The 57,428-nt window shown below is 65.2% G+C and carries 52 protein-coding genes and 1 riboswitch (2 of these 53 running past the window's edge); of the genes, 20 read left to right on the forward strand and 32 right to left on the reverse strand.

Annotated features, from left to right (window positions below):
- Positions 1-158, reverse strand: the 5' end (the start) of a protein-coding gene (locus tag ACOOE2_RS16825) for a hypothetical protein (RefSeq protein ID WP_420384134.1). Its footprint begins 331 nt before the window's first position; the window shows 158 of its 489 coding nt (coding positions 1-158); it begins with the start codon at positions 156-158; its stop codon lies beyond the left edge, outside the window.
- The gene (locus ACOOE2_RS16830; protein WP_420384135.1) at positions 155-763 is read right to left on the reverse strand and encodes a HupE/UreJ family protein; all 609 of its coding nucleotides are present in this window, start codon (positions 761-763) and stop codon (positions 155-157) included. The genes ACOOE2_RS16825 and ACOOE2_RS16830 overlap by 4 nt, the downstream gene beginning before the upstream one ends.
- Positions 764-837: 74 nt before the next feature.
- On the opposite strand from ACOOE2_RS16830, the gene ACOOE2_RS16835 reads away from it, so the two are divergent.
- Positions 838-1,650, forward strand: a complete 813-nt coding sequence (locus tag ACOOE2_RS16835) for a DUF4198 domain-containing protein (RefSeq protein ID WP_420384136.1) — start codon at positions 838-840, stop codon at positions 1,648-1,650.
- Between the two features lie 40 nt (positions 1,651-1,690).
- Here ACOOE2_RS16835 and gspD read toward each other — a convergent pair whose 3' ends face one another.
- The 5 genes from gspD to gspG form a co-directional block, all read right to left on the reverse strand.
- A complete protein-coding gene (gene gspD / locus ACOOE2_RS16840; protein WP_420384137.1) occupies positions 1,691-3,850 on the reverse strand; it encodes a type II secretion system secretin GspD in 2,160 nt (719 codons plus the stop codon).
- A gap of 10 nt (positions 3,851-3,860) precedes the next feature.
- Entirely contained in the window at positions 3,861-4,652 is a 792-nt protein-coding gene (locus tag ACOOE2_RS16845) for a type II secretion system protein N (RefSeq protein WP_420384138.1), read from the reverse strand.
- Complete coding sequence (gspI, locus tag ACOOE2_RS16850; RefSeq protein ID WP_420384139.1) at positions 4,649-4,984, reverse strand: type II secretion system minor pseudopilin GspI; 336 nt, start codon at positions 4,982-4,984, stop codon at positions 4,649-4,651. The genes ACOOE2_RS16845 and gspI overlap by 4 nt, the downstream gene beginning before the upstream one ends.
- A 182-nt stretch (positions 4,985-5,166) precedes the next feature.
- On the reverse strand, positions 5,167-5,634 hold the full coding sequence (locus ACOOE2_RS16855) for a prepilin-type N-terminal cleavage/methylation domain-containing protein (RefSeq protein WP_420384140.1): 468 nt from the start codon (positions 5,632-5,634) through the stop codon (positions 5,167-5,169).
- Positions 5,631-6,083 carry a type II secretion system major pseudopilin GspG gene (gspG, locus tag ACOOE2_RS16860; protein ID WP_420384632.1) on the reverse strand — a complete coding sequence of 151 codons (453 nt, stop codon included), beginning with the start codon at positions 6,081-6,083 and terminating at the stop codon, positions 5,631-5,633. Before gspG ends, ACOOE2_RS16855 begins: the two co-directional genes overlap by 4 nt.
- A 71-nt stretch (positions 6,084-6,154) precedes the next feature.
- On the opposite strand from gspG, the gene gspL reads away from it, so the two are divergent.
- From gspL to ACOOE2_RS16880, 4 genes are read left to right on the forward strand one after another with little or no spacing between them, the layout of a single operon-like run.
- A complete protein-coding gene (gene gspL, locus ACOOE2_RS16865; RefSeq protein ID WP_420384141.1) occupies positions 6,155-7,306 on the forward strand; it encodes a type II secretion system protein GspL in 1,152 nt (383 codons plus the stop codon).
- Positions 7,303-7,836, forward strand: a complete 534-nt coding sequence (gene gspM, locus ACOOE2_RS16870) for a type II secretion system protein GspM (RefSeq protein WP_420384142.1) — start codon at positions 7,303-7,305, stop codon at positions 7,834-7,836. Before gspL ends, gspM begins: the two co-directional genes overlap by 4 nt.
- An 11-nt stretch (positions 7,837-7,847) precedes the next feature.
- Positions 7,848-9,329 carry a GspE/PulE family protein gene (locus ACOOE2_RS16875; RefSeq protein WP_420384143.1) on the forward strand — a complete coding sequence of 494 codons (1,482 nt, stop codon included), beginning with the start codon at positions 7,848-7,850 and terminating at the stop codon, positions 9,327-9,329.
- Positions 9,326-10,564, forward strand: a complete 1,239-nt coding sequence (locus tag ACOOE2_RS16880; RefSeq protein WP_420384144.1) for a type II secretion system F family protein — start codon at positions 9,326-9,328, stop codon at positions 10,562-10,564. The genes ACOOE2_RS16875 and ACOOE2_RS16880 overlap by 4 nt, the downstream gene beginning before the upstream one ends.
- 35 nt (positions 10,565-10,599) lie before the next feature.
- Here ACOOE2_RS16880 and ACOOE2_RS16885 read toward each other — a convergent pair whose 3' ends face one another.
- Positions 10,600-11,193: a hypothetical protein gene (locus ACOOE2_RS16885; protein ID WP_420384145.1), complete on the reverse strand. Its 594-nt coding sequence runs from the start codon at positions 11,191-11,193 to the stop codon at positions 10,600-10,602.
- 116 nt (positions 11,194-11,309) lie between these two features.
- Between ACOOE2_RS16885 and ACOOE2_RS16890 the strand changes: the two genes are divergently transcribed.
- From ACOOE2_RS16890 to ACOOE2_RS16900, 3 genes are read left to right on the forward strand one after another with little or no spacing between them, the layout of a single operon-like run.
- The gene (locus ACOOE2_RS16890) at positions 11,310-12,362 is read left to right on the forward strand and encodes a hypothetical protein (protein WP_420384146.1); all 1,053 of its coding nucleotides are present in this window, start codon (positions 11,310-11,312) and stop codon (positions 12,360-12,362) included.
- The gene (locus ACOOE2_RS16895; RefSeq protein ID WP_420384147.1) at positions 12,337-12,891 is read left to right on the forward strand and encodes a type II secretion system protein GspJ; all 555 of its coding nucleotides are present in this window, start codon (positions 12,337-12,339) and stop codon (positions 12,889-12,891) included. Before ACOOE2_RS16890 ends, ACOOE2_RS16895 begins: the two co-directional genes overlap by 26 nt.
- Positions 12,891-13,787, forward strand: a complete 897-nt coding sequence (locus ACOOE2_RS16900; protein ID WP_420384148.1) for a general secretion pathway protein GspK — start codon at positions 12,891-12,893, stop codon at positions 13,785-13,787. Before ACOOE2_RS16895 ends, ACOOE2_RS16900 begins: the two co-directional genes overlap by 1 nt.
- Positions 13,788-13,820: 33 nt before the next feature.
- Here the strand turns inward: ACOOE2_RS16900 and ACOOE2_RS16905 are convergent, their stop codons facing one another.
- The 11 genes from ACOOE2_RS16905 to ACOOE2_RS16955 form a co-directional block, all read right to left on the reverse strand.
- Entirely contained in the window at positions 13,821-14,084 is a 264-nt protein-coding gene (locus tag ACOOE2_RS16905) for a hypothetical protein (RefSeq protein ID WP_420384149.1), read from the reverse strand.
- Between the two features lie 29 nt (positions 14,085-14,113).
- Positions 14,114-15,733, reverse strand: coding sequence for a DUF4331 domain-containing protein (locus tag ACOOE2_RS16910; protein WP_420384150.1), 1,620 nt, complete (start codon positions 15,731-15,733; stop codon positions 14,114-14,116).
- Positions 15,733-16,434: a hypothetical protein gene (locus tag ACOOE2_RS16915; protein ID WP_420384151.1), complete on the reverse strand. Its 702-nt coding sequence runs from the start codon at positions 16,432-16,434 to the stop codon at positions 15,733-15,735. Before ACOOE2_RS16915 ends, ACOOE2_RS16910 begins: the two co-directional genes overlap by 1 nt.
- 461 nt (positions 16,435-16,895) lie before the next feature.
- The gene (locus tag ACOOE2_RS16920; protein ID WP_420384152.1) at positions 16,896-17,579 is read right to left on the reverse strand and encodes a MarC family NAAT transporter; all 684 of its coding nucleotides are present in this window, start codon (positions 17,577-17,579) and stop codon (positions 16,896-16,898) included.
- 40 nt (positions 17,580-17,619) lie between these two features.
- Positions 17,620-18,126: a bifunctional adenosylcobinamide kinase/adenosylcobinamide-phosphate guanylyltransferase gene (gene cobU, locus ACOOE2_RS16925; protein WP_420384153.1), complete on the reverse strand. Its 507-nt coding sequence runs from the start codon at positions 18,124-18,126 to the stop codon at positions 17,620-17,622.
- 21 nt (positions 18,127-18,147) lie between these two features.
- A complete protein-coding gene (locus ACOOE2_RS16930) occupies positions 18,148-18,882 on the reverse strand; it encodes an adenosylcobinamide-GDP ribazoletransferase (RefSeq protein WP_420384154.1) in 735 nt (244 codons plus the stop codon).
- A complete protein-coding gene (locus ACOOE2_RS16935; RefSeq protein WP_420384155.1) occupies positions 18,879-19,460 on the reverse strand; it encodes a histidine phosphatase family protein in 582 nt (193 codons plus the stop codon). The genes ACOOE2_RS16930 and ACOOE2_RS16935 overlap by 4 nt, the downstream gene beginning before the upstream one ends.
- Positions 19,457-20,470: a nicotinate-nucleotide--dimethylbenzimidazole phosphoribosyltransferase gene (cobT, locus tag ACOOE2_RS16940; protein ID WP_420384156.1), complete on the reverse strand. Its 1,014-nt coding sequence runs from the start codon at positions 20,468-20,470 to the stop codon at positions 19,457-19,459. The genes ACOOE2_RS16935 and cobT overlap by 4 nt, the downstream gene beginning before the upstream one ends.
- Positions 20,467-20,874: a DUF1636 domain-containing protein gene (locus tag ACOOE2_RS16945; protein WP_420384157.1), complete on the reverse strand. Its 408-nt coding sequence runs from the start codon at positions 20,872-20,874 to the stop codon at positions 20,467-20,469. The genes cobT and ACOOE2_RS16945 overlap by 4 nt, the downstream gene beginning before the upstream one ends.
- Before the next feature lie 16 nt (positions 20,875-20,890).
- Entirely contained in the window at positions 20,891-21,664 is a 774-nt protein-coding gene (locus ACOOE2_RS16950; protein WP_420384158.1) for an ABC transporter ATP-binding protein, read from the reverse strand.
- Positions 21,658-22,674 (reverse strand): FecCD family ABC transporter permease, encoded by a 1,017-nt coding sequence (locus tag ACOOE2_RS16955; RefSeq protein WP_420384159.1) that lies wholly within the window; start codon positions 22,672-22,674, stop codon positions 21,658-21,660. The genes ACOOE2_RS16950 and ACOOE2_RS16955 overlap by 7 nt, the downstream gene beginning before the upstream one ends.
- Positions 22,675-22,711: 37 nt before the next feature.
- Here ACOOE2_RS16955 and ACOOE2_RS16960 point away from each other — a divergent pair, with 37 nt between their 5' ends.
- Complete coding sequence (locus tag ACOOE2_RS16960; protein WP_420384160.1) at positions 22,712-23,548, forward strand: ABC transporter substrate-binding protein; 837 nt, start codon at positions 22,712-22,714, stop codon at positions 23,546-23,548.
- Here ACOOE2_RS16960 and bluB read toward each other — a convergent pair.
- On the reverse strand, positions 23,535-24,182 hold the full coding sequence (gene bluB / locus ACOOE2_RS16965; protein ID WP_420384633.1) for a 5,6-dimethylbenzimidazole synthase: 648 nt from the start codon (positions 24,180-24,182) through the stop codon (positions 23,535-23,537). The genes ACOOE2_RS16960 and bluB overlap by 14 nt on opposite strands.
- Before the next feature lie 95 nt (positions 24,183-24,277).
- The gene (locus ACOOE2_RS16970; RefSeq protein WP_420384161.1) at positions 24,278-26,272 is read right to left on the reverse strand and encodes a TonB-dependent receptor plug domain-containing protein; all 1,995 of its coding nucleotides are present in this window, start codon (positions 26,270-26,272) and stop codon (positions 24,278-24,280) included.
- 213 nt (positions 26,273-26,485) lie between these two features.
- Positions 26,486-26,734: riboswitch (cobalamin riboswitch) on the reverse strand.
- Positions 26,735-27,116: 382 nt separating this feature from the next.
- Here ACOOE2_RS16970 and ACOOE2_RS16975 point away from each other — a divergent pair.
- Positions 27,117-27,692, forward strand: a complete 576-nt coding sequence (locus ACOOE2_RS16975; RefSeq protein WP_420384162.1) for a hypothetical protein — start codon at positions 27,117-27,119, stop codon at positions 27,690-27,692.
- A 314-nt stretch (positions 27,693-28,006) separates the two neighbouring features.
- Here the strand turns inward: ACOOE2_RS16975 and ACOOE2_RS16980 are convergent, their stop codons facing one another.
- Positions 28,007-29,053, reverse strand: a complete 1,047-nt coding sequence (locus tag ACOOE2_RS16980) for a TIGR03032 family protein (protein WP_420384163.1) — start codon at positions 29,051-29,053, stop codon at positions 28,007-28,009.
- 113 nt (positions 29,054-29,166) lie between these two features.
- Positions 29,167-32,952, reverse strand: coding sequence for a beta strand repeat-containing protein (locus ACOOE2_RS16985; RefSeq protein WP_420384164.1), 3,786 nt, complete (start codon positions 32,950-32,952; stop codon positions 29,167-29,169).
- Positions 32,953-33,156: 204 nt separating this feature from the next.
- Between ACOOE2_RS16985 and ACOOE2_RS16990 the strand changes: the two genes are divergently transcribed.
- From ACOOE2_RS16990 to ACOOE2_RS17000, 3 genes are all read left to right on the forward strand, one after another.
- Positions 33,157-34,428 carry a Gfo/Idh/MocA family protein gene (locus tag ACOOE2_RS16990; RefSeq protein WP_420384165.1) on the forward strand — a complete coding sequence of 424 codons (1,272 nt, stop codon included), beginning with the start codon at positions 33,157-33,159 and terminating at the stop codon, positions 34,426-34,428.
- 163 nt (positions 34,429-34,591) lie between these two features.
- The gene (gene sthA, locus ACOOE2_RS16995; RefSeq protein ID WP_420384166.1) at positions 34,592-36,034 is read left to right on the forward strand and encodes a Si-specific NAD(P)(+) transhydrogenase; all 1,443 of its coding nucleotides are present in this window, start codon (positions 34,592-34,594) and stop codon (positions 36,032-36,034) included.
- An 83-nt stretch (positions 36,035-36,117) separates the two neighbouring features.
- On the forward strand, positions 36,118-37,428 hold the full coding sequence (locus ACOOE2_RS17000) for an NAD(P)/FAD-dependent oxidoreductase (RefSeq protein WP_420384167.1): 1,311 nt from the start codon (positions 36,118-36,120) through the stop codon (positions 37,426-37,428).
- Here ACOOE2_RS17000 and ACOOE2_RS17005 read toward each other — a convergent pair.
- Genes ACOOE2_RS17005 through ACOOE2_RS17020 form a run of 4 tightly spaced genes read right to left on the reverse strand, consistent with a single transcriptional unit; the run spans position 37,403 to position 42,952 of the window.
- Entirely contained in the window at positions 37,403-38,329 is a 927-nt protein-coding gene (locus ACOOE2_RS17005) for a DUF4886 domain-containing protein (RefSeq protein ID WP_420384168.1), read from the reverse strand. The genes ACOOE2_RS17000 and ACOOE2_RS17005 overlap by 26 nt on opposite strands.
- A 14-nt stretch (positions 38,330-38,343) precedes the next feature.
- Positions 38,344-38,964: a cysteine hydrolase family protein gene (locus ACOOE2_RS17010; RefSeq protein ID WP_420384169.1), complete on the reverse strand. Its 621-nt coding sequence runs from the start codon at positions 38,962-38,964 to the stop codon at positions 38,344-38,346.
- Positions 38,964-40,982, reverse strand: coding sequence for a S9 family peptidase (locus tag ACOOE2_RS17015; RefSeq protein WP_420384170.1), 2,019 nt, complete (start codon positions 40,980-40,982; stop codon positions 38,964-38,966). The genes ACOOE2_RS17010 and ACOOE2_RS17015 overlap by 1 nt, the downstream gene beginning before the upstream one ends.
- A complete protein-coding gene (locus ACOOE2_RS17020; RefSeq protein WP_420384171.1) occupies positions 40,979-42,952 on the reverse strand; it encodes a glycoside hydrolase family 97 protein in 1,974 nt (657 codons plus the stop codon). The genes ACOOE2_RS17015 and ACOOE2_RS17020 overlap by 4 nt, the downstream gene beginning before the upstream one ends.
- 175 nt (positions 42,953-43,127) lie before the next feature.
- Between ACOOE2_RS17020 and ACOOE2_RS17025 the strand changes: the two genes are divergently transcribed.
- The 7 genes from ACOOE2_RS17025 (at position 43,128) to ACOOE2_RS17055 (ending at position 53,067) form a co-directional block, all read left to right on the forward strand.
- Positions 43,128-45,287 (forward strand): beta-glucosidase, encoded by a 2,160-nt coding sequence (locus ACOOE2_RS17025; protein WP_420384634.1) that lies wholly within the window; start codon positions 43,128-43,130, stop codon positions 45,285-45,287.
- Between the two features lie 117 nt (positions 45,288-45,404).
- A complete protein-coding gene (locus ACOOE2_RS17030) occupies positions 45,405-46,775 on the forward strand; it encodes a hypothetical protein (protein WP_420384172.1) in 1,371 nt (456 codons plus the stop codon).
- On the forward strand, positions 46,772-47,488 hold the full coding sequence (locus ACOOE2_RS17035; protein WP_420384173.1) for a 5-deoxy-glucuronate isomerase: 717 nt from the start codon (positions 46,772-46,774) through the stop codon (positions 47,486-47,488). Before ACOOE2_RS17030 ends, ACOOE2_RS17035 begins: the two co-directional genes overlap by 4 nt.
- 39 nt (positions 47,489-47,527) lie before the next feature.
- Positions 47,528-50,461: a TonB-dependent receptor plug domain-containing protein gene (locus ACOOE2_RS17040; protein WP_420384174.1), complete on the forward strand. Its 2,934-nt coding sequence runs from the start codon at positions 47,528-47,530 to the stop codon at positions 50,459-50,461.
- Positions 50,458-51,189, forward strand: a complete 732-nt coding sequence (locus ACOOE2_RS17045) for an SDR family oxidoreductase (RefSeq protein ID WP_420384175.1) — start codon at positions 50,458-50,460, stop codon at positions 51,187-51,189. Before ACOOE2_RS17040 ends, ACOOE2_RS17045 begins: the two co-directional genes overlap by 4 nt.
- A gap of 58 nt (positions 51,190-51,247) precedes the next feature.
- Entirely contained in the window at positions 51,248-52,273 is a 1,026-nt protein-coding gene (locus tag ACOOE2_RS17050; protein WP_420384176.1) for a polysaccharide deacetylase family protein, read from the forward strand.
- A gap of 38 nt (positions 52,274-52,311) precedes the next feature.
- Positions 52,312-53,067, forward strand: a complete 756-nt coding sequence (locus ACOOE2_RS17055) for a DeoR/GlpR family DNA-binding transcription regulator (protein WP_420384177.1) — start codon at positions 52,312-52,314, stop codon at positions 53,065-53,067.
- Positions 53,068-53,070: 3 nt separating this feature from the next.
- Here ACOOE2_RS17055 and ACOOE2_RS17060 read toward each other — a convergent pair whose 3' ends face one another.
- The 5 genes in view from ACOOE2_RS17060 to ACOOE2_RS17080 are tightly spaced (at most 29 nt apart) and all read right to left on the reverse strand, a layout consistent with a single transcriptional unit that may run on beyond the window.
- Positions 53,071-54,021 (reverse strand): carbohydrate kinase family protein, encoded by a 951-nt coding sequence (locus ACOOE2_RS17060; RefSeq protein WP_420384178.1) that lies wholly within the window; start codon positions 54,019-54,021, stop codon positions 53,071-53,073.
- Positions 54,002-55,045, reverse strand: a complete 1,044-nt coding sequence (locus ACOOE2_RS17065) for an SIS domain-containing protein (RefSeq protein WP_420384179.1) — start codon at positions 55,043-55,045, stop codon at positions 54,002-54,004. The genes ACOOE2_RS17060 and ACOOE2_RS17065 overlap by 20 nt, the downstream gene beginning before the upstream one ends.
- Positions 55,042-56,040, reverse strand: a complete 999-nt coding sequence (locus ACOOE2_RS17070; RefSeq protein ID WP_420384180.1) for a 2-hydroxyacid dehydrogenase — start codon at positions 56,038-56,040, stop codon at positions 55,042-55,044. The genes ACOOE2_RS17065 and ACOOE2_RS17070 overlap by 4 nt, the downstream gene beginning before the upstream one ends.
- Before the next feature lie 29 nt (positions 56,041-56,069).
- Entirely contained in the window at positions 56,070-57,134 is a 1,065-nt protein-coding gene (locus ACOOE2_RS17075) for an ABC transporter ATP-binding protein (protein ID WP_420384181.1), read from the reverse strand.
- 4 nt (positions 57,135-57,138) lie between these two features.
- Positions 57,139-57,428, reverse strand: partial view of a class II D-tagatose-bisphosphate aldolase non-catalytic subunit gene (locus tag ACOOE2_RS17080; protein WP_420384182.1) — the 3' portion only. Its footprint extends 1,036 nt past the window's final position; only the last 290 of its 1,326 coding nucleotides appear in the window; its start codon lies beyond the right edge, outside the window; the stop codon is at positions 57,139-57,141.

Consider the following 57,428-nt stretch of genomic DNA (forward strand, 5'->3'; position numbering starts at 1 on the left):
GCCACTTTCACAGGCAGCATCTGCCAGGACACGACCACGGCGATCGTCATCGCCACGCCGGCCACAATGCCGGTTGCCATGATGCGACGCGGCACGAACGCCAGCATGAACGCGCATACGGCCAGCAACAGCCCAGCCGCGACATCGCCGCCCATCATGCGACAGGCACCAGCGCGGCATACAGATACCACACCCCGGCAAGTGCGATCACCCCGCCCATCGCGCGCAATGCGCGCTCACCACCCGGGCGTTCGCGCAACAGCCCGATGACGATGCCCAGCACGTGCAGCAACCCGGTGGCAAGGACGAAGCCCAGGCTGAAACTGACCGGATTGGCCATCGACGGCAATTCCAGCCCGTGGGCATAGCCGTGAAACAGCCCGAATATCCCGACGATGATCGCCGCCAGCCACACCGGCGCCGACCAGCGCAGCATGATCGCCCCGCCCAGCACGATCACCGACACCGCAATGCCGATCTCGACCGGCGGAAACGGCACTTGCGCCATGCCGAGCACGCCGCCGAATGCCATGACCGTGGGAAAGATCACCGGCAGCAGATAGATCAGCGGACGGCCCAGGAACGCGCCCCACAATCCGACCGAAATCATCGCCAGCAGATGATCGGGCCCCGACAGCGGATGGACGAACCCGCCGACAAAGCCCAGCGACAGCGACTTGGCGCTATGCGCCAGCGCCGGCGTCGCCTGCAGCGCCAGCACGGGCGTGGCGGCCATAATTCCGAATTCGCGCAAGCGTTTCAAACGAGCATTCCTTGCAACGGCGGTCGCACTGCTGCAACGAGGGCGGGGTAATTATGTTTAAAAGGTTTACCGTCATGCGCAAGTTTTGGTTGGCCGGCTTGCTGGCGATTGTGGCTGCCGTCCCGGTGGCCGCGCACGATTTCTGGATCCAGGCGCATCCGTTTGTCATGCCGGCCCCCGGCCGCGCCATCCTTACCATTCAGGTCGGTCATGCGCAGTTCCGCGATCGCTGGGGCGTCGATGCCAGCCATGTGGTATCGTTTCATACCGTGGGGCCCGATGGCGATATCGATCGGCGCTCCAATCTGGCGCTGGGCTCGCCCGGCTATGACGCGATCATCCCGCTCGACAAGCCCGGTACATATATCATGGCGATGCAGACGACCCAGTCGCCCAGCCAGCTGCCGTTCCTGCGGTTCAACGATTACGTGACGTTCGAGGGCATTTCGCCGATCATCGACCAGCGCAAGCGGCTGCACCAGGAGCATGCCGACGGGCGCGAATTGTACAGCCGCCGCGCCAAGACGCTGTTGCAGGTCGGCCCGGTCGACGCCGCCTCGATCGCGCGGGTTACGCACCCGCTGAACATGAGCCTGGAAATCGTCCCCGAAAAACACCCGCTGGCGCTTGGCGCGGATCGTGTGCTGCCGCTGCACGTGCTGTTCAATGGCCGTCCGCTGGGCGGCGCGCTGGTCAAGCTGACCAATCTGGACGCCGATGCCGATCCGGTCGAAAAAGAGCTGACCGGCCGCGACGGCCGCACCGCGATGCATATTCCCAAGCCGGGCAAATGGCAATTGAACGTGATCTGGTCGCAGCCGATCCACGACCCCCGCGCCGATTTCGCGACGACGTTCGCCAGCCTGGCGTTCGAAATCCCGAAGTGACGGGCGCCTGATCCTCCCCGTAGCGGGGAGGATCAGGCTTTCAATAAATCCCGTTGATCTCGATCGGGAGGTGCGCGGCCGGCGGCTCCAGCAACAGGCTCGGCTGGTTCTGCATCTCTTTTTGAGCATTGCGCACGCGCTCGTATTTTTCGGCCGCCGCTGCCGAAACCGAGGCGGCATCGCGCAGCACCGTCGGTTTCAGGAAGACGAACAGCGTCTGGCGCTGTTTCTGTTCGACCCGGCTCTTGAACAGATTGCCGATGATCGGAATGCTGCCCAGGACCGGCACCTGGCTGACGCTGCGTGTGTTGTTGTTCGAAATCAGGCCGCCCAGCACGATCGTCTGGCCATCGTCGGCCAGCACTGTTGTCGTGATCGACCGGCGATTGGTGATCAGATCGGCCGCGCCGGAGACCGAAGGCGCAAGCGACGAGGCCTCCTGGCTGACATCGAGCTGCACCGTGTCGCCATCATGGATACGCGGCACCACGCGCAGCGTGATGCCGACATCAGCGCGCTCGACCGTGGTGAAAGGCGTCGTCGTGCCGGCGGTGGTATAGCTGCCGGTGATGAACGGCACATTCTGACCCACGACGATTTCGGCAGGCTGGTTGTCGAGCGTCGTGATGGTGGGCGTCGACAGCAGGTTGGCGCGTGTCGATTTCGCCAGCGCCTGGACGATAACCTGAAAACTGCCCGTCTTGCCGAAGGTGCCGGTCAACCCGTCGGTGGCAAAGGCGGTCGCGGCCGGTGCGCCCACAAACGACAGGATCTGGCCCAGCGAAACACCGGTGTTGCTGAACGAAGTGCCTGCGCCGTTCGTGGCGCCGGCCGCCGCAGCGCCAAAGCCCATCTGCACACCCAGCTGTTCGGACCAATCGCCGTTGATTTCGACAATCGCCGCCTCGATCAGCACTTGCGGGCGGCGCACGTCGAGCTGCGTGATCAGCGATTCGATCGATGCGATCGCCGATGCCCTGCCGCGCACGACAATGGCGTTCAATTCCTTGTCGGGCTCGACCGCCAGGTCATCGGTGGCAAAGCCGCCTTCACCCGATTTGGTCGTGCTCGATGATCCGGTGACGGGCAGCGGGTTCATGCCCGATGCCGAACCCATGCCCGATACGCCGCTGGCCTGGCCCAACCCGCTGCTAGTGCCCAGACCGCTGCCGGTGCCCAGCAGCCCGCTGCCCGACAGCCCGGACAGACCACCCGTGCTGCCGCCAAGGCCGCTGCCGCCAAAAGCCCCGCCGATGCCGGCGCCGGTCGCAAGCGTTCTGGCCACCGGGTTTTGCGCCGAGGCCTGCCCACCCATCAGCCCGCGCATGACTGCGGTCAGCGATTCGGCGTCGTTGTAATGCAGGCGGAACACACGGGTGGTGATCGCTGCGCTGCCGCCCGGCCGGTCGAGCTGGCGCGCGATGTCGCGCGCCTTGGCCAGGGTGCCCGCATCGCCGCGCACCAGCACGGTGTTGCTGCGGCCATCGGCGACCGCGTGCGGCACCGCATTGTCACCTTCGCCAACGATCCCCTGGATTGCCGCCGCCACGTCCTTTGCCGTTGCATAATGCAGCGTGATCGTATCGAAACCGGTGCCCTGGCTATGATCGAGCGCATGCGCCAGCCCCTCGATCCGCGCGACGTTGTCGGCATAATCGGTGACGATGATCGCGTTGGGATTAGTCGTCATTTCCAGACTGCCAAAGCTGGCGACCAACGGTTTGAGCACGCGCGCCGCCGCCTCCGGCGACACCTTGTCCAGCCGGATCATGCGCGTGATCATCTGGCCGCCGGCCGAGCCGTTGGCCGGCTGACGCGCGGCATCGGCCTGCGCGATCACGCGCCAGGCACGGCCATTGCGCACCACGGCAAAACCCTGCCCGCGCAGCACCGATTGAAACAGTTGCCACACGCCATCGGGGCCGAGCGGGCGCGACGACACGACATTGACCGTGCCCTTGACCGCGGGATCGAGGATGATCGTGCGCCCGGTGATGCGCGACACCTGTTGCGCCACATCCGCGATATCGATGTCGCGCAGATTGACGACGACGGCGTTGGGCGTCGGCGCGGTTTGCGCTGGCGCTGGCGCGGGCGCAGGGATCGGCGCTGGCGGCGGCCCGGCGGCCTGCACCGCGACCGGCACTGCTGCGACAAACGCCAGGAGCGCGCGGTGGGATATCCGGGAAATCGTCTTCATCGCCATTTCCCTAATGTATCGCAAGGCTCAGCGATACCCGCTGCCCGTTGCGCACGACCACGACTTGCGCGCTGCCGGTCTGGGCAACGCGCGCGATCAGGTCGCGCTCGTTCATACTGCCGTTTACCGCGCTGCCGTTCAGCTGTTCGACCACATCGCCCGGGCGCAACCCTGCGGCAAACAGCGCCGCCGGCGAGGACGGACCGATGCGGAAACCCCCGCTGTCGAGCGCAGCGACCGGGCCAGCCGGCCCCATCGTTGGGGCAGGTTTTCCGCCGGCCGGCGCAAGCGGCGAGCCCGCGGGAATGCTGCTGCCAACCGTCGCCGCCTGGCCTGGTGCGCCAAGCGCAAACCCCAGAGTCTGCAACCCGCCGGGCATGCGTATGATCACCTGATCGGCCTCGATCGCATCGATCACGCCGCCGTTGATCGCAGCACCGATGCCATAACTGTCCACTTTGCCGTCGGACCCGGCAATCAGCGCGGTCGAGGCGGACGCCGGATACGCGAGCAGAATGCCCTTGAGCTTGATCGTGCCGCTGCCGCTCGACTGGCTGGCCGCCATCGCGGTGCCGAACGGCGCCAGCGCAACAATGCCGCCGACATCGGCCGGCTCGCCGCCGGTGTGCGCCATCACCGGCACGGCCACCGGCATTTCGCCGGTATATCCGGCCAGCCGCCAGGTCAGCCCGGCCAGCGCCAAGGCAACCGACACAACGACGGCCGCCATAAACAGATCGACGCCCCAGCGAACCTGGCGCGCACCCGCGACAGCATAGGGCCTGATGCGCAGCAGCCTCATGACGGGGCCGCGCCCGCATCGACAAATCCGCGCAGCGTGATCGTCGGCGCTGTGTCTTCGGGCGCGCGCACTTCGACGATCAACTGGCGCAGATCGGGATCGGCGCTGGCCTGTTCGTGCGTGCGCACTTGCCAGCGCCACGCGAGCATCGGGGTATCGCGCCAGCCGGCGTTTGCGCCACTGGCCATACCGGCGCCTGCCTCGGCCAGCGCGTTTTCGGCGACCCATTGCGCCGACGCACGGCGTTCGAGCCCGCGCAACAGATCGACGTGCGCCTCTGCCGCGCGCAGGATCCCGGCGGTGGCGATGGCGAGAATCGCCATGGCAACCATCGCCTCGATGAGGGTGAAGCCGTTGGAGTGCGACGCAAGCCCCTCCCCTTCAGGGGAGGGGTCGGGGTGGGGCCGCGCCCCACTCGCCAAGGCCGATGGGATCATCGAAGCCTGGGATTGTAGTCGAGAGGCCCCACCCCCGGCCCCTCCCCTGAAGGGGAGGGGGGAAGAAAAGAGGCGCATCATTGCGCCACCGCAATCTGCACCAGCCGCGCCTTCACACCGTCGAATGCCACCACCCAGCGCTGATCGCCCTTGGTCAAGGTTACCGAAAACGGCTTGCCCGCGCCATCGGCATCCAGCGGCACCGGCGACATGCGGACATCGCTCGACAGCGCCATCCCCGCCGGCAAAGTGTGCACATCATGCAATTGCGCCAAGGCGGCCGGCCGCCATGGCTGCCCGGCGTCAAACCGCTCGACCACGCCGTACCCTGTGGGCGACAGCGCCAGTGCCAGCGCCTGGTCGCTTGCCATGGTTTCGTCGGCGGCAAGCTGCAGCCGCGACATCAGCCGCAGCGCCTCGGCCTGGCCGTCACCGCCATGGCCCACGCCGAACGACAGCACCGCCGCACCCGTCGAGATGCCGATGATCGCCAGGACCACCAGCATTTCCACCAGCGTCATACCGGCCTGATTCGCCAGACTCACAAACCCGAAACCGTCAGATCCTGATCGACACCGTCGCCGCCGGGCTTACCATCCTTGCCCAGCGACGTGATCTGAAACCCCGAGCCATTGGCGGTGGGCGACGTGTAGGCATAAGCCCGCCCCCACGGATCGACCGGAACCTGTTCGAGATAACCCTGCGGCGACCAGTTGGCCGGCACCGGCGCGCTGGTCGGGCGATGTACCAGCGCGGCCAGGCCCTGTTCGGTGGTGGGATAATCCCCATTGTCGAGCCGGTAGATCTTCAGCGCAGAGGCGATCGTGCGCAAATCGGTGTGCGCGACGGTCACGCGCGCCTGGTCGGGCCGGCCGATCACATTGGGCACGATCAACGCAGCGATCAGCGCAATGATCGCCAGCACGACGATCATTTCGATCAGCGTCAGGCCGGCTTCATCCTTGCCGCGCGCTGGCGTGAGGGCGTTGCAAATTGGCCGTCTTTGGGGCGAAAATGGCGTTTGGTTTATCGGCACGGTTGCCGGTATATACGTTCCGGATGACAATGCCACCGCCACATACGTCGATTGAGGGCTTTTCGGGCAATGACTTCGGCGACGCAGAAGCGGTCATCACGCCGGTAACCGGGGGTTTGTGGGCGTTGTCGGGCGACCGGCTGGACTGCATCGATGCGCTCGCCGCAGGACCGTCTGTCGTGCTGGTCCCGAGCGAAGCCGTGCTCACGCTGGCGGTTCCCCTGCCCCCGCTGGGCAATGCCATGCGCCGGCGCGAAGCGCTGCCATTTGCGATCGAGGATGCCATCGCCGAACCGCTCGACCAGGTGCATGTCGCGCTTGGCACCGAACAGGCGCCGGGCGTATGGCTGGCCGGGATCGTCAGCCATGTGGTCATGCGCGACTGGACGGCACGCTTGCACGAGGCCGGGCTGGCACGCGCAGTGATGCTGCCCGACGCACTGCGCCTGCCGGTGCCAGCCGAAGCAAGCTGGGCGGTCGATATGACCGCCGATCGCGCGCTGGTCCGTGTCAGCGACGGCAGCGGGTTTGCACTGCCCGCAGCGCAATTCGAATTCGCCTGGCATGCCGCGGGCAAGCCGGCGTGCATCGCCTATGGTATGCCGCTGCCGCAGTTTGGTGCCACGCAGGCCGATCCGGTGGCAGTCGCCCCCGCGCTCGATTTGCGCCAGGGTGTCTATGCCGCCCCGCGCCGGCCGTTCAATCCGCTCTGGCGGCGGATCGCGATGGTCGCGGGCATCGGTGCGCTCGCGCATGGGGTGATCGCGATAGCCGATACCGCCGCGCTGACGCATCTCGCCCATGCGCGCGAAGCGCAAGTGCGCACGCTCGCTGCCGGGTTGCAGCCACCGGTCACGATCGGCAGCGATCTGGGCGATACACTCAACGCGCTGTCGCCAGACGATGCGGCCGTGGGCCCCAGCCGGTTCATGGCGCTGCTGACACGCAGCGCAGCGGCGATCGGCGCGGGCCAAAATCCAGGGCAGAACCCGGCACTTTGGCGTTCGGTGGCGTTCGACCGGGCGGCGGGCACGCTGACGATCGAAGTCGAAGCCAATGACATCGCCGATCTGCAACGCATCGCGCAGAGCCTGACCAAGGCCGGGTTGAGCGCGCAACCGGGCTCCGCGTCGAGCGAGGGCGGCCATGCGGTCGGCAGCTTTGTGATCCGGGCGCCATGATCCGCCCGCGCATCACGCACTATGTGGGCCGGATGACCGATCGCATCGATGTGTCGGCGCTGCATCCGGTCTGGCACCGGTCGCGCAGCTGGTGGGCGATCCGGTCCTTGCGCGAACAGGTCCTGATCGGCGGCCTGGCGGCGGTCGCGATTTTCGCGCTGTTCCTGCTGGTGGTGATCGTGCCGCTGCGCGCTGTGCGTCAGGCCGATTACGACAGCCTGCACACGATCGCGCTGCTCGACGCGCGGCTGCGCGCAGGCGGCACCGCTTCCGGACAACCTGCGACCATGCGCCACGGCACCCCGTCGGCAATCCTGACCGACAGCGCGGCCGCTGCGCGGCTGTCGATCGAGCGCATCGAGCCCGAAGGCGGCAACACCCGCGTCGTGCTGGGCGACGCTTCGTTCGACCAGGTGATCCGCTGGATCGCCAGTGTCGAGGCGACCAGCCGGCTGCGCGTCGAACAGGCGCAGATCGACCGCAAGGGCGGGCCCGGCATCGTGCGCGCGACATTCGTGGTGACCGGCTGATGGACGATCCGGTGACAGACATCGAACAGGAAGCCTTGCCCGAACTGCGCTACAGCTTTGCCCGCGAAACGGGTGCGCTGGTGATCGAGGAAAACGGCACCACCATCTGCCTGCATCGTACCGACGCGCCGTTGCCCGCCTTGCTCGAAATCCAGCGCCGTTATGGCCAGATGCCCTGGCGCGCGGTCGATCCGGCTGCGTTCGACACTGTCCTGCAAAGCCAGTTTCGCACCGCCACCAGCGTTGCCGCGGGCGTTGCCGCGACCGACGAGGTCGATCTGGCCTCGCTCGCCGACAGCGCCGCGCAAGTCGATGATCTGCTCGACAACCGCGACGATTCGCCCGTCATCCGCCTGATCAACGCGCTGCTGCTCGAAGCGATCCGCGAAGGCGCATCCGACATCCACGTCGAAACGCAGGAACGCCGCCTGCTGGTCCGCTTTCGCGTCGATGGCGTGCTGCGCGAAAAGATCGAGCCCAAGCGCGCGCTGGCGCCGCTGCTGGTCAGCCGCATCAAGGTCATGGCGCGGCTCGATATCGCGGAAAAACGCATACCGCAGGACGGCCGCGTCGGCTTGCGCATCGGTGGCCACGAAATCGACGTGCGCGTCTCGACGATGCCGACCCAGCATGGTGAGCGCGTCGTGATGCGCCTGCTGGATCGCGGCGCGGTCAAGCTCGATACCGCAAGGCTCGGGATGAACGAGCGGGATGTTGCGCTGCTCGACCGGCTGCTCGACCGGCCCAACGGGTTGCTGCTGGTCAGCGGGCCGACCGGATCGGGCAAGACGACGACGCTGTACGCGGCACTCAGCCGGCTGAACGATCGCCGCCGCAATATCATGACGGTCGAAGACCCGATCGAATACGAGCTGGAAGGCATTTCGCAGACGCAAGTCAACACCCGCGCCGACATGACCTTTGCCCGGGGGTTGCGCGCGATTTTGCGGCAGGATCCCGATGTGATCATGGTCGGCGAAATCCGCGATGGCGAAACCGCGCAGGCCGCGGTGCGCGCCAGCATGACCGGCCATTTCGTGCTGTCGACACTGCACACCAATTCCGCGATCGGCAGCGTGACCCGGCTGATCGACATCGGCGTCGAACGCTATCTGCTGGCGCCGATGCTGGTCGGCCTGGTCGCACAGCGGCTGGTGCGCCAGTTGTGCCCCGATTGCCGCGAGGAGACATCCGCCACTCCCGCCGATACTGCGATGGTGGACGAAGTGTTGCAGGTGGGCGAAACGATCTGGCGCGCGGTGGGGTGCACCGCGTGCCATTTCGAAGGCTATCGCGGGCGCGCGGGCCTGTATGAAATCGTGCCGGTCGATCGCGCGATGGAGGCGCTGATCCACGATGGCGCATCCGAATCACGCCTGATCGAGGCGGCGCGCGCGGTCAGCCCGTCGCTGCTCGATGATGGCGTGGCCAAATTGCGCCTCGGCCTGACCACCGTGTCCGAAGTCGCGCGCGTCGTGCGCGAAGAGGTATGACCGCGTTCAGCTATCAGGCGATCGACAGCGCGGGCAAACGCACGCGCGGCGTGATCGAGGCGGGCAATGCGGCGGCCGCGCGGCGCGTGTTGCGCGACCGGGCCTTGCTGCCGGTGTCGGTGACGGCCAGCCTGTCCGAACCGCAAGCTGCGACCGGCGGCATGATTGCGGGGCTGCGCAACACAGTATTGCGCCGGGGCGTTTCGCGCCGCGCGCTGTCCACGGTCACGCGCCAGCTGTCCACGCTGATCGGCGGCGACGTGCGGATCGAGGAGGCGCTGCGGTTGGTCTCCGGCCAGAGCGAGGCGCACGCGCTGACCGAAATCCTGCTCGACGTGCGTGGCACCGTGCTCGAAGGGGCGAGCTTTGCCAGTGGTCTCGGGCGCCATCCCAATGTGTTTCCCGGCTATTTCCGCGCGTCGGTGACGGCGGGCGAACAGTCGGGGCGGATGCCCGAAGTGCTCGCATATCTCGCCGATTTCGTCGAGACGCAGCATCGCGCCGCGCAGAAGCTGCAACTGGCGCTGCTGTATCCCGCGCTGCTCGCCGGGGTATCGGCGCTGATGATGACGATGATGATGATCTATGTGGTGCCCGATATCGTCCGGGTGTTTGTGACGCACGGCACCAATCTGCCCTGGCTGACCCGCGCGCTGATCGGCTTGAGCGGATTTGTTTCGCGTTATGGCCTGATCGTGCTGGCGCTGGTGGCGGGCGCGATCGTGCTGGCGCGGCGCGAGCTGGCCAAGCCGGCCACCCGGCTGGCGGCCGACCGGATGCTGGCGACGCGGCGGCCGTTTTCGCGCTTCAGCCTGCAGGCCAATGCCGCGCGCTTTGCCTGGACGCTGGCGACGCTGGTGCAAAGCAATGTCGCGCTGCTCGACGCGCTGAACGCCGCGGCGGCGGTGCTGCCCAACACCTATCTGCGCAGGCAGGCCGAGGGCGTCGCGCGGCGCGTGCGCGAGGGCGAAAGCGTGCACCGCGCGCTGGCCGCGGCCGATGTGTTCCCCACGATGCTGGTGGCGATTGTTGCCAGTGGCGAGACCGGCGGCAAACTGGGCCCGGCGCTGGCGCGCGCGGCCGCCGAACTCGATCGCGATATGGAATCGCAAGTGTCGGTGCTGGTATCGCTGGTCGAGCCCGCCGTGCTGCTGCTGATGGGCGGGCTGGTGCTGATGATGGTCATGGCCATCCTGATGCCGATCATCGGCCTGAACGACCTGGCGACGCAGTAATTTGTGAGCCCCTCCCCTTAAGGAGAGGGGAGAAACTACCAGGCAACCACTGTATCATACCGCGCGCCGGCCAGCACCGGCGTGCGCATTGCCAGCTCGGGCGTTGCCCATACGCTCAGCCCGCCATCGGACGTCAGCCGTGCCTCGATCAGGTGCTGGCGCGAAAGTGCCGTTACCAGCGCGCCGGTCGTGATCCCGCCCACCGGCATCAGCGTGCCGCGCAATGCCGGCAGATCCAGCGCGCCCGCCACCGCCGCGCGCGCGGTGCAATGCACCGGCGACGACCGCAGCGTACCATCCGCCAGCTGGTTCCGCCCGCCCAGCGTCAGCCGCGACATCTGCACTTGCGCCAGAAACCGGCACGACAGCGGCAGCCCCGGCGCCGCTGCATCGAGCAATGTGCCATCGATCTGCCCCGTGACATCGCGCAGCACGATGTGGCCCGCCCCGGGCGTCGCCGACCCCGACAGATCGGTATCGCCGCCGGTCATCTGCCAATTCGCAGTGTAGCCAAACCGCAGCAGCGACGCCAACGGCGACCAGCGCCACGCGATCCGCATCGATGATCCCAGCACAGCCTCGCCATTCCAGGCCGTTCCGCCCACCCGTATCCGGTCGCTGTCGGGCATCACAAATCGCGCCGGAATCATCGCTATCAGGCCCGCGCAATATGTTAGTAGACCCAGGCTGAGCAATATCGCGAATCGTCGCCGGTTGCGGCGCATCAGCACGGGAGTGTGGGAATTTGCCTCTGGATCGGCGTCAGGTGCTGCGTTCCGCGCCATATTTCGCTGCCACGCCATTGCTGCTCGCCTCCTCGTGGGCGCCGCTGTTTGCGGCAAAGATCGAATTTCCGGCGGCGCTGCTGGTGCCCAAGACCGGGGTCCATGCCGCGCTGGGGCGTAGCATGGAACGCGCGGCCATGCTTGCGCAAGGGACAACCGGCGCAAAACAATTGCTGGTGTTCGACACCATGGGCACGCCGGCGGGCGCGATCGCGGCGACCAGGGCTGCGCTCCGCGCCAAAGCCCGTATTGTGCTGGGCCCGCTGCTGGCCGGCGAAGTGCCCGGCGTCGTCGGTGCCGCGGGCAAGGCCGTGCCGGTGCTGGCGTTCAGCAACGATGCCGCCTTGCGCGAAAGCGGCGCGTTCGTGCTGGGCATCACCGCTGCACAAAGCGTCACCGCCGTGATGCGCTATGCCGCAGGGCGCGGTATCCGGCGGCTGGCCGTGGGCGGTACCGGCGCGTGGGGCGCGCAAGTGGCAGCCGCAGCCCACGATGCGGCGCGCGCACTCAATGTCGAAATCGTGGCGATGCCCGGCGAGAACCCGGCCCAATTGCCACACATGTCGAGCGCCGACGACGGACAGCCCGACGCCGTGCTGATGGCCGATATCGCTGCGCTGGCCGAGTTCGCGCCGATGCTGAAAGATCAGGGGATCCAGATGCTCGGCGCATTTTCGGGCCTCGATTTTCCCTCCGACACGTTGCGCAGCATCGAAGGCACATGGCTGGCCGCGCCCGATCCGGCGGGTTTCGCCGGATTTGCCCACGCGTTCGAGGACCGCAACGGGTCACCGCCCGGGATCATCACTGCACTGGCCTATGATGCGGTGCAGATCGTGCAGCAGATGCGCGCGATCGGCGGCGTCGATCGGTCGGGGCTGCTGGCGGCACCCTTTCCCGGCGGTGCCTGCGGCACAGTTCGTTTTCGCGAAGACGGCAGCGCGGCACGTTCGCTGGCGATCCTGGCCGTCACGAACGCGGCGCTGCATGTCATCGCCCCGCCCGCGCCCTGATCCGGTGGGCGATACCCGGCGTACCGCGCCTGCGGCAGGCTTTACCCTGATCGAAATGATGGTCGCGCTGCTGCTGTTTGCGCTGATTTCGCTCGCCGGGGTCAGCCTGGTCGAAACCGTCGCCCGGATGCAGCGCGCCACTGCCGGCCGCGCCGATCGCCTGGCCGATATCCAGCGCGCGCTGTTCCTGGTCGATGCCGATTTCAGCCAGCTTGGCACCGGCCCCGATCGCGCGGCCGGCGCCGTCGGGTTTACGCGTTTTAGCGGCAATGGCGATCTGGCGATCCGCTACTGGGCGGATCTTGCCGGATTGCACCGCACCGTCGATGGATCGGACCATGTGATCCTGACCGGCGTGCAGGCGGTGGGCTGGCGCTTTGCCAAGCATGGCGCCTGGGTCGATGCGCCGACGACGCCGCAGGACGCATCGCGGCCACGCGCGGTCGAACTGACGCTTCGGTTGAAAGCGGGCTCCGGCGGCGTCGGCGGCCCGGTTCGCCGGATCACCGAATTGCCGGCCAACCAATGATGCCCCGGCCCCCATCCGGCGAACGCGGCATGATCCTCGTCAATGTGCTGGTGATCGTGATGCTGGCCACGGCCGTGCTGGCGGTGATGCTGGCGGCCGAAGACAACCAGATCGAACGCAGCGCGCATCTGCGCTTTGCCGGCCAGGCGATGGCGACCGCGCGCGGCGGCGAAATGTCGGCGATCGCCGCGCTGCGCCGCGATCTGGCGCAGGATATGGCGGCGGGCAACCGTAGCGATACCCTGGCCGAACCCTGGGCCAATATCGCCGATACCGATGCGCGCATCGTCGGCGGGCATTTCAGCTTTGTGGTGTCCGATGCGCAAAACCGGTTCAACATCAACAATCTGGCGCATGGCGATGTGATTTCGATCGGCGCGCTGGAGGCGGTAGCGGTAAACGTGGGGATTGCGCCCGACACCGTCGCGGCCATCGTCGTGCTGCTGCACAAACACGGCCCGGTGCAGGATCTGTCGGAATTGCGCGCGGCGGGCGTGGGCGAAGGCGAACTGCAGCGCCTGTCGCTGTTGTGCGTCGCATTGCCGACCCCAACCACGGTCAACGTCAACACTGCGCCCGAGGCCTTGCTGACCATCATGACCGGAAACCCGGCCACCGCGCACGCGATCATCCTGGCGCGCGGCAAGGGCGGCATTGGCGAGGGCGGCACAATTGGTTTGAAATCGGGACCGGGTGCGGATCATATCCTGTTGCCGCCGGGGACCGGTGTCGCATCGGATTATTTCTGGGCGCGCGGCCGTGTTACCAGCGGCGGGACCAGCCAGCAATTGACCAGCCTGCTGCACCGGCGGCTCGACCAGGGGCAACCGGTTGTGGTGGCGATCCAGCGGTGGCGCGGCGCGGCGCCGCTGGCAGCGCCGGCATTCGGCAAATAAACTGGGCGGCGCCGGGTGGCGCCGCCCAGAATATTACATCGACGCCGTAGTCGTCGGCGGAGACTGCGGTTGTGCCGCCGGCTGCAGCGGCGGAACGCTGGCGCTGGTCGGCGTTGCCGGCTGGCTGGTCGGTGACGCATCGAACAGCGCCGCGAACGCCGAGCCGAATTGCGATTCGAACGATGTCGGCGGGGCCGGCCGGCTCGCGCCGGTGGGCGTGCCGCTGCTGCCGCAGGCGGACAGCAGCGCGATCAGTCCGATCGCGCTGCCCAGTTTCAGACAAGTGTGTACACGCATGGGCCTGTTCCTCGATGTGAGCCCGCGGCTCATTGCTGGGCCGGCATGGCGGCGATGGCGTCACGGGCCGAACGCGGCGAACCGGGGATCGGCGCGTTCAGATACGGGAAGGTCGCCATCAGATCGCGGGCCGAAATCGGCGCGCCGTCGGTATAGGCCACCTGGCCGGTCGATGCATCGGCCGGCTTGCACAGGCCAAGATCGGTCTGCACACCCTTGATCGGCACCGGATAGCACAGCCGGCCCATGGCAACGCGCAACACGATATCGGTCACGTCATCACCCGGACGACGCCCGTTGGGGAAACCGGCCAGATCGTCTGCCACGACGCCATACGTCTGCTGCGAAGCCTGCGGCGTGGGCGGAACCGCCGTATTCAGGCGGATCATTTCAGACGCGGTGACCGTCGACATCTGGTTCAACCCCTTGATCCCGGTCAGGAACGCAGCGACGAGATCGTTGCGCGGGAAGTTGGTCGGCGCCAGGTTCGTAAAGCTGGTGCCCAGGGTCGAATTGACCGCCTGGCGGAACAGCGCGTCGAGCAAGGCGGGGAATGTCGGGTTGGTGACATATCCGGCCAGGGCACTGTCCTGCGTGGGGGCGGCGGCGTTGAACAGGTTCTTGTCCTTCAGCCCGATCACCAGTTCGTTGACCAGCGGCATGCCCAGGCGCGACACCTGCACATAGGCGCCACCCGAATACGACGGCACGTCATAGGTCGGCGCGGGCGTCAGCGCGCGGGCCTGCGGCAGATTGACCGTGGACCACACTCCGATTACGCCATTGCCCGACCCTGTCAGACAGGCGGTGGGGATTTCGAGCGCGATCGAGGTCACGTTCTTCTTGCCCACCAGATCGTCGTTGTTGCGGCTTTGCGTGATACCGCCGGGAAAGCCCTTGCCGTCGCCGGCAAACGGCGCGCTGTCACCTTCGATCGGCACATAGTTCACCAGATCGAACGTCGGCCCGAGGTTGATCGCAAACGCTTCTTCACGCTGACCGACAAACGCACGGCCCGGCGTCGAACAGCCCGGGATCGTGATCGTGTAGATGAACTGGTTGGCATAGGCGTTATACTGCGGCACAGTCTTGTTGCCGACGTTGTCCAGCGGCTTGGTAAAGCTGCTGCCGCCGCCCGAGGCATTGGTGACCGTCGCGCGGGTGCCGCTGCGCTGGTCGCCGGTGATCTGCGTCAGCGTATAGGCTTCGTTTTCGGCCAGATTAGGGTCCTGCGGCTTCGCCACCGCCCCTGCATAGCGCAACGCGATTGCATTGGTCGTGCCGCCGACGTTCAACGTGATGCCGGTGCCGTTCTGCAGCGTGTTGGTGAACTGGAACGAATAGGTCAGATCTTCCTTGGCATCGCCGTTGTTGTCGATGTGGATCTGGTACAGCGCATCAGGGTCCATCGTGTAATAGTTGGGCCCGCCGCCTGGCGACTGGTCCGGAATGAAATTGGCGATGATCGTCGTCATCCCGGTCTTGCCGGCTTCATAGCTCTGGAACGCATAGACGTCGGTGTTGTCGACTTTGGGCATCTTGGCGATGTTCGGCGCTTCGCGATGGCTCGATGCCATGGCCGCGCCGGACGATAACGCAAAAAGCATGCACGCTGTGCCGGCAAGTGCCAGGCCTTTGAATCCGGACATCAATCTTCTCCTGTTTTTAACGACGCGTGGGGGACAAACGCAATATTCGCGGCGGTAAACTGTGGGGCGCCAGGCGCGTGAAAAGCGAATGCGGGCAGAGCGCCGGATACAGACGCCGTGTCGGCAACCTGTTGCCAGGTCCACTGGCCCGACCCGAGCGCCAGGACCGTGGTCCGATTATGGCTGTCGGTCAGGAAAACCAGGCGCGGGCCGCTCTGGACCTGTGCCCGGCACGCATCGGGCGCAGCCAGGACAGCGCCGGCGACCGCAGTGCGGATCGCGGCATAAGCGGATTTTGCAGCGGCATCATCGGCATGCAGCCAGCCGGCGTTCCACACCACGATCGCGTTGGCGGCCGTGCGTTGGTCGGCCGGGATCGTCGGCAATTGCGCGCGAACGTCGGGATCGGCCTGGAGCACGGTTTGAACCGGGTTGGTCAGATCGCAGGCACCACCGATCGGCCCGGTCGGTGCTGACACCGGCGCGATGTCCGCAGGCATGCCGGCCAGTTTCAGGATATCGGCCAGCACCATCGGCCCTGCGACGGGTGCCGCCGCGACGGGCGACGGGGCGCGAGCAAACAGCGCGCGTGGCGCCGACGCCGCCGCGGCATGTGCAGCCGGTTTCGAACGGGCGGCCGCAAATCCGGGATGTGGCACGGCCGGCGTCGCGGGCCCGGGCAGGCTGAATGCGGTTATCACATCCGCGCGGGATGGCGGAACAATCGGTGCGGATATAAGTAATAATACCAGGGCGGTGGCATGAACAGCCACGGCCAATCCGGCACAGATCACTCTGTGTCTGGTACCCGTGCAGTCATCGGCATAACGATGTTCGATCATGCCCCGTCTCCGAACCCAAAATGCACCAATGGCGACAATTGTGGTGCCGCAACATTACTTCATTCGCGCAAGCATGCCGCGACAAGCGCCAAACAGACGCGATCGAACATCGACCTTCCGTGGGTCGATACACCTAGATACGCACGAGCAGGAATTAGGATGCAACCGGCGAAAAATATTAATTTCCGATGAACGCATCCGCGCCGCACCAGCGATCGCCGCGCCGTCAAAAGTGTCTTGCGATCAGTTGTTTGCGGCGGATTTACCAAATAGCGCCATGTCGTCATGCCGGACTTGGCGCGCTGACGCATGCAGTGTGGTTACCGCCGCGTGATGCCCACCAGATCGGCAACACCGATCACGCCCGTCACGATGATCTGCACCCCGACGCACAGCAGCAGGAACGCGACAAGGCGCGACATCACGCGCGCCCCGCTCTGGCCGAGCAGCGATGTCACCGCGTCTGACCAGCGATAGCAGAGCCAGATCAGCACGGCGATCGCGACTGCGGCCACGCTCATGCCGCCAAAAAACCCCAGCGTCCCAAACCCTGTCGCCGGGCGCTGCGATGACAGCGCGATCGCAACTGCAATCGTGCCGGGGCCGGTGGTCAGCGGCATCGTCAGCGGAAAGAAGGCGATGTCATCGGCATCCTGCGCGGGTTCGGCCTGGCTGGCCTTGCGCGTTTCATGCGCTTCGGGCTCCATCAGCAGGCTCCACGCGCGCACCGCAACGACCAGGCCCCCCGCGATGCGCAGCGCCGACAGACTGACGCCAAAGAAATTGAGCACATACCCGCCCAGCCACAGCGATGTCAGCAGCACGACCATCGCATAGACCGCGATGCGCACCGCCAGCCGCTGCTTGTCTTCGCGCGACCGCCCGCCGGTTACCGAGTCAAAGATCAGCGCGCCCCCGATCGGGTTCACGATCGAAAACAACGCGGGAAAGGCGAGCAAAAACGCGCCAACCGCAGTTCCAACGGGGATCGGGCTGATATCCATCGGCCGCTTATGCAAGCGCCGGCGGCGCCTTGCCAGCCCCCTATTTCAGTTTCAGCGCCAACCCCGCGCAGACCAGCATGACTTCATCCACGCACGCGGCCACGCGCTGGTTGACGCGGCCCGCCTCGTCGCGGAACCGCCGCGCGAGCGCATTGTCGGGCACGATGCCCCACCCCACTTCGTTGGTCACCAGAATGACCGGGCCTGGCGCCCGCGTGATCGCAGCGGCCAACCCGTCAAGCGCGGCCGCGATATCGTGATCCGCCAGCATCAGGTTGCTGACCCACAGGGTCAGGCAATCGACCAGAAGCACGCGATCGGCCGCGGCCTGGGCTGAAATCGCCTCGGCAAGCGCATATGGCGACTCGATCGTCAGCCATTCGTCGCCGCGATCGTCGCGGTGCCGGGCGATGCGATCGCGCATTTCGTCGTCGAACGCCTGGCCCGTGGCGATGAACACCGGCGTCAGCCCGGTCGCCTCGGCGCGGGTTTGTGCAAGGCGGCTCTTGCCCGAACGGGCGCCGCCGATGATCATGAGGCTAGGCATTGCGGTGCTCCATGGCGAGAGTCAGCCACCGGCAGCGCCGGATGCGTGGGCAAGCATAGCCAGCAGCATGGCGGTTTCGCCCAGTTCGATCCCCGCGCCATGACCATCGCCCGAAATGCCCCCGATCCGGCGCACGACCCACCAGCCCCACGCCGCACCGACCGGCACGATCGCCAGCAACGCCGGCACAAACCACACAGCGATCAGCAACAAGACCGCCCACAAGGCCAGATCGACCGGCCGCACTGCGCCGCGAAACCGCGCGCCAAGCCCCTGATGCAACGGCGGCAACCAGCGCGTCCATGCCAGTGGCGCAATCCGCGCGGCAAAGGGCACCGCCACGAGCGCGGGATAAAGGCCCTGCCCGACACCGTCATGCAGCAGCACGAGCTTGCCGATCAATTGCAGCGCGATCGCGATCACGCCAAAGCTGCCCAGGTGCGGGTCGGCCAGCGCTGCCAGCACCCGCTCGCGATCGGGCGCCTTGTGCGCCGCGCCGCTGGCGTCGGCGATATCGCCCAGACCATCGAGATGCAGCGCACCCGTCACCAGCACCCATGCCACCAGCGCCGCAAGCGCGCCGGTCCACGGATCGATCCGCGCGCCCAGCCATCCCGCGCCGGAAACGATCGCCCCGATGATCAGCCCTACCGCGGGAAACCAGCGGATCGACCGTGCAAACTCCTCCGCCGACACGGCGATGCGCGGCGTCGGCAGCCGGGTGAGGAACTGGATCGCAATGACCAGCCCTTTCATGTCGAAAGGCCGACGATCTGCGCCGATGCGGCTAACCCGGGAGGCGAGCCAGGCCAGACCCGCAGTGTCGCCACCGCCGCATAAGGCAAGTCGAACGCCCAGATCTGCCGCTGCCCGAACCCGAACAGATGCGCCATCGCCGCACGGATCGCGCCGCCATGCGTGACGATCAGCGTATCGCGCGCCGGCAGCGCTTCAAGCGCAGCGCCCACACGCGCCACCAGCGCGGACCAGCGCTCGCCGCCCGGCGGCGGATTGGCGTCGGGATCATCCCAGAACGCCCCGATCGCCGCGCGATCGACCGCGTCGGGCGCCAGACCATCCCACACCCCGAAATCAAGCTCGCGCCAGCGCGCGTCGCGGGTCCCCGCAATCCCGCGCCGCGCCCCGATCGCATCCGCCGCCACCGCCGCGCGCTGCAGGTCGGACGAAACGATCGCCTGAAACGACAATGCCCCTGCCTGCGCCACGCAGGCCGCAATCCCCGCCGGCGTAACCGGCGCATCGCTGTGGCCCAGCATCAGCCCTGGCGTGACCGGCGCGCCATGGCGCATCAGATGGACGACAAAGGCGCTCATGCGCCTCCCGCGACCCCGGCTTGCGCAAATGTCGCCATCTGCGCGTGCGTGGCCACGGCGCAGCGCACGATCTGCACCGCGACCACCGCGCCGCTGGCTTCACCCAGCCGCATGCCCAGGTTGAGCAGCGGCACCAGCCCAAACCGGTCGAGCAACCGCACATGCCCCGGTTCGGCCGAGCAGTGCCCGGCCAGGCAATGATCGAGAATGCCAGGATGCACCGCCGCGATCGGCGCGATCGCAGCGCAGCAGATAAAGCCATCGAGAACGACCGGCACCCGCAACTGCCGCGCGCGCACGACCGCGCCCGCCATCGCCGCAATCTCGCGCCCGCCCAGCCGCCGCAGCGTTTCGAACGGGGTGGCGGGCGCGCCGGCATGAAACGCGAGCGCCGCCTCGATCACCGCGATCTTGCGCTCGATGCCCGCGCGATCAAGCCCGGTGCCGGGGCCGACCCAGTCAGCCACATCCCCGCCCAACGCACGCGCGCACAGCGCCGCAGCCGCGGTCGTATTGCCGATCCCCATTTCGCCCGGAACGAACAGATCGAGCCCGGGCTCGACCATTGCCGCCCCGGCATTGAGTGCGGCCAGGCACTCCGCCCCGGTCATCGCCGCATCCGCCGTGAAATCGGCCGTCGGCCGGTCGAGATCGAGCGGCACGACATGCAGGTCGAGCCCGGCCGCCGCCGACAGCGCGTTGATCGCCGCGCCGCCGGCCGCAAAATTCGCGACCATCTGCGCGGTCACTTCGGCAGGAAACGCGCTGACGCCTTGCGTCGTCACCCCGTGATTTCCGGCAAACACAACCGCGCGGCACCGCGCCAGCACGGGAATTTCGCGCCCCTGCCACCCCGCCAGAAACACCGCGATGTCCTCCAGCCGCCCGAGCGAACCTGCCGGTTTCGTCAGGTGCCCCTGCCGCGCGCGCGCCGCGGCGAGCGCGGGCGCGTCGGGCACGGACAAGTCGCGCAAGGCGGCTTCGAAATCGGCGATGGTGGCAAAGCTCATTCCGCAACAAATCCCACAGGCGGCGAACGGGTGATGAAATGGCCTTTTACGCCGTCGGGCCACTGCGCATAAGGCACCTGACCCTCATCGCTAGCCGCATAATGCGCCGCGTAATCGAGGATCGCGCGCGCCGCATCGTCATCGGGCGAAAATCGCCCCATGACATAGCTGACTTTTCCCGGCGCGCGCAGATGGACAGCGCAGAATTCGGCGCAGGCGAACAGGCAGGCCATGTCCTGTACCGCAATGCCGGCATAGCGCGCGTCCGACGCCTTGACCGCACGCAGCGCTTGGGCAAGGAGCATGCCGCCGCGCACACCGTCGTCATCGCTGCTGGCCTCTTGTGAATACCGGCAGGTGTTGCACACCACGACGGCAGGGCCATCGGAAACGGATTTCAGCACGGCGACATCTCCTGGTTCATGGGCGCCCCATGGGCACGATCATCGGCACAGCCCCATCCGCATCGACAAACACCCGAATGCCATAGACTTGCGCCAGCCGCGCGGGCGTCAGCACCGCTTTGGGCGTGCCATCGGCCACCAGCGCGCCCTGGTCGATCAGCAGGATCCTGGCGCAATAGCGCGCCGCCATCGTCAGGTCGTGCAGCACCGCGACCACCGTCGCACCCTTGCGCGCCTCGCCCGCCAGCAATTCCATCACGTCGATCTGGTGCCCCGGGTCGAGCGAGGCGAGCGGTTCGTCGACCACCAGCCCGGCCGCGCCCACCGCCAGCGCGCGCGCGAGCATCACCCGCGCGCGTTCCCCGCCCGACAGTTCGGTCGCATCGCGTGCGCGCAGACCGATGACATCGGCGCGAACCATCGCCAGCTCGATCGCCGCCAGATCCTCTGCCGACGGACGCGAAAATGGCGCAAGGTGCGGCAACCGGCCCAGCGCAACCAGCCGCTCCACCGACAGCGGCCAGTGCAGCGTCTGGCCTTGCGGCAGATAGGCGAGACTGCGCGCCATTTCGCGTCGGGCAATTTCCGCGATCGGCCGGCCATCGATGCGCACTGTGCCGCCCGCCAGCGGAACGAGCCCCAGCAGCGCGCGCACCAGTGTCGATTTGCCCGCACCGTTGGGCCCGATCATGCCGATCAGGCCGCCGGGCGCCAGTTCGGCCGAGATCCCCGCAACCACCGTGCGCCGGCCCAGGCGAACATCGACGCGATCGAGCGCGATCGTCACCATACCCGTCGCTCCCGCATGAGGTGCACCAGGAAGACCGGAACCCCCAGGAACGCGGTAACCACGCCCAGTTTCAGCTCGTTCTGCGTCGGGATCAGCCGTACCGCGACATCGGCCACTGTCAGCAGCACTGATCCCGCGATCATCGAGGGCAACAGCGTCGCCGACGGGCTGCGGTCGGTAAAGGGGCGGATCAGATGCGGTACGATCAGCCCGACAAACCCGATCGCGCCCGACACCGCGACCGCGCCGCCCACGCCGATCGCCACGCCGATCAGAATGCGCAGCCGCATCCGCCGCAGATCAAACCCCATCGACTTCGCGCCATCTTCACCCAGGCTCAGCGCATCGAGCCCCTGCCCGCTGCCCGCCAGCAACCCCGCACCGACCACCACGCAGGGCAGGACGATCCACACATGCGCGATCGTGCGGTTTTCGATCGACCCGAGCAGCCAGGTCATGATCTCCATCGCCGCAAACGGGTTTGGCGACAGATTGAGCGCCAAGCTGATGCCCGCCCCCGCCAGAGTCGAAACCGCGATCCCGGCCAGGATCAGCGTCAGCGGACTTTCCGCCCGCCCCGCCAGCGCAAACAGCAAAGCCAGCGCGGCAAACCCGGTGACAATCGCCAATATCGGCAAGACCGCCGTGTGCAGTTCGGCCAGCCCGAAATACAACGCGATCACCGCGCCCAGCGCCGCCGCATTCGACGCGCCCAGCACCGACGGTTCGGCCAGCGGATTGCGCAGATACCCCTGCAACACCGCGCCCGACAGCCCCAGCATCGCCCCGACCAGCACGCCCACGAGCATGCGCGGCAACCGCAGATCGATCACGATGGCGTGCGCAATCCCGTCGCCGCTGCCGGTAAACGCATGGATCACGCGCGCCGGCGACAGCGCGACCGGCCCGATCGCCAGTGACAGCACTGCCGAGGCCAGCAGCAGAGCCACCAGCCCCGGCACGAGCAGGCGGTGCCGCCCCCCGGGATGGCGCAATTCAAGTCCCGCCATGCTTGTCTCCCCCGGACTGGTCGTTAAAGGGATCGGCATGAAACCGCCGGTGAAATCGCTCGTATTCGCGCTGTGCTGCACAGCGCTCGCGCCCGTCACAGCGCAAGGCGATGCCCCGCCGCGCCGCATCGTGTCGGTTAATCTGTGTACCGACCAATACCTGCTCGCGCTGGCCGACCGCAGCCAGATCGCCGCGCTGACCTCCAACGCCGACAAGCCCGAAATGTCGGCCGCCGCCGCGCAGGCGCACGGCCTGCGCCTGCTCGGCCAATCCGCCGAAGACGTGCTCGACATTGCGCCCGACCTGATCATCGGCATGCCTGCGCGGAGCAGCGCGCTGGTCGCCGCTCTCAAGGGTCAGCAGTACCGCACGCTCGACATGCACTGGGCCGACAGCCTGGACGATATCAAGGCCCAGATCCGCGCGGTGGCCAGCGCGGTCGGGCATCCCGATCGCGGCGAGTCGCTGATCGCGCGCATGGAGCACGACCTGGCGGCCCTGCCCAAACCGGGCCACGGGCGCGTCGCGGCCTATTACCAGCGGCGCGGGTTCCTTACCGGCACCGGCACTCTGGTCGACGACCTGATGCGCCGCGCCGGCCTCGTCAATCTGGCCGCCCGATTGCACAAACCCGCGCTGTCGCAAATCTCGATCGAGAGCATGATCGCCGCGCAACCGGACTTCATCATCGTCGAAACCGAAACTGACCGCGTGACCGATCAGGGCACCGAAATGCTTCATCATCCCGCGCTCGAACACATTGCGCGCATCCATATCCCGCAGGCATGGACCGTGTGCGGCGGCCCGGCGTATGTTCAGGCGGCGCGCAGCCTGGTGGCGCAAGTGGCGGCGGCGAAATCTAGCGGTCACTGACCCGCCTGCGCCAATCGGTGTTGGCCTGCCAGCCTTCACGGTGCAGTTCGGGCAAATCCGACGCCGCCTTGGGAAACCCCAGGCACAACAGCGCAATCATCCGCCATTGTGCCGGCACGCCGATCTGCGCGTGGACAAAGGCCGGATCGCAGATCGACACCCACCCCAACCCGATCCCGCGCGCCTTTGCCGCCAGCCATAAAGTGTGAATGGCCAGCACGACCGAATAATCGAGCGTTTCGGGCATCGTTGCCCGGCCCAGCCCATGCCCGGCCGCCGCGCCGCCATCGCAGAACACCGCCAGAACCTCGGGCGCCTCGCGCAAACCATGCAGTTTCAGCCGCGCATACTGCGCCTCGCGGTCGGGCGCATCGCGATACAGATCGCCCGCCCGCGCCACTTCGGCATCGACATGTTCGGCCAGCCGCGCGCGCAGGTCTGGCGACACCACCCGCACAAACCGCCAGGGCCGCGAATTCCCCACCGAAGGCGCGCAATCGGCCAGCGCCAGCAACGCATCGAGCACGCCATCCCCCAGCGGTTGCCCCACAAAATGCCGCACATCGCGCCGCCAATGCAGCAATTGCGCCAGATCGTCCGCAAAGCGATCGCTTGCGGCCTGGACCTGCTTCATCCTTGCATCGTGCGGCTCGTCGCTGCGTTCGGCCATCGGTTCTCTCCCGCGAGCATGACAGCCCGGCCTTCCCGCATGGAAAGCCGGGCCATCGATCAAAGCGTAACGCGCACGCCGCCGTATCCCGCGCGGCCCACCGCCTGATACCCGAACGCCTCCTGGTAATGGATATCGCCCAGGTTTTCGATCCGTCCGAAAATCTGGACATGCTTGTTGATATCATACGTCGCGTTCAGATTGACCAGTGTGTACGCCTTCAGCCCGACCGCCAGGCGATCGAAAAACGCGTCATAGGCATAATCGTTCTGCCGCCCGTTATAGCGCACCGTCACCGTGGCGGCGAACGGCAGCCGCATCGGTGCCCAGGTCACATTGCCGCTGGCAATGTTCTTGGGCCGGTGCACCGCCTGGATCGTCTGGCTGCCAAAACTGCCGTCGGGCGCCAGGCCGGTAAAGCTCTGCGGCGCATCGAGGTAGGTATAGGCCAGCGCAATGCGCCAGTCGGCGAGCCGCGCGGTGGCCGAGGCCTCCACGCCTTCCTGGCGGAAACTGCCCGGAATGTTGCATGATGCCGGCAGCGTCTGGCCATTCAGCGTGGCGGTCGTGCAGAACGATTCGATAAAATCGGCATAGCGGCTGTCGAACCACGTCGCATCCAGCGTCACTTTGCCGTCCAGCAGCGTCTGTGCCACCCCTGCCTCACCCCCCTTGGAGGATTCGGATTTCAGGTTCGGATTGGGCGCGTAACTGCCCGGCGAAAAGCCATACAGATCGCTGATCAGCGGGTTGCGCACGCCCGTGCCATAGGCGGCATGGATCCGCGTGTTTTCGGGGAACAGATAGCTGCCCGTCACGCGGAACGTGGTGTCATTGGCGAAGTGCGAATTGGTATCGACCCGGCCCGACGCGCTGATCGCCAGCCGGTCGTCGACCGTCACGTCATATTGCGCAACGACGCCGAGCGCGTCGATCCGGTGCGCCCCGCTGTAGGTGTCGAAAAAGTCCTGCCGCTCGCCATCGACCGATACGGTCAGGCGGTGCTTGATATGCGCAGTGCCGAACCGGATCGTGCTGTTGACCGAGCCGCGCCAGCGCCGGCCGTGATCGGTATAATCCTCGACATCGAAATCATAGTCCTTGCGCTTGGTATCGGCGAACGTGATCTGCGCCGAATTGGTCATCATGCCGTTCAGCACATCCCATTTCGCCCCGATCAGCCCGTACCAGCCGATGTTGCGGTAAAACCCGCCCGGCTCGTCGATCGCAGTGTTGACCGGCGTGCCGTCGACCAAAGGGGGGTTAGCCGACAGGCCGAACCCGTCGAAATCCGCGTGGGTCAGGCTGTAGCGCGCGACTGCCGTCAGTTTGAAATTGGGTGCAGGGGTCCAGTTGACTTTGGCCGTCGTGCCCAGGTTGCTCGACGCCATGTCGCGCGATCCGCCGGGCGCGATCGCATAGCCATCGGTGTGGTAATACGATGCCGACAGTGCATAATCGAAATTGCCCGACACCCCGGCGATCCGCCCGCCGCCGTCATACGTGCCCATCGATCCGCCCTCGGCGCGCAGCGTCACCCCTGGCAGCTCCCTGCCCGACAGCGTCGTGACCGAAATCACCCCGCCGATGGCGTCCGACCCGTACAGCGAGCTTTGCTGCCCGCGCAGCACTTCGATCCGCGCCGCCTCGTCGGTGATGGTCGTGCCGAAATCGAAATAGCCCACATTGGTATCGTCGGCCTTGATCCCGTCGACAAACACCAGCACCTGCCGGGATTCGCTGCCCCGGATGCGGACGTCGGTCTCGTCGCCGACGGCGCCGATGCGCGTGACGGCGACGCCGGGTACATCGCGCAACACGTCGGACAGAATGCGCGTCTGGCGCAATTGCAGATCCTGGTTGTCGATCACCGTGACCGATGATCCCAGCAGACTGGCCGGAACGGCATCGCCCGATCGCGTTGCGGACACGACGATCGTGGTGTCGGGGCCGGCGGTCACACCGGCATCAGGTATCGGCGCCTCGGCGGCACGGGCGGTGCCCGCGCCAAGGCCTGCGACAAGCGCAACAACGGAAACAAAACTGGTCTTCACGGGTAATTCCCCAGGCGCCGAGCGAGAAAGCGGCACGATGGGGCAATCGCCAGGCGGCGCCACGCCCGGTATCGGGCAGGCGCACGAACGACCGGCCAGCACATAGCGGACGGGCACATATCGCCCGCGCAGCACCAACCCTGCGGCCCCGGCCGCATTGGTTCGTCGCTCAGACGGAAGCATACCGTGCCGTGACCATCCCCTGGACCGCAGCAAGAGCGACAGTGCGCCGGCAGGTCTCCTGGCTCACGGGTCACAGCTTGATGCAGCACCTTCCCAGGCCTTGCGCGGATATCCGCGCGCGTCCCAGTGGCTGCTTCCTCCCGATACACAGGGGAAGCGATATGCATCGCGCTCGCCGCTTACAGTTGCAGGGACAGCCCCGGATTCAGATCGGCCAAAACCGAACCTCACCGTGTTCCCATTTAAGCCCTCTCAGGCACCGGCACGTGTCTTTGATCGCGGGGTGATCCGCAACCGGCACCGTTGATACGCAGGCCGGCTGGAAACCGCAAGGGGGTGAGGCTTGATGATCATCGCCTCGCGCTGGGCCAAAATCGGTTCCGTCACGGTGGGTAAATCTCATGTCATCCCGCTCTGACCCGATGCGACCGGACTGAGACAAACAAAGCCCGGGCAGACCTCACGTCCACTATGGTCGGACATCTGCCAAGTAAATTGTGTGCAAATTCAGACACACTCCGTGCAAATCGAGCTTGGAATAGCCCAAATTGCCGACCATCAGTGCCAATTCCAATTTATATCCAAATTGACGGCAATTAATATTCGGTATTCATGACGCCACGCGCTCTTCGCCGAGTCGCGATGATCGGGGGGGGATACAATGAGATTGATGCTGTCGGGCGCTCTTGCGGGCGTTCTTTTTGTCGGTGCCGTTCACGTGGCTGCCGGAACCGCGCCGGTTGCAACGCTTGCGCCTGGTGCACCTGCGGTATCGCTTGCCGTAGCGGCGGGTTCGGCCCCGGTTCCCGGCGTCATGCCGATGGGCACGCCGGTGACTTTTCGCATGGCAGAGGCGATCACCACCAAGGACAAGACGCTGGAAACCGGCTATCTGGCCCATCTCGAAGTGCTGGAGCCGGTAATGCTGAATGGCGTGGTCGTGATTCCGGCCGGCAGCCCGGCGATGGCCGAAATCACCGACGTGCGGAACAAGGGGATGTGGGGCAAATCGGGCCGGATCACCGGCCGCATGCTGTATGTCACCGTGGGTGATCGCAAGATCCGCCTGCGCGGCGTCATCGACAGCAAGGGCCAGACCGGCACGGCGGGCGTGGTTGCATCGATCGCGCTGGTGCCACTTGCAGGCTTTTTCACCACCGGTACCAGCGCCGCCATGCCCATGGGCACGACAGTCAAGGGCTTCACCGACGAAGACGTCACTTTGACGACGAATTGACGGCAGAACGGGCGCTGCATGTGGCGGCGCCCGTCACCTGGCCGACTAGAGCGTGATGACATTAGATTGACCCACCGTGATTGCCCTGAAAAGTCTCGTGGCGAGAAGCAGCACGCAGCGCGGGCTGGTTGCCCCGTGCAAGTGCTGCGACGCTGTCACGGGGCTTTTCAGGGCAACCCCTTCGGGGCGGGCCGCTTTTGGCCCATCGCAGCGTCTTTCGTCGGTCACAATGGGCCAGCATTGCTCCCTCCTCAATCCTCGCGCTGGGCCAAAATCGGCTCCGTCACGGTGGGTCAATCTAATGTCATCACGCTCTAAACAGCCGGCCAGGTGATTGTCGCGCGGATTTCAGCACTGTCCGCGCCGAGCGACATCGGACAGCACACACCGGGCAGGGCGATGACATCGAACAGCTCGTCGATGCCGCCCTCGATCCGCAGCCATTCGGCGCTGTCGCCAGTGGCCAGATCAACCAGAACGACCGCGCAGACGGGATCCAGCCCGCGCTCCGCCAATTCGGCATCGAGCGCCAGGCCGCCGAACGAGCCGTCGCGCGGCTTGGACAGCGTGATCAGCGCGCGATTGCCCACGATCGCCAGACCGCGCATGAAGCCGGGCAGGAACGCCAGATCGCTGCGTTCGCCCGTCTGCGGATCAACCCTCACGACCTGGCCCCGCCCCGAATCCAGCAGCACGATCGACGCACCGTCGACGCGCGGGCTGTGCGGCATCGAAAATCCGCGCGCCACGGTCGCAGACGTGGCCAGGTCGATCAGCAGCCCGCCATCCCGGCGATGCTGGCGCCAGCCGTCCGCGACATTCGTTTCGCCTACCGCCGTCACATACGCAGGCTTGCCATCGGCCATGGCCAGGCCGTTGAGATGACAGCGGTCCTCGCCGACGATCGTATCGATGAATGGCGGTTTCCATAGCGGGGCAAAGCTGTGCCCGGGGGTCAGCGTGGCCAGGCAATTGTACCGGGTGTTGATGAACACCGGCGCGCCATCGCCGGTCAGCGCCAGTTCGTGAGCGTCGATATCGCCGGTCGTCTGCGCGATGCGCGGCACGAACGCGGCGTCGAATTCGCCGTTGGCGATCTGGCCCGGCGCCAGCATGTTTTCCAGTGTCCACACCTGATATTGCGACGCCAGGTAAATCCGGTTGCCCTGTGCCGCCAGACCCATGGCGCGGACATAATTCTGCTGGTTGACCGAGATCGAACCATCGCTGCGCGTTCCCACCAGAAACAGTTGCCCGGTCTGGTACGAGGTAAAGGCGAAACTGGTGCGGTGCTCGATCATCCAGGCCGCGAGACCGGCAGATGCGGTAATCACCGTTTCGGTCGCCCGGGAATTGGTCATATCCCTGTCGGTCGGCGACCGTTCGCGAAAATGAGGCGTTTGCATCGCATTGATACTGCCTCATTTCGCGAACGGCGCCAATCGTGTCCGACGGTTCGTCTAGTCAGTTCAGATCAAAAGGCAAGGCGCAGGCCGGCGCGGCCGCCAAAACCCGTTTCTACCATCTGGCCATTGTCGCCCGAACCAAACGTATGCTTGTAGTTGGCTTCGAAAAATCCGCTCATCCTGTTGTTCGAGCTGATGTTCACACCCGCCACACCTTCGCCATAGTCACGCGCTTTCAGGCCATAGACAGTGTAGGCGCCGCCGGTATTGGCGAACGTGACTTCACTGGTGCCCTGGAAATCATGCACGTAGTTGCCGCCGGCATAGAACGCCACTTTGCCGTTGGCGATGCCGGTATTGCCACCGATACGGCCACCCAGCTTGCCCTGGAACCCGTTGCGCGTGCTGAAATCGACGCTGGTGCCCTGGAATGCAAACGGATTGAGCGCCACGCGGATATACGACAATTGCGCCACTGGTTCGAGGAAGAAGGCATTTCCACCGACCCGGATGCCCAACTCGCCGCGTGCACCATACGAATGACCGTGCGTGCGGAAGTCGAAGCCGGTGTTGATGCTGCTCGGATTGATCCAGTAATAGTCGTATTTGCCGAGGGCGGTTGCAAAGATATTGCCCTGGGTCACGCTGGCATAAACACCACCGTTGACCGCGTTAAACCGGGTACTGTCGGCGCGGCTGCCAAGGTTGAGGTTCGAATTGATGTAACCGCCGGTCACACCCAACGAATAGCCCCCGCGTGACGAAACGCCGCCGCTGACATCCAGGCCCAGTTGGCCACCGAAATAATCCTGCTGATAGCCGGTATCGGTGGTGTTGGTCTGTCCTGCGACGCCGAAGTTGCGGTTGCCATGCACGTTGTCGACCGAGCCTGCCATGGTCACCCAGAACCTGCCCGATGGCGCGGTTCCGCCCATGTTCCACAAAGTGTCACGCTTTGATTGCAACTGCGCCGACACTGCGTCTGCCGACTTGTACCACAGATTGCGCTCTGCGGTCTGGTAGCTGAGCAGGTTGTAGGCAGAATCGCTTGGCGTGGCGATCAGCGCGTACGTAAAGGTGGCCGGATTGTAGACCACGCCATAGCGCACAAGGCCATAATTCTGCGTCGTCGGCGATACCGCGAATGCGGTTGCCGATGAAGCAGCACCGGCCTGGACGATCGTCGTGCCAGGGTTGAACACGGGGGTCGAACCGGGTGCCAGCGCAATCAGCACGTTGGTCGAACCGGTGGCCGTGCCACCGATGTTCAAACGGTCGACCGCAACACCGGGAGCAAGATCGATCCCGAGCGCAGCCTTTCCGCTGCCGACATAATTGCCGGACAGGGTCAGGACATCGCCCGCCACGCCATTGCGCATTTCGATCAGGCCCGAGTTGTTGAACGTGCCAAGCCCGCCGAACGTCACCACCGAAGGCAGCTGGCCGGTTGCCGCAATCGCCAACAGGCCGGCGTTGTTGAACGTACCGGTGCCGCCAAAGAGGCTGGTGCCGGTGGCGTTGAACGTGCCCGAGTTGTTGACGACGTTCCCGGCACCGAGCAACGACACTGCGCCGTTGATGGTACCGGTGTTGTTCACCACAGCCGGTCCGCCGGTTGCGGCAAGCGCGTATCCGGTGCCCGACAGGGTGCCGGCATTGTTGACGGTTGTACCCAGAGGCGCAACAATCGTAACGCCATTGACCCCGCCCGAAATGCTGGAGCCTGCCGCCGTGGTCAATGTTGCCACGGTGGCGCCGGTGATATCGACACCGTCGCTGGTGGTCGATTTGACCGCGCCGCCCGTCAGATTGACATTGGCATCGGTCGTGAGCGACGTAGCGATGATTGCGGCAGCGTTATTTGCGCTCGCCGCGCCGCTGGTCACATTGACCGCACCTGATCCCGTCGCGTTGATCGCATTGCCACCAAGTCCGGTAACCGTGGTGGTGCCCGCATCGACAGCGACCGGTCCAGCCAGGCTGGTTGCGATAATCCCGCTCGAATTGGCTCCGGCGGTGTTGACCGTGCCGGTCGTGACCGTCACCGCACCGTTGCCCATGGCAACGACGCCATTGGACGTTGCGCCCGTTGTAGCGATCGAGCCGGCATTGACACCGACGGTGCCCGTAGCGGATGTCGCGTCGATACCGTCACTGGCCATGCCCGCGGTCGAAACCGACTTGATGGCAACACCAACAGGCCCGGTCGCGCTGGTTACGTAAATGGCCGGAGAGAGATCGCCGGTGGTGGTCACCGTGCCTGCGCTTATGCCGGACACTGTGGCCGATGTCAGGCCGTTTACATAAATGCCACGGCTGTTCATGCCGGTTGCCGAAATCGTTCCGACATCGGCAACATCGGCCGCACCGGTCGTTGAGACCGCGGTGACCGCGTCGGCGTTGGCACCGCTGGTCGATGCGGTGCCATTGACCACGACATGGGCGTCACCACCGATCGCATTGGCAGCGATCGCATTCGCCGCTGCGCCTGATGCCTGGGCATTCTGCACCGTGACCGACGCCGTGCCGTTGGTTGCATTCGCAGTGACGGCCGTGCCGCTATAAGGCAGGCCGTTGTATTGCGCGGTGCCCGATGTTGCGGCCGTTCCGCTGACGACAACTGTGGCATTCGCGCCCTGCGCCAGAACCGCGTTGCCATTGGTCAGGGTATCGGCGGGGTTGTATGCGACGGTCGACACGTTGGTGGCCGTGATCGAGGCGTTGCCGGTGCCGGACATCGCGATCAGGCCGAAGCTGCCCCGCCCGTTGACAATGACATTGCCCGTGGTGGTGATCGACGCATTGCCGACATCGGACGAAGCATAGGCCGCGGTATTGGCAGTGCCCGTGGCCGTGATGGCATTGGCCGCGATCGTGGCATTGCCGCCGGTCGATGTGGCCTGCAGCCCGGTGCCGAATGTGCCCCCGACCGCGACGTTGTTGGCAGTGATGTTGGCGCCGCCGGCGCCGGCCGTTGCGACCACACCATTGTTGGCGAAGGTACCTGCCATTGTCACGTTCTGGACCTGGACATTGGCCGCGCCGTTCAGCGCGCTGGCGTAAACGCCGCTGACCTGGTTGCCCGCGATCGCTGTCGCGCCCGTCACGTTGACGTTGACATTGCCGGTGGTGCTCGTCGCCGAAACGCCGTTGCTGGCGCCAAGCGTCGTGATCGCGCCGGTCGTGACATTGACATCGCCGCCGCCCGTCGCGGTCAGCGCAGCTGCGCCGTCAGCCGCGGTGCTGAGTGCGCCGGTGTTGACCGTGACCGCGCCGGTGCCCGTCGCGGTCGCCGAAACGGCGGCGCTGCTCGGCAGGAAGAAGAATGCGCTGGCGGCGGTGCCGTTGGTGGTCACATTGCCGGCGTTGACAGTCACATTCTGGTTGAGGCCGCCTGTTGCGATGATCCCGCCCGACAGCGCGCCCGAGGTGGTGACGTTGCCGACATTCACCGACGTGGCGCCGGTTCCGCCCGATACAACGACACCATTGCTGCCATCACCGGTCGTCGTGACGGTGGCTGCGCCGGCCAGCGTCGATGCGCCTGCACCGGTGATGCTGATACCGTTGGTGGCAGGCGCAGTCGTCGCGACCGTCACGCCCGCAGGAGCGTTAACGGTGATGTCGCCGGGCGAGACATATGTAATGCCCGCAGGATAATTGCCGGCCGATGGTGCGCAAGTCACGGTACCGCCGGCAACCGCGCCACATTCGTTTGCGGCAAAAGCCGACGTGCCCCACGTTCCTGCACAAAGCGCGGCGACCGCGCATCCCATCCGATATGTTTTGCCGCGACGCCCGCTGGCTGATGCACGCAAGGATTTGTAGCCGGAAACCGGCGATTTTTCAGACATTTGCATTATTCGCTCCCGAGTTACTCAGGAGACAAAAGTCGCAATTTGCATCGACGTTCCATGAACGAACAAACAAATACACCACTGTTGCAAGGATGCCGCAGGGGCCCGCTTCAGGCGGTCTGAACCGAGCGCCAAGGCCGCGTTCGGCCGGAACCTTTGCAATCCCATCGCATTTTTGGTTGGGGTCAAAGGAGACAGTCCATGATCGACAAAACAGCCGTTTCGCGGCGGATAGCACTGGCGTCGATCGGGGCGGGTGCTGCCGGTGCAGGCGTGTCCGCAATGGCGCAAGGGCGGCCGCCGGTCGATCTGGGCACGGTCCTGAACGGCAAGGTCCTGTTTCCGCCGCCGGCCGCCAGCAGCGAAGTGCAGCCGTCACCGCCGCGCAACGCCGATGCGCCAACCCAGCGCGTGGGGTTTGCCATCGTCGGGCTGGGCAAGCTGGCGCTCGAACAGGTCATGCCTGCCTTTGCCCAGGCGAAACATGCGCGGCCCGTGGCGCTGGTCAGCGGATCGCCCGACAAGATGCAGGCGATTGCCGCGCAATACGGCATCGCGGCGGATGCCTGCTATAGCTATGCCGATATGGCGAAGCTGCGCGACAATCCGGCAGTGCAGGTCGTCTACGTGATCACGCCCAATGCGTTGCACCGGCAGCATGTCGTGGCTGCGGCCCGCGCGGGCAAGCATGTGCTGTGTGAAAAACCGATGGCCCCATCGCTGGCGGATTGCCATGCGATGATCGAGGCCTGCCGCGCCGCCGGTGTCAAACTGATGATCGCCTACCGCATGCAATATCAGCCGCATGCGCGCGAAGCGATCCGCCTGGCGCGCAGCGGCGCGCTCGGCGCGGTCACTCTGATGGACATGATCAACAACCAGAACCAGGGCGATCCCGCACAATGGCGCCAGATCAAGGCGCTGGCGGGCGGCGGATCGCTGCCTGATGTCGGGTTGTACTGCCTGAACACCGCGCGCGCGGTGCTGGGCGAGGAACCGATCGAAGTCAGCGCGCAGATCTGGTCGCCCCCGGGCGATCCGCGCTTCCGCGAGGTCGAGGACAATGTCACGTTTTCATTGCGCTTTCCCTCGGGCGCGATCGCGAACTGCATGTCGAGCTATTCGACGCATCGGCTGGCACGCCTCACGCTGATGGGCAGCGATGCGTCGGCCACGATGGAGCACGCGTTCGATTACCAGGGCCAGACTTTGCGCGTGTCGCGCCTGACCGACGGCAAGGAACAGGCCGGTGAGATCGGCATCGAACCAAAAAACCAGTTCGCGCTCGAACTCGATCATATGGCGCAATGCGTCCGCCAGAACATCACGCCACGCACCCCCGGAGAAGAGGGCGCGCAGGATCAGCGCATCATGGAGGCCATCTACGAAGCGGCACGCACCGGGCAACGCGTGCGCCTGGCGCAGATGCCGGGCCTGGATCGTTTTCGGGGGCCTGAGCCGACCGCAGAATAGCCACCGGAATTCCCCCCTTGGCGTCGTCCCGGACGGGGCGACGAATGCCGGGTTATTCCGCTGCACCTTAACCCGCCACCGTCCATGACCGTTCTTTGACGTTCGACACGAACCCGCAACATGCCTCCTTCAGCATGCGCGCGACGTGCCAACCGGAGGGCCCATGCAGCACACTTACGATCTCGTCGTCATCGGCAGTGGCCCATCGGGTCGGCGCGGCGCGGTGCAGGCGGCAAAGCTGGGCAAATCGGTGCTGGTGGTCGAGAAAGGCCGCCGCGTCGGGGGCGTATCGGTCCACACCGGCACGATCCCGTCCAAGACCATCCGCGAAACCGTGCTCAACTTGTCCGGCTGGCGCGAACGCGGATTCTACGGCCGCAGCTACCGCGTCAAGCAGGACATCTCCGCCGAAGACCTGATGGGCCGGCTGCACAAGACGCTGGAGCACGAAGTCGAAGTGCTGGAACACCAGTTCCATCGCAACGGTGTCGACTGGATGCAGGGCACGGCGCGTTTTGCCGATCCGCATACGATCGAGGTCCACGGCCTTGACGGTGAAGTCCGCCGGATCACGGCGCGCAATATCCTGCTCGCCTGCGGCACGCGGCCGTTCCGTCCCGGTTCCGTGCCGTTCGACGGCCGCGTGGTGCTCGATGGCGACGAGATTCTCGACATTGAAAAACTGCCGCGCAGCCTGATCGTGATCGGTGCCGGCGTGATCGGAGTGGAATACGCGACGATCTTTTCCGCACTCGATGTCGCGGTCACACTGGTCGAGCCGCGCGAGACATTTCTCGATTTCATCGACCGCGAACTGATCGACGAATTCGTCCACGAACTGCGCGACCGCAATGTCGGGCTGCGGCTGGGCTCGGCGGTCGCCGAAATCGCGATCACCGGCGGCCGTGCGCATTGCCGGCTCGAAAACGGGCGGAGCGTGGTGGGCGACATGCTGCTGTATGCCGCCGGCCGCGTCGGCGCGGTGGATGCGCTTGCGCTCGATGCCGCAGGCCTGACTGCCGACCACCGCGGCCGGCTGACAGTGGACGCGCGCACGATGCAGACGTCGCAACCGCACATCTACGCCACCGGCGACGTCATCGGGTTCCCCAGCCTGGCCTCGACCTCGATGGAACAGGGCCGCCTTGCCGCGCTCCACGCGTTCGGCCACGAGCCGCCGCCGCCGCCCGAATTCTTTCCCTACGGTATCTATTCCGTCCCCGAAATCTCCGTCGTCGGCATGACCGAGGAAGACGTGCGCAAGCGTCACATCGCCTATGAAACCGGCATCGCCCGCTTCCGCGAAACCTCGCGCGGGCATATCATGGGGCTGGAAAGCGGCATGATGAAAATGCTGTTTTCGATCAAGACGCGCCGCCTGCTAGGCGTGCACATCATCGGCGAGGGCGCGACCGAACTGATCCACATCGGCCAGGCCGTGCTCAATTTGCGCGGCACGATCGATTATTTCATCCAGAACACATTCAATTACCCGACCCTGGCCGAAGCGTACAAGATCGCCAGTCTGGATGCGTGGAACAAGCTGCAGGCATCGGCGGAGATGCCGGCCCTCGGTTCGGGGGAGGCCCCGGCTGACGACCACTGAGGTGCGGCACGCCCAGTCGGTCCCGGTCTTGACCATATTCCGCCCGATGGGTAAATGTGATCGCAATGACGGCACCGCGATCCATGAGGCATGCCGGGCCTAGCGGCGAAGATATCGGCCGCTTTCCGCGCTCCTATTACGCCGATACCTGTGACGCGCCGGTCGACGCGGAGCCATTACACAGCGATGTGATCACAGATTTTTGCGTCATCGGCGGCGGCTTTACCGGTCTGGGCGCTGCGCTGGCGCTTGCCCGGATGGGCCGGAGTGTGCGCCTGGTCGAGATGGGACCGATCGGTTGGGGGGCATCGGGGCGCAACGGCGGCCAGATCCACGTGGGGTGGGAGCAGAGCCAGACCTGGTTCGAAAAAAAGCTCGGTCACGACACCGCACAGGCGCTGTGGCGCATGGCGCTCGCTGCCCGCACCCATCTCGACACCTTGTTCGATCTCGCACCCGATCGCTGCGACTTTCGCCCCGGACTTGTCTTTGCCGATCACCGGCCCGGGCATTTGGCCGCAACCCACGCGCATGTCAGGAATATGCGCGAGGTCTACGGCTACGGCAGCCTGACCCCGCTGTCGCGCGATGCGCTGCGCGGCATGCTGGACACTGCGGCGTATCACGGCGGCAGTTTCGATGCGCTGGGCGGGCATTGTCATCCGCTCAAACTGGCGCTGGCGATGGCAAGGGCGGCGCAGGCAGCCGGGGCCATGCTCCATGCGCACACGCCCTGTACCCATCTTGTCCCCGACCGTGCAGGTTGGCGCGTCACGACGCCGCATGGGGTGATCCATGCCGGCCAGGTGCTCGATGCGAGCGGCGCCTATGCGCGCGCGATGGTGCCGCAGACCGATGCCCATGTCCTGCCCGTAAACAGCTATATCGCCACGACCGAGCCGCTCGATCCTGCGCTGGCCGACAGTTTGATAGAGGGCGGCGCGGCGGTTTCCGATGCCCGCTTTGTGCCGTATTATTTTCGCCTGACGCCCGATCATCGCCTGCTGTTCGGCGGCGGTGAAAGCTATGGCTATCGCATGCCGCGCGATATCGCCGCGTTCGTGCGCCCGCATCTGGCGCGGGTGTTTCCGCAACTGGCGCATGTGCCGATCAGCCATGCCTGGGGCGGGTCGCTGGCGATTACGCCCAATCGGCTGCCGTTTGTCATGCAACCACAGCCCGGCCTTCATGCCGTCAACGGGTTTTCGGGGGTGGGTGTGGTGATGGCGCCATGGCTGGGTCAGGCGGTTGGACGCGCGATGGCGGGGGAGGCCAATGCGGCCCATGATCTCGTCCGTCGCATGCCGCATCCCCGCTTTCCCGGTGGTCCATGGCTGCGGTGGCCAACCCAAGCCCTGGCGATGTCCTTCATGGCGCTGCGCGATCGGCTTTGATCACCTTTGCGGGTATTCTACCCGAAGCGAGCAATTCCTCTGCTGCGACGCGTTCGATCGTCGCTACGATATCCGGCGAAAAGCCAAGCTCGAAACCGGCCTGTTCCGCCGCGCCGAGCGTGCGCGGATCACGCCCCGAAACAGTGCCGAAGATCACCAGCGCTTCGAGGTAATAGCCATAGGCGCTGGCATGGTATTGGTCGGTCGTCCACAGGTTCAGCTGACCGAACGCCACGCCGTCATACGGGTTCGGATCGGCGACCCCTTCGTCCATGGCCCGGTTCCAGGCCTGGCCCACGGGGATCGCGCCCTCGATCTCGGCATCCGTCCTGATGGCCAGCGCGTTGGCCGCCGCGATATCCCCGGCCATCGCCGTGATCGGCTTGCCATACCAGTGCCCGCCCGGCCGATAGGTCTGGTCGGCGCGCGACCACGTCGTGACCAGGTCGATCCTGGCGGCGGGGTTTTCCCGTTTGACCATCGCGGCAAGCCGGACAGCGGCGGCAACGTGTTCGGACGGATCCCCCGGATGCGCCTTGCTGAGCGTGCTGTAGCCCTGCAGGATGACGACGTCCCAACGCCCGGCCAGTCTGGCGCGCCGCTTGTCGTAGTGAAACTGCAGGTCCTCGCCGGGCGCCGTTTCCAGGCTGATCCGCCACGGCAGGCCCGCGTCTTTCGCAAACATCGCCACCAGCGCCGGCACGCCGCCGATCCCTTCGCCATTGAGATCGGTCACCAGCTCGGGCCGGTAGGCGCGGACCGGCGACAACGCGCCAAAGGTAAAGCTGTTGCCGACGAACAATACGGTTTGGGCAGGGCCTGCCTCAGGTGTCGCGCGGGCGGGCACAGCCAGGCCGAGCGCCGCTGCCAGCAGGCATGGCCATGCGATCTGCCTGTTCATGCGCGCCATCGCGGTTACTCGTTCCCCTGCTTGCGCACCAGAGCCGGCGCATCGCCATCGAGCAGGCCGAGCGCATCGGACATCTCCAGCGCGGTGGCAAATTCGCCGTGCAGGCTGGCCACCGCGAGGTTGTGGACCAGCTCGGCATCGTAATCGACGCCATCGAAACCGATCCTGTTCGACGTGGCGCAGGCATCGGGGATCAGGTAATTGTCATACCCCATGTTGCCCGCCATGCGCACCGTCGTTTCGACGCAGAAGTTGGTGAAATAGCCCACCTGGACCAGCCGGTGAATGCCTCTGCGCCGCAACTCCAGTTCGAGCGTGGTGCCGACAAAGGCGCTGTTTACATCCTTGGTGATCACCAGTTCATCGGCGCGCGGCGCAATGCCATCCAGAAATTCACCGCCTGGCGTGCCCAGCTTGAGCGGCGATACCGCCTGGCGCGAATTGTGCGCGGTGTAGATGACGGTGAGGCCCTTGCGGCGAAACGCATCGACCAGCGTGTGGATATGCCCTTCTGCGCCCGGATTGTTGCGCCGGCCGGTGGGTCCGCCCCAATGCTCTAGCGCATTGATGCCCTTTTGCGCATCGATCACCAGCAAGGCCGTGTTCGCGCCGAATTGTCCGATCATCATAGTCTCCCGTTCGATGGTGTGATGGGTGTTTCCCGGATCGTCGCTGGCGGGATATGGCTTTCGAACCACATCACCGACCGCGCGGCAAAGTCGATCGCCGCCGGCATGCCATGCACCCCGTGACCCTCTTGCGGATAGCGCACGACCACCGAAGTCACCCCGTTTTCCAGCAGCGCGTTGTGAAACTGCAAGGCTTCCTCGGGCGGGGTACAGCGATCGAGATCGCCGCACACCAGCATGGTCGGCGTGGTGCTGTGATGGGCGTACAGCAACGGGCTGCGGGTGTAATACGATCCCGACAGGTTTGTATAATGGTCCTGCAGGAACAGCGCGTCGAATTGCGGAATATTGCCGAGCAGATGATGGCTGACATGGTTGGTTGCAGGCCCGACCGAAATGGCCGCGCCAAACCGGCTGTCGCGCGTGGTCAGCCAGCACGTCATGAACCCGCCGTAGCTGAGCCCGGTCACGCCCAGCCGCGACCGGTCGGCGATGCCGGTATCGACAAGATGGTCGATACCCGACAGCAGATCGTCGGTATCGGCCCCGCCGACATCGCCGACCACGCGCGCGGCAAACGCCTGGCCACGCCCCGAACTGCCGCGCGGATTGGGCAGAAACAGCGCATAACCCCGGCGCAGCAGCATCAGCGCCGCGGCGGATCGCCCCAGCCACCACGGTCGCCAGTGCAGCACCGGCCCGCCATGCACTTCCAGGATCGTCGCATACGGCGGTGCGCCATGCGGCTTGAGCAGCCAGCCTTCGATCGGGAGGCCGTCGGGCGCCTGCCAGTGCACCGGGACCGCACCGGCGCATGCGTCGCTGGCTGCCAGGTCACCGCGCGCGGCCGGCGCCACCTGCAGCACGCCGCCGCGCACGGCCGCAATCCGGGGGCGATCGAGGAAGGTCTGGCAGACAAATGCAAAGTCATGCCGATCGTTCAGCGCGAGCACTGTGGCGGTGATCTGCGCCGTCGTCATTTCGGCACTTTGCCATAGTTCTCCGACCCGGTTTTCCCGGATGTTGATCGAAGACACGACAGTTTCAAGCCCGCGATGGCCCGCGATCAGCAAAGCCTCGTCCGATTGCCATGCGATGCAACTGGTATCGACGGCGCCCACCGGCAGCAGGTGGCATGTTCCTTCGTGCAGGTCGCACAACCGCAAGTCGCCCGCGACATACCCGCGATCGCTGCAGATGGCTTCGACAAAGGCCAGGTAGCGGCCCGAGGGGGACGATCGCGGCACGCCGATCTGGCTGACCGGTTGGTAGACAGGGGTGACGGCGCCGGTCGCCAGATCGATGGTGGAAAGCCCGGCGGCATACCATGCGCCCTCCCCCGGCTCTTGCGAGCCAATGACCGCGAGATGGTGGTTGCCGCACCACGTCGCCTCCCAGATATTTTCACCGCCCGATACGCATGACAAAGCGCCGGTGGCGCAATCGACGATCCACGCGCTGCGGCGCATGGCATCGGTCGGCCGGCCGATGACTTGCGGCATCCAGGCCGGGCCGTCGTCGGAAATTTCCACTGTCGTGTACGCGCCCTGCCCGCTCGACAGGTCTGCGCCATGCCCGGCAACGCCGAGCAGGATGCGGCGGCCATCGGGCGACCATTCGCAATATTCGACCCAGCCATCCACCTTGGGACCGGCTGTCACGCGCAACGATTGCGGGTCCAGATAATATAGCTGGAAATCGGAAGCGCGGTCGCGGTCCGATACAAAGGCGATCGTCGTGCGATCGGGGGAAATCCGCGCATGGCGGTCGCTATTCGGCCCATCGGTCAGGATCCGCATCGATCCATCGTCCAGATCGTGTTCGCAGATGCGCGTCACGGCCCGCTGGTCGAGATCGGCGACGATCGTTCCGGTGAACAACACCCATGCGCCGTCCGCCGATCGCTGAAGATCGGTGATATCGCTGACGAAATCCGTGCCGGGCCGGCTTGCCTGCTCGTAAATCAGCCGCGCTTCACCGAAAGCATCGCTCGTGCGGATATCGCGCTTCATCATCGGATGGCCTCGTTTTGCCGGGCTGGCGACAAATGCGCCGCATAGCCGCCCGCCTCGGCCATTCTGATCAAGAGCCGCTGGCCTTGCTGCACCCGCGCCGTCACGTGCCTCGCCTGATTGGGCAAGCGCGTGTCGGCATACCCATCGAGGTGCCAGGTGCCCGCGTGCAGCAATGCCAGGCGGACCGGAACCGTGCGCGCATGGCCGTCGGTCATCGCGCCAAGCCACCATGATGCGCCCCGGCGCCGCGCGATCACCACGTACCGGCCCGGCGCACCGGCAAGAACCCGCGTCTCGTCCCACGTTTCGGGGGTGCGCGCCACGAAATCGAACCCGGTCGCGCCGTCGTAATGCGCGGGCGTATCCGCCACCATCGGCAATTCGTTCTCCTGAACGATATACGTGGCCAGCGCCCGGGCGCGGGTGCCCATCACTTGCGGCGCGGTGTTGCGATTGTGAAACGCGGCGGGCGAAACCGCGTCGAACCCGCCCTCGTGCGTATCCATCGGCCCGGCCAGCATACGGGTAAACGGGATCGTCACCTCGTGCGCCGGCGTGCTGCCGGGATTGCCGTCGAACTTGTCGTATTCCGAGCCGCGCACCGCTTCGCGCGACAGCACATTGGGCCAGGTGCGGCTCTCTCCGGTCGGTTCCGACGTGCCGTGAAACACTACGGTCAGGTGGTGGTCGGCGGCCTTGCGCGCGATTTCGTCGGTCGATGCGATCATGTCCTGGTCGTTGCGATCCATGAAATCGACCATGACGCCGGCCACGCCCCATTTTTCCCAGCGATCGAATGCCGTATCCATCTGCCCGCGCAACACCTGCCAGTGGCACCAGACGCGCAAGGCCACGCCGCGCCGCCGCGCGCGGGCCAGGATCTCGTCCATGTCGATCCCGGCGCGCGCCCGCGTCAGATCCTGGACCGTGCCATCGGGCTGGATCGGCCCTGGATACCAGGCCTGATCCATGAACCCGTCAAGCGTGTGGAAAGGGATGCCGTGATCGCCATCGAAATCGATATAGGCATCCATGGTGGCGGTGTTCAGGCCCGGCGCAAACCCCTGCCCCGGCCAGACATAGTCGTTCCACCACGGAAAACTGGTCTTTCCCGGCCTGACCCACGACCAGTCGCGCCCGTCTGGTGGCGGATTGAGCAGCGTGACGAGACTGGATTCGATCAGCCGGCCGGGCGCGTCGCCCAGCATCACCACCCGCCAGGGCGAAACATGCGGGCCGGCGCCACCGGTGACCGCCACATCCGGCTGGCCGGGCCGGGGCGACAGCCGGCCGGAAAGCCCAGGAAGTCCGGTATTGCGCACCAGGTAGAGCCCTGCCCAATCATGCACGGCCGCTTCGGCGATTCCCACCCAGACCCCGTTGCGACGGGCCAGCAACGGCAGTGTCAGCAGCGCGCCATCGGGCGCTGCCTGCGCCAGCGGCCCCGCGCTGTAATACGGCTCATGCGACGAGACGAAGCCGCCGGCCGGACCGACCCATGCGCTTGCCGTTGCCGGCATGCCGAAACCGGCGTCTTCGGCCTGGATCGCAAAGGTGCCCGCAGTACGGAATTGCCAGCGATAGGCGACGCCATCGTCATAAGCGCGAATCACGAGCTCGAGCGAGTCCGGGCTGCCCGAAAACGCCACGGCCGCTTCGTTGTAGCGTTCGTGTGCAGTGCTGGCCTTGCCAAGCAGGCCGGTGACAACACCGTCGTGCGACCGGCGTGTTATCCGCGCGATTGCCAGCGCCGAGGGCCCGCTGTCGGCAAAGCGCAAGCCAATCGGCGCGCGATCGAGGACGGATTTGCCACGCCATGACACCGACCATCGCGCCACGCCGACGGGAGACAGCGTCATCGTCACCGCGGCGCGTCCACCGGGCGACGTAACGACGACCGCCGCAGCGACCGGAGACGCGCAGCAGACCGCTAAGATCACAGATAAGAATGCACGTGAAAACGTCGGCATGACAGCAACTGATCCTTGTCGCGCGCAACACGCCTCAGTTTAACAGGTATTGCAAGGGCCTGCGGATCAAAAATTACGCTGGACGTCATCCATTCGCCGTTTAATCCTGCCCAAGGGATCACAGCCAAGCCATTTGCTCGCCGTATCGCCATCCGTGGAGGTAAAGCCGATGACCATGTCCATCCGTCTGCTCGCGCTGGCAGGAACCTTGTGGATCGGGATCGCCGGTCAGGTGACCCTGGCCAGGACGGCGGACACGGCGGCGGACCCCGCCACCCGCGCCGCCGCGATCGTGCGCAAGATGACGCGTGCCGAAAAGCTGCAATATGTGCACGGCTATTTTCCGCCCTATCAAAAGCTGCGCCCGCCGCAGATGGCCAACGCGGCCGGCCATGTGCCCGGGGTGCCGCGGCTCGGCATTCCCGATTTGCGTGAAAGCGATGCAAGCCTGGGCGTGGCGAACAATGTCGAACAGAGGCCGGGCGATACCGCGACCGCACTGCCCGGCACGCTCGCGCTCGCGGCCACGTTCGACCCGGCCCTCGCGCGCAGCGCAGGCGCGATGATCGGCAGCGAGGCCCGCGCAAAAACCTTCAACGTGCTGCTCGCTGGCGGCGTCAACCTGACCCGCGATGCGTGGGGCGGCCGCAATTTCGAATATTTCGGCGAAGATCCGCTGCTGAGCGGAATCATGGCCGGCGCCGCGGTTGCCGGCGTCCAGTCCAACCACATCATTGCCACGGTCAAGCACTTCGCATTCAATGCCCAGGAAACGGGCCGCGATGTGCTGGACGCCCGGCTCGACACGCAAGCCTTGCAGGAAAGCGACCTGCTGGCATTCCGCATCGCGATCGAGGACGGCCAGCCAGGTTCGGTCATGTGCGCCTACAACAAGGTGAATGGCATTTACGCCTGCGAAAACCCGTGGTTGCTGACCGATGTCCTGCGCAACGAATGGCATTATCCCGGCTTTGTGATGTCCGACTGGGGCGCGGTGCATTCCACCGACCAGGCAGCACTCGGCGGGCTCGACCAAGAATCGGGGCAGGAGCTGGATGACCGGATCTATTTTGCCGATGCCCTTGGCGCATCGATCACGGCCGGGCGCGTGCCCGAACGCCGGCTCGACGACATGGTCACGCGCATACTGACAGCCGCAATCGCCAACGGCCTGGTTGACGATCCGGTCCCGGCGACGCCGCAGCCCATTGCCGCCGCCGCCGATGCGGCCGTGGCCCAGCGCGTCGCCGAACGCGGCATGGTCCTGCTGAAGAACACGCGCAATGTCCTGCCGCTAGCACGCAAGGCCCGGCATGTCGTGCTCATCGGCGGGCATGCCGATGTGGGCGTGCTGTCGGGCGGCGGGTCGTCGCAAGTCCGCTCGGTCGGCGGCATTCCGCTGGAGATCCCGCTGACCGAAGGCACCGCCATGTCGTTTGCGCGGGTCACCTGGCACGCCTCGTCGCCGCTGCGCGCACTACAGGCAGCCATGCCCGGCGTTACGATCGATTATGTCGACGGGCGCGATGTGCCAGCCGCAGCGGCCGCCGCTGCCAAGGCCGACGTGGCGATCGTATTCGCCACCCAATGGCGGACCGAGGCGCAGGATCTGCCAGGCCTGGCGTTGCCGGACAACCAGGACGCGCTGATCGGCGCGGTGGCCAAGGCCAATCCGGCCACGGTGGTCGTGCTGGAAACCGGGGGCGCGGTGCTGATGCCATGGCTCGACCGTGTCGCGGCGGTTGTTGCGGCCTGGTATCCAGGGCAGCGGGGCGGCGAAGCGCTGGCCCGGTTGCTGACCGGCGATATCGACTTTGCCGGCCGGCTGCCGCTGACGTTTCCGCGCAGCGCCGCGCAACTGCCCCGAACCGGTCCCGCCGACCCCGCGCGCCCGATCGCCTATCCCGAACGCGCCGATGTCGGGTATCGCTGGTTCGGACTGCGCCACGAAACGCCGCTGTTCCCGTTCGGGTACGGGCTGGGTTATGGCCGCGTGACCTGCGACGATGTCCGGTTTGCGGGCGGTGCCCATCCGCAAGTCAGCCTGACCCTGCGCAATACGGCAGCACGCGCGACGACTGCCGTTCCGCAATTGTATCTCGTCGGACCGGAACAGGCGCCCGCACGCCTGGTCGGCTGGCAGAGCACCGATCTGGCGCCGGGCGAAACCCGGCGGATCACGATCGCGGCCGATCCACGCCTGCTGCCACGCTACCGGCAGGGCCGCTGGTCGATCCTGCCGGGCGCGTACCGGCTCACGGTCGGTCTTGCCGCCGATGCGCCGATTGCCACAGGGTCCGTCACGATCACCGACGCTGCGCCATCGCCATCATAACCCAAGCGATTTGCAACGTTTGAACAAAATCGAGCAATTGCATGCTCATTCTTGCGCACACTGCGATCACAAGGTACACTCGGTTACATTAATCGTTCAAACCCAAGGAACAATCGCATGTCTCGGCAAAAGCTGGTGTTGATCGGGGCCGGAAGCACGGTTTTCACGCAACGCCTCGTCGCCGACATCATCCTTGCCGGCGAAGCCGACAAGTGGGAGCTGGCGCTGGTCGATATCGACCCGGTGACGCTCGATGCAGTTGAAAAACTGGTCGGCAAGATGATGCACGCCAAAGGCGCAGCCATCCCCGTGACCGCCACGACCGACCGCCGCACCGTGCTGGCAGGGGCCGCGTTCGTGGTCACGACGATTGCGGTCGGCGGCCGCATGGGCTGGCAGCGCGATATCGAAATTCCGCGCAAATACGGCATTTTTCAGCCCGTAGGCGATACCGCGCTGCCCGGCGGCATTTCGCGCGCGATGCGCATGATCCCGCAGATGATCGCCATTGCGCGCGATGTTGCGGATCTGTGCCCGGACGCTGTGTTCTTCAACTATTCGAACCCGATGACCGCGATCTGCCGCGCCATCCGCAAGGAAACGGGCGTGCCGGTGATCGGCCTGTGCCATGGCGTGCACCATGTCGAGGGCGTGATTGCCAAGTTCCTGGGAGTCGAGGACGGATCGATATCGTCGTTCGGGATCGGGCTGAACCACCTGACGTTCCTGACGCGGCTGTTCCACAACGGTGTCGATGCACGCCCGATGATCCACGCCAGATTGCGCGAGCAGAAGGCCGGGCTTGCCGCAGAGCTGGCGCAAAAGCAGGTGTGGCCCAATATCGTCGAAGGCCGGGCTCCGCGCTATGCCGACGATCCGTTTTCATGGGGCCTGTTCGAAAAACATTCGGTCTTTCCATGCGCGATGGATCGCCATGCCGTGGAATTCTTTCCCGAGCAGTTTCCCGGCGGCGCCTATTGCGGGCACTTGCTGGGGCGCGAGGCGTTCCCGATCGACGAGCGGATCGCGCTGGGCGACACCTGGTTTGCCGATATGCTGGCGATCGCCAATTCCGACGAGCCACTGCCCAAAGTCTATTACGAGAACGTGCCGGGCGAGAGCGAGCAATTGCTCGAGATCATCCACTCGCTCCAGCACGACCAGCGCAAGGTGTTTTCGGTCAACCTGCCCAACCAGGGCCAGGCGCCCTATCTGCCAGCCGATGCCATCGTGGAATGCAATGCAGTCGCGGTCGGCGGCGGGTTTGCCGCGGTCATTGCCGATCCGCTGCCGGCAGAGCTGATTGCAAAGCTGCAATCGCGCCTTGCTGCCATCGAGATCACAGTGGATGCCGCCCTGTCGGGCAGCCGCGATCTGATGCTCGAGGCGCTGCTTGCCGATGGCGCGATCGACGATGCGGACCAGGCCCGCGCGCTGCGCGACGATCTGATCGATGCGCATCGCGCGCATCTGCCGCAGTTCGCGTGAGCCTTACCGGCCCGATAATTGTCCGCCCGGATTTCACGCGGGCGATTGATCTGCCTGGCGCAGGGCCGTGCCCGCGCCCGGTCGATATCGATCGCGCCGTTACCGGGTTCGAACATCTGGTCGCGCTGCGCGTCTATTCGTTTGCGCAAGGGGTGACGATCGACGGCGAGGCCGAAGACGACGAGGTGTTCATCGTCGCGATGCGCGGTGAAACCAGCATCACGATCTCGCGCGATGGTATCGCCGGCGCCGCCGTTCATCTGCGGCAGGGCAAAGGATCGCGCGCAGCCTATATGCCGCCGCATGCGGCGTACCGGCTAACCGCCGTGACGGACTGCGACATCGCCTATGCGCGCGCGCAACCGACCGGGACCGCATTTGCTGCCGCCTGCGACTTTGCGGCGCAAGAGGGCGCGCTGGATATCGCAGGGCATGCGACCGGCATGGATCTGGCGCTGTTCGCCATTCATGCAGGGAACGACAGTGGGCTGGACCGGCACGGTGCCGGGGCCGAGCGGATCATGCACTTGCGTGCCGACGGCGCAATCACTGTGACTCTGGGGGGCGAAACGCTTCAGGATTGGGGTTCGGCTGCGATCGGCAAGGACGACAGGCCGACCATGACTGTTCAGGCGGGATCGGGGGAAATCCTGCTTGTTACAGCGGCCATGGGCCGGGTGCCGGTATCACGGGGACCAATCGAGACAGCATAATGGGGCGCGCATCGCCGCGCGAATAACAGGGGGAATTTGATGATGCTTACCAGGTGTTCGAAGGCCGTGCTGTTTGCCGGCGTTGCGTTGTTTCCCGTCATGGCGTGTGCTCAGAGCACAGACACCACTGTGCCGCCGGTGCCCCCGGCGGCGGCGGCCGCCGATTCTGCCCCTGCGAATACCGGAGAGATCGTCATTACAGGATCGCGTATCGCGCGGCCCGATTTCCAAGCACCGAACCCGATCATTTCGTTCAGTGCCGCAAACATCGAGCAGTCGGGCAATACCAACTTGACCAATTTTCTTCAGCGCGTTCCCGCGCTGACCGGGTCAAGCGACAGCACCGTCACTTCGGGCGGTAACGGCACATACAACAAATTCGGCACAACCGGGCTTAACGAGCTCAACTTGCGTAACCTGGGCACGAGTCGCACATTGGTGCTGGTCGACGGGCGACGGCATGTCGCTGGCGAACTCAACACTGCCGCGGTCGATATCAACACCATTCCGACCGATCTGATCCAGCGGGTCGATGTGCTGACCGGTGCAATATCAGCAGTTTATGGGGCCGACGGTGTGACAGGCGTGGTCAACTTCATTTTAAAACGCGATTTCGACGGGGTAAGCGGTCGCTTTCAGTCGGGTGTTTCGGATTATGGCGATGCGGGCAACCGCTTTATTTCGCTGGCCGCAGGCAAAAACTTCGCCGGCGGCAGGGGAAATATAACGCTGGCCTATGAATACAGCCGCGACGAAGCCGTCACCAATGACGAACGCCCATTCCTGCGATCCGATCAGCGCAAGTACCTGATTCCCAATGACGCCTACACCGGTCAGCCCAACGTGCCTCAGAACATTCTTGTCGGCGATTTGCGCTATGGCAATGAATCGCCGATCGGTGCGGTCTACATCGGCAATGAAACAACCCCCAGGTTCGACGGCTTGGGCCGCCCCTACGATAACGGCACAGCGGCGTCGTATTATCAGACTGGCGGGGTCAGCACCAAAGTAGCCGGATTTTACCAAGGCGACCTCTACCCCTTGATCGAACGCCATGATGTCAATCTGCTATCGCATTACGATTTTTCGGATGCGTTCAAGCTGTCGGTCGAAGGCACTTATGCGCAAAGCCATACCCGCAGCTTTGGTCAATACACGTCCACGTATGGCGGCTTTAACGGCACACAGCCTATTTCGATCAACAATCCCTTTGTTCCAGCAGTCATCCGCGATGCCGCGATTGCAAGCGGAGCGACCGGCGTGTTCGTTAACCGCGACAATATCGATTATGGCCGCCAGGGCGAAGACGATTTACGCAAGACCTATCGTGGAGTGATCGATGGATCGGGTCGCCTGTCCGACCACGCGACGTGGGACGCCTACTACGAATATGGCGAAACTGATGTGCGCATCACCAAACTCAATGACCGGCTGAACGCGCAGTATGCTCAAGCACTCGACGCGGTCCGCGACCCCGCCACCGGGCAGATCGTGTGTAACCCGGCAAATAATCCCGGCCCAGGTTGCGTTCCAATCAGCCTGTTTGGCCCCGGTCCCGCCACAGCGAAACAGTTAGCCTATTTCCTCGTAAACGATACCAGCACGGCCAAGATCACCCAACAAGTCGCCAGCGCAAGCATCAGCGGCGATTTCGGCCAGTACTTCAAATTGCCTGGCGGGCCGGTCAAATTCGCATTTGGCGGCGAGTATCGCCGCGAAACCAGTCAGTTCAATCCCAACCAGCGGCTGGTCGATGCCGTGTTTTTTTCGGGCGACGAACCCGTACCGGTTAGCCCGTCGAGCGGCAAGTTCGACGTGAAGGAAGCGTTTGGCGAACTTGATCTGCCTATTTTGAAGGATGTGCCGTTTGCCTATATCCTGTCGGTTGGCGCGGCCGGCAGATATTCGCATTATTCGACCAGCGGCAACACCACCACCTGGCAATTCAACGGCACCTATGCCCCGGTGCCGGCGATCACATTCCGTGGCAGTTATGGCAAGGCAGTGCGCGCGCCCAACATCGGTGAACTGTTTCAGCCGAAACTCGGCGATAACGCTTTCTTTACCGATCCATGTACGCCCGCACAGATCAAAAATGGCACCCAATACCGCATGGCAAATTGCACAGCTACGCTAGCTGCTGTTGGCGCGACGTCCCAAGCGTCATTGCAGACCGACCAGTTTGTGTTTGGCAGTTCGTCGGGCAATATCAATCTGAAACCCGAAACCGCGCGAACATGGACCGCCGGCGTGCTGGTGCGGCCTTCGTTCCTGCGCGGGTTTGTCGCCTCGTTCGACTGGTACAACATCAATCTTAAGGACGCCATTAACACTATCGACGCAAGCACCTTGGCGAGCCTGTGCGTCGATCAGCCCACCGTACCGAACCAGTATTGTAACCAGTTCACCCGCGCGCAGGGTACTGGCATTATCAACAATTACACGCGGGGACCTCTGAATGTCGCGCGATTCCAGACCGCCGGACTCGATGTCAATCTCGATTACGTCGTGCGCGCGGGGAATGCCGGCATGTTCGATCTCAGGCTGGTGGTTGGTTATCTAAACAAACTTGACATGGTGGGCATTCCCGGCGCGCCAGTGATAAACAGCGTCGATCAATCGTATGCACCACGCTGGACTGCCGATTTTTCGCCGACCTGGACGATCGGCCAGTTTGTTCTGAATTATAACCTGCGCTGGAAAGATGCCACGCTGGCCTATGATCGCAACACGCTTGCAGCCAGCCCGAACGTCGCGGCGCCCCAGTATCTGCGGTTTTCTGCGCTTTGGCAGCACGATATTCAGGCAAAGTTGCAGGTAAATAAAGACTTTTCATTTTATGGCGGCGTGACGAATTTTACCAATCAGAAGCCCGACCTTTATTCGTATACGACAAATATTCCGATCTCGCCGCTCGGCCGATATTTCTATGCCGGCGCCAAGTTCAATCTTGGGTCGTCGGCACGCAAATGAACGGGGCGCTGGTTATAACCGGCGGTTCGCGAGGGATCGGGGCAGCCTGCGCGCGACTGGGCGCGCAGGCGGGATGGCAGGTCTGCGTAGGATACAGGGCGGATCGGCAGTCGGCCGATGCGCTGGTGCGCGACATCGAACAGGCCGGCGGCCAGGCGCTTGCGGTGATGGGCGACGTGGCGCACGAGGATGACGTGCTGCAGCTGTTCGACCGGGCGGCGCAAGCGTTCGGGGCGATCGGCGGGCTGGTCAACAATGCCGGGATCCTGGCGCCGGCGGCGCGGCTGGTGGATATGGATCTGGCCCGGTGGAACGCGACGATCGCCACCAACCTGACGGGCGCATTCCTGTGCGCGCGCGAGGCGGTGCGGCGCATGGCGGCAGGCGGCGCCATCGTCAATGTCTCATCAATGGCGGCGGTGCTCGGCGCACCAGACGAATTCATCGATTATGCAGCATCGAAAGGTGGTATCGATGCGCTGACCGTCGGACTTGCCAAGGAAGTCGCTGCGCAAGGGATCCGCGTCAACGGCGTGCGGCCCGGGTTGATCGACACTGCGATCCACGCATCGAGCGGCGATCCGCAGCGCGCGTCGCGCCTGGCGCCGAACATTCCGATGCGGCGCACCGGCACGCCTGAGGAAGTTGCGCGAACGATCCTGTGGCTGCTGTCGGACGCGGCATCCTATTGCACCGGAATCATGGTCAATGTCAGTGGCGGACGCTGACCGAAAACGATTTTTTTCACATTGCCGGTATTGCGGCCCAAATGAGGACTGCCAAATCATGTCTGCCAATTCGCAAGTGATCCCGCTCGAAACGCTGATCGACAGCCTGATTGTCGATCCCGATCGCTTTGAAAAGGCCGAATACGCCGAGATGGGTGTGCCGATGTTCCTGATCGGCGAAGATCCGGCCCTCCCTGCGACAATCGATTCTGGGGCAGTCGATTCTGGGGCAGTCGATCCGCTGGCCCAACACTTTGCCGCTCTGGCGCGCGCGCTGGCCACGCGAAAGCCGATGCTTGATGGCGATGATGTGGCCATCTTGCTGGAACTGCTCGCCAGGCGCGATTTTCAACCGCACGGCCTGCCGGAACTGGTTACCGATGACTTTTCCCTGCCGGCGCAGGCGCCCCAGGTCATGCGTGAACTGGCCGAAGGGATGGCGCAATCGCGCGCGATCCGCCTGGTCAATTTTCATGCGACACCGCGCTATCGCGAGGCGGAATACCGCGAGCAGATCGCGGCGCTGGCGCGCGATTTCGAACCGATCACACCCGCCAATTTCGCCGATGCGTTCGGCGGAACGTGGAACCACGCGCGGCCGGGGGTCATGCCGGCGCTGTTCGAAGGCTATCGCGACAATCTCGATGTCGTGCTGCCGATCCTCGAGGAATTCGGGTTTACCGCGTGGTTTTTCATCCCCTCGGGCTTTTTGAACGTGCCGCCGCTCGAACAGCGCAAATACGCTGCGTGCCATACGCTGCATCTTCCGCTGATCGATGAATATCCGGGCGAACGGATCGCGCTGACCTGGGACGAGGCGCGCGACATCGTGCGGCGCGGCCATACCTTTGCCTGTCACACGCGCACGCACAACCTGGTCACACCTGATACGCCCCATGCCGTGCTCGAAGACGAAATCGCCGCGTCCAAAGCCGAAATGGAACGGGAACTGGGCATCGCGGTCGAAATCTTCTGCTGGCTCGAAGGCGCTGCGCTGGGTATCAACGCGCAAGCCGACGCCATGCTGCGCCAGTCGGGATACCGTTACCTGCTGTCCAATTTCAAGCTTCAGAAGCTGCAATAGCGACACGTGGGCGCGGCACTGGTCGAGGGAATGTTTGCGTGATCAAGGCAGAGCGGCACGATCTGATCATTGTCGAACTGGCCAAGCGCGGCGCGGTCGGCGTGCAGGATCTGGCCGAATTGCTCGATGTTTCGCAGGCGACGGTTCGCCGGGATATTGCCGAACTGAATGCAAACAACAGCCTGCTGCGTACCCACGGCGGCGCGGCGCTGGTCGATCGTCGGCGCGAAGTGCCCTACGATGCCAAGATCATGGCCTATCTTCCGGAAAAACGGCGGATCGGCACGCATGCCGCCTCGTTGCTGGAGCCGGAGATGACGATCGGCTGCGGCGGCGGCACGACGGTCATGCAGATGATCAATTCGATCAAGCGCCAGTCGTTGCGCGTGCTGACGACGGCGGTGAATGTCGCGCTGGAACTGCGCGATGCCGAACATGTCGATGTCTTCCTGACCGGGGGCATGATGCGCAAACGCACCACCGAAGTGGTCGGTCATATCTGCGAGCGCACGATCCGCGATTTCAATCTGGATGTGGCGGTGATCGGTGTCGACGGCATCGATCTGGACCGCGGCTATACGACATTCGACAGCGAGGAGGCCTATACCAACCGCGTGCTGATCGGGCAGGCGCGCGAAGTGTGGATTGTCGCCGACCATTCGAAACTCGATCAGATCTGTCCCGCCGTGATCGACGCGATCGGGGCGGCCGACCGGCTGATCACCGACAACGCCGCGCCAAAAGCGTTCGTGGACGCTTTGACCGAGCGGGGCGTGCACGTCACGACCGTGTGATTGTCAGGCTTCTGCCCGGGCAGCCAGAAACGCGCGCACCGCGTCGGCGTCGCTGACCCCACCGGTTCCGCCGATCGCCGCGACGGTCAGCGCCCCGCATGCGTTGCCGAATGCCAGCCGTTCATTCGCCGCTGCGCCGTGCAGCATCGCGGCGAGGTATCCGGCATTGAACGAATCGCCGGCGCCGGTCGTATCGACGGCCTTCGCGCGAAACCCTGCGTGGCGCCGAAGTCCCGCACGATCGGCATGCACCGCGCCATCGGCTCCGCGCTTCAAGACCACGGCACCGACGCCGCAATCGAGCAGGCGTGCCATGCCGGCCTCAACTTCGCCTGTCCCGGCCAGATGCTCGAATTCGAGTTCGTTGGGAAACAGGATGCTGGTGTGCGCCAGCGTTTCACGCAGATCATCCGACAGCCATTGCTCCTGCGGATCCCAACCGGTGTCGAGCGAGGTCGTGAGACCAAGCGCGCGTGCCATGGCAAACAGCCGCGCCAGCTGGGGCCGCAACTGATCCTGCAAAAAGAACGACCCCACATGCACGTGCCGGGCGCAGGCCAGCAGGCCCTCGTCGATACCGTCTGCAGGATTCAGCGTCATCGTGCCCTTGCATGTCAGCAACAGGCGGTCGGCGGGGTAAGGCAGGCAGACAGTCAGCCCGGTCGGCAGCGCCGGATGCGTGCGCACCCATTCGACATCGACATGGTTGGCCACGAGGGCCGCGCGGCAAAACCGGCCGTAATCATCATCGCCAACCCACGCGCTCATCGCGGTTGTGAGCCCGAGACGCTGCATCAGCACGCAGGCAATCGCGGTCGAACTGCCCAGCGTCAGCAGATAGGCGCCAAATTCCTGTTCGGTGCCGAGCCGCGGCTGGTCTGCCTGCAGGCCCGCCAGCACCAGATCCGGATTGAGTTCGCCAATGGCGAGAACATCAAACCGTGGCAGGCTCAAGGATCACCACCTTGTTCAGCTTTTCAGGCGCATCGGGGTTCTTGCCGCAGCGCATGGCCGTCTCGTAGGCCAGGATCTGCAACGGCAGCAGGCTGATCACACTGGCCTGCCCGTCATCGAGCGCGGCGGGTGCCGGCACGACCATGTCGGCCACATCGGCATAGCGGGCGGCATCGGGCCCCACCACCAGCAGCGTGACGCCAAGCGCCTTCATGTCGCGCGCCAGCGACAGGCCAAGGCGGGCGTCAGGCAGCGCAAACAGCGTCAACAGCGTGTTCTGGTCGGCGGTCGCCTTGGGACCGTGGCGATATTCGAGCGAATGATAGGCTTCGCTGGTAAAGATCGCCATTTCCTGCGCCTTCAGGCCCGCCTCGAGCGCGAGCGGATAATTCGCCCCGGAGGCCAGGCAGACGAACCGGTCGAACGCGCGGCGCCGGGCCAGGTCGCGCAGTGGCCCGGCCTGGCGGGCGAGCAAGTCGCGTCCGGCGGCGGGCAGCGTGCGCAGCGCAGCGCGATCGTCTGCCGATCCGAACAGGTATTGCAGGGCCAGCAACATGCCGGTGAACGAGCGCAGCATGACCAGCCCGTCCTCGAACCCTTCGCCGATCAGGAACGGCAGGTCGGCGATCTGCAGCAGCGAGGACCCGGCCGAGCAGCTGATGCCCAGCACGAACGCGCCCACCGCCTGAAATGCCTCGACCGCCAGAACGAGTTCGCTGGATTCGCCCGAGCGCGAAAATGCCACCACAAGCCGTTTGCGACCCGGCGCAATCGCAACCTGATGCGTATCCAGCATCACTTCGCACGACGGCACCGCGCGCGCCGCAATGCCGTGGCGCCGGCTGACCCAGTCGGCAGCGGCCAGGGCCAGATAATACGACGTGCCCGAGCCCACCATCACCACTTCGTCGAACGCATCGAGCGAAACGGCCGGCAGGTCGTGCCCCGCGTCCAGCCGCGCGAGCAGGCGCTCCCAGGCATCGGGCTGCGAGGTAAGTTCGCTCCAGGTAATCTGACCGGTCATTGCATGAGTCCTGATGTGAATGCGGCGGGATTGACTGCATCTGGCGGGCACTGGCCCGACAGCGCTGTCAGCGCGTTGTTGACGGCGCGCACGGCCGCGTTGACCTTTGCCGAATTGGCAAGGCCAGCCTGGTGCGGGGTAAGCACGACATTGGGCAGGTCGAACAGGCGGCTGGCGTGCAAGGGTTCGACATCGAACACGTCGAGCCCGGCCCCCGCGATCCGGCGCTCGGCCAGCGCGTCGAACAAGGCATCCTCGTCGATCAGTTCGCCGCGCGCGATGTTGATCAGATAGGCATGCGGCTGCATCAGTGCGAGCTCGCGGGCGCCGATCATCTGCCGGGTGGCATCCGACAGCGATGCATAGATGCTGACGACGTCGGCGCGCGCCAGCGCTTCGTCGAGCCCGACATATTCGATGCCGTATTCCGCGCCGAATACCATGTCGGGCGTGCGGGTATGGACGAGGATCTTCATCCCGAACGCCGCCGCACGCCGCACTGCCGCCTTGCCGATCATGCCCAGGCCCAGCACCGCCAGCGTCGCGCCATACAGATCGAGGCTGGACTGCGTATCGGCGGCCCACCGCCCGGCCCGGATCGCCCGGTCCCCTTCGAGAATCCGCCGGGTCACGGCAAGCATCAGGCCGATCGAGAATTCGGCGCATTGCTCGGCATTGACGCCTTTGACATTGGTGACCGTGATGCCGCGCCGCGTCGCTTCGCCAAGGTCGATGTTGTCGGACCCCGACGTGTGCAGCGCAATCACTTTGGCCCGGCGCGCCAGCGACAGGGCATGCGCATCGGTGTTCATCACCCGGCCCATGACGATCGCATCCGCACCGGCCAGATCGCCCAGACCCTGCGCGACGATCTCGGGAAAGCCGACAAGCGCATCGATATATTCGACATCGTGGCCGCATTGCGCCAGCGCCGCCACTGCGGGCTGCAAATCGCGCAAGCTGTCGGACACCACGAGGATTTTCTTGTTGCGCACGGTTTGCCCCATGGGAACTGGTGGATCGATCAGGCGGTGATGCGCTGACCGGCGGCGTCGAAGTACAGCTGCCGGCCCGGGACCGGGCGCAGCCGGATAGGATCGCCGGGCCCGAGCGCAAGCCGCACACGCGTGACGATCGTGATCGTTGCGCCGGCAAGCTCTGCCATGATCACCGTCTCTGCGCCAGTCGGCTCCAGCGCGAGCACGCGCGCGCAAATGCCGTCTTCGCCATCGGTCACAACATCGATATGGTCGGGTCGCACGCCGACAGTCAGCCGGGCGCCGGGCTCGGGCACCAGCGCCGGATCGACCGGCAGCACCGACCCGTCATCGAGCACAAGTGCATGGTCGCGCCATGACCCGGTGATCAGATTCATCGCGGGCGAGCCGATGAACGTCGCAACGAAGGTGTTGGCGGGACGATCGTATAGATCGAGCGGCGCGCCGACCTGTTCGATCGATCCGTCGCGCAGCACCACGATCGTATCGGCCATGGTCATCGCCTCGACCTGGTCGTGCGTGACATAAACGGTGGTGACACCAAGCCGGCGGTGCAACTGCCGCAATTCGGCGCGCACCTGCACGCGCAGCGCCGCATCGAGGTTGGACAGCGGCTCGTCGAACAGGAACACCGCCGGATCGCGCACGATGGCCCGGCCGGTGGCCACGCGCTGACGCTGACCGCCCGACAGTTGCCGGGGATAGCGGTCGAGCAGTGCGCCAAGGTTCAGCGATGCCGCCGCTTCGCTGACGCGCTGGTGGATCTCGGCCTTTTTCCACCCGCGCAGCTTCAGCGCGAAACCGAGGTTTTCCCGGACCGTCATGTGCGGATACAGCGCGTAGCTTTGAAAGACCATCGCGATGTCGCGGTGCTTTGGCGGCACGTCGTTGACCACCCGGTCGCCGATTTCGATCGTACCCGATGATATCGTTTCAAGCCCGGCGATCATCCGCAGCAGTGTCGACTTGCCACTGCCCGATGGTCCCACCAGCGCGACGAATTCGCCGTGCGCAATGGCCAGCGTGACATCGCGGATGATCGCAACGTCGCCGAACGCCTTGGACAGGTTGCGCATTTGGACAGAGGCCATGGCCCTACCGCGCCCCGACGGTGTCGCTGCGGGCATGCACGCCGCAGGCATCGGCATAAGGCGCCAACGCCAGCCGGACGTGCGCGCGGCACAGCGCGTCTGCGGTTGCCGCCACCGTGCCGTCGGCAACCGCGCCGGCATGCTGGGGCAGATATTGGCTGATCAGCGGCAGCGGCAAGGGCAGCCCGTCGCAAAATCCGGTCAGCGCGGCAACCGCGCTCGCAACCGTCAGGTCGGTCCAGTAATATCGCACCCGGTCCGAAAAACTGAAATGCCGCAGATAGCGTTGCTGCG

The organism is Novosphingobium sp. (assembly GCF_965214355.1).
Lineage (GTDB): Bacteria > Pseudomonadota > Alphaproteobacteria > Sphingomonadales > Sphingomonadaceae > Novosphingobium.

What these genes read in the sequence shown, in the direction of transcription:
- ACOOE2_RS17010 (WP_420384169.1), bottom strand. Translation starts at nt 38,964, where the DNA reads ATGATCGGACAATTCGGCGCGAACACGGCCTTGCTGGTGATCGATGCG.
- ACOOE2_RS16895 (WP_420384147.1), top strand. Translation starts at nt 12,337, where the DNA reads ATGTCATCGCCCCGCCCGCGCCCTGATCCGGTGGGCGATACCCGGCGT.
- gspM (WP_420384142.1), top strand. Translation starts at nt 7,303, where the DNA reads ATGATCCGCCCGCGCATCACGCACTATGTGGGCCGGATGACCGATCGC.
- ACOOE2_RS17075 (WP_420384181.1), bottom strand. Translation starts at nt 57,134, where the DNA reads ATGGCCTCTGTCCAAATGCGCAACCTGTCCAAGGCGTTCGGCGACGTT.
- ACOOE2_RS16930 (WP_420384154.1), bottom strand. Translation starts at nt 18,882, where the DNA reads ATGAAAGGGCTGGTCATTGCGATCCAGTTCCTCACCCGGCTGCCGACG.
- ACOOE2_RS16885 (WP_420384145.1), bottom strand. Translation starts at nt 11,193, where the DNA reads ATGCCCGACAGCGACCGGATACGGGTGGGCGGAACGGCCTGGAATGGC.
- gspL (WP_420384141.1), top strand. Translation starts at nt 6,155, where the DNA reads ATGCCACCGCCACATACGTCGATTGAGGGCTTTTCGGGCAATGACTTC.
- ACOOE2_RS16920 (WP_420384152.1), bottom strand. Translation starts at nt 17,579, where the DNA reads ATGGATATCAGCCCGATCCCCGTTGGAACTGCGGTTGGCGCGTTTTTG.
- ACOOE2_RS16960 (WP_420384160.1), top strand. Translation starts at nt 22,712, where the DNA reads ATGAAACCGCCGGTGAAATCGCTCGTATTCGCGCTGTGCTGCACAGCG.
- ACOOE2_RS16910 (WP_420384150.1), bottom strand. Translation starts at nt 15,733, where the DNA reads ATGTCCGGATTCAAAGGCCTGGCACTTGCCGGCACAGCGTGCATGCTT.
- ACOOE2_RS17030 (WP_420384172.1), top strand. Translation starts at nt 45,405, where the DNA reads ATGTCTCGGCAAAAGCTGGTGTTGATCGGGGCCGGAAGCACGGTTTTC.
- ACOOE2_RS17025 (WP_420384634.1), top strand. Translation starts at nt 43,128, where the DNA reads ATGTCCATCCGTCTGCTCGCGCTGGCAGGAACCTTGTGGATCGGGATC.
- ACOOE2_RS17040 (WP_420384174.1), top strand. Translation starts at nt 47,528, where the DNA reads ATGATGCTTACCAGGTGTTCGAAGGCCGTGCTGTTTGCCGGCGTTGCG.
- ACOOE2_RS16900 (WP_420384148.1), top strand. Translation starts at nt 12,891, where the DNA reads ATGCCCCGGCCCCCATCCGGCGAACGCGGCATGATCCTCGTCAATGTG.
- ACOOE2_RS17045 (WP_420384175.1), top strand. Translation starts at nt 50,458, where the DNA reads ATGAACGGGGCGCTGGTTATAACCGGCGGTTCGCGAGGGATCGGGGCA.
- gspD (WP_420384137.1), bottom strand. Translation starts at nt 3,850, where the DNA reads ATGAAGACGATTTCCCGGATATCCCACCGCGCGCTCCTGGCGTTTGTC.
- ACOOE2_RS16990 (WP_420384165.1), top strand. Translation starts at nt 33,157, where the DNA reads ATGATCGACAAAACAGCCGTTTCGCGGCGGATAGCACTGGCGTCGATC.
- ACOOE2_RS17020 (WP_420384171.1), bottom strand. Translation starts at nt 42,952, where the DNA reads ATGCCGACGTTTTCACGTGCATTCTTATCTGTGATCTTAGCGGTCTGC.
- cobU (WP_420384153.1), bottom strand. Translation starts at nt 18,126, where the DNA reads ATGCCTAGCCTCATGATCATCGGCGGCGCCCGTTCGGGCAAGAGCCGC.
- ACOOE2_RS16950 (WP_420384158.1), bottom strand. Translation starts at nt 21,664, where the DNA reads ATGGTGACGATCGCGCTCGATCGCGTCGATGTTCGCCTGGGCCGGCGC.
- ACOOE2_RS17065 (WP_420384179.1), bottom strand. Translation starts at nt 55,045, where the DNA reads ATGACCGGTCAGATTACCTGGAGCGAACTTACCTCGCAGCCCGATGCC.
- ACOOE2_RS16980 (WP_420384163.1), bottom strand. Translation starts at nt 29,053, where the DNA reads ATGACCAATTCCCGGGCGACCGAAACGGTGATTACCGCATCTGCCGGT.
- ACOOE2_RS16975 (WP_420384162.1), top strand. Translation starts at nt 27,117, where the DNA reads ATGAGATTGATGCTGTCGGGCGCTCTTGCGGGCGTTCTTTTTGTCGGT.
- sthA (WP_420384166.1), top strand. Translation starts at nt 34,592, where the DNA reads ATGCAGCACACTTACGATCTCGTCGTCATCGGCAGTGGCCCATCGGGT.
- ACOOE2_RS16835 (WP_420384136.1), top strand. Translation starts at nt 838, where the DNA reads ATGCGCAAGTTTTGGTTGGCCGGCTTGCTGGCGATTGTGGCTGCCGTC.
- ACOOE2_RS17015 (WP_420384170.1), bottom strand. Translation starts at nt 40,982, where the DNA reads ATGATGAAGCGCGATATCCGCACGAGCGATGCTTTCGGTGAAGCGCGG.
- ACOOE2_RS16880 (WP_420384144.1), top strand. Translation starts at nt 9,326, where the DNA reads ATGACCGCGTTCAGCTATCAGGCGATCGACAGCGCGGGCAAACGCACG.
- ACOOE2_RS16955 (WP_420384159.1), bottom strand. Translation starts at nt 22,674, where the DNA reads ATGGCGGGACTTGAATTGCGCCATCCCGGGGGGCGGCACCGCCTGCTC.
- gspI (WP_420384139.1), bottom strand. Translation starts at nt 4,984, where the DNA reads ATGGTTGCCATGGCGATTCTCGCCATCGCCACCGCCGGGATCCTGCGC.
- ACOOE2_RS16845 (WP_420384138.1), bottom strand. Translation starts at nt 4,652, where the DNA reads ATGAGGCTGCTGCGCATCAGGCCCTATGCTGTCGCGGGTGCGCGCCAG.
- ACOOE2_RS17050 (WP_420384176.1), top strand. Translation starts at nt 51,248, where the DNA reads ATGTCTGCCAATTCGCAAGTGATCCCGCTCGAAACGCTGATCGACAGC.
- ACOOE2_RS17000 (WP_420384167.1), top strand. Translation starts at nt 36,118, where the DNA reads ATGAGGCATGCCGGGCCTAGCGGCGAAGATATCGGCCGCTTTCCGCGC.
- ACOOE2_RS16935 (WP_420384155.1), bottom strand. Translation starts at nt 19,460, where the DNA reads ATGAGCGCCTTTGTCGTCCATCTGATGCGCCATGGCGCGCCGGTCACG.
- ACOOE2_RS17005 (WP_420384168.1), bottom strand. Translation starts at nt 38,329, where the DNA reads ATGAACAGGCAGATCGCATGGCCATGCCTGCTGGCAGCGGCGCTCGGC.
- ACOOE2_RS16985 (WP_420384164.1), bottom strand. Translation starts at nt 32,952, where the DNA reads ATGTCTGAAAAATCGCCGGTTTCCGGCTACAAATCCTTGCGTGCATCA.
- cobT (WP_420384156.1), bottom strand. Translation starts at nt 20,470, where the DNA reads ATGAGCTTTGCCACCATCGCCGATTTCGAAGCCGCCTTGCGCGACTTG.
- bluB (WP_420384633.1), bottom strand. Translation starts at nt 24,182, where the DNA reads ATGAAGCAGGTCCAGGCCGCAAGCGATCGCTTTGCGGACGATCTGGCG.
- ACOOE2_RS16905 (WP_420384149.1), bottom strand. Translation starts at nt 14,084, where the DNA reads ATGCGTGTACACACTTGTCTGAAACTGGGCAGCGCGATCGGACTGATC.